General features: G+C 52.8%; 53 protein-coding genes and 1 tRNA gene (2 of these 54 running past the window's edge). 28 read left to right on the forward strand and 26 right to left on the reverse strand.

Annotated features, from left to right (window positions below):
* From cgtA to rplU, 3 genes are all read right to left on the reverse strand, one after another.
* A protein-coding gene (gene cgtA, locus KVT28_RS15890) for an Obg family GTPase CgtA (protein ID WP_008104343.1) crosses the window boundary here: on the reverse strand, positions 1–729 show its 5' portion. Its footprint begins 447 nt before the window's first position; the window shows 729 of its 1176 coding nt (coding positions 1–729); its start codon is at positions 727–729; the stop codon falls past the left edge of the window.
* A gap of 249 nt (positions 730–978) precedes the next feature.
* Positions 979–1236: a 50S ribosomal protein L27 gene (rpmA, locus tag KVT28_RS15895; RefSeq protein WP_007886647.1), complete on the reverse strand. Its 258-nt coding sequence runs from the start codon at positions 1234–1236 to the stop codon at positions 979–981.
* Positions 1237–1251: 15 nt separating this feature from the next.
* Positions 1252–1563, reverse strand: a complete 312-nt coding sequence (gene rplU / locus KVT28_RS15900) for a 50S ribosomal protein L21 (RefSeq protein ID WP_007886644.1) — start codon at positions 1561–1563, stop codon at positions 1252–1254.
* Between the two features lie 252 nt (positions 1564–1815).
* Between rplU and ispB the strand changes: the two genes are divergently transcribed.
* Positions 1816–2787, forward strand: a complete 972-nt coding sequence (gene ispB / locus KVT28_RS15905; RefSeq protein ID WP_217549233.1) for an octaprenyl diphosphate synthase — start codon at positions 1816–1818, stop codon at positions 2785–2787.
* A gap of 236 nt (positions 2788–3023) precedes the next feature.
* Entirely contained in the window at positions 3024–3305 is a 282-nt protein-coding gene (locus KVT28_RS15910; RefSeq protein ID WP_101762273.1) for a helix-turn-helix domain-containing protein, read from the forward strand.
* A gap of 68 nt (positions 3306–3373) precedes the next feature.
* Here KVT28_RS15910 and murA read toward each other — a convergent pair whose 3' ends face one another.
* From murA to mlaF, 7 genes are all read right to left on the reverse strand, one after another.
* A complete protein-coding gene (gene murA, locus KVT28_RS15915; protein WP_110868080.1) occupies positions 3374–4633 on the reverse strand; it encodes a UDP-N-acetylglucosamine 1-carboxyvinyltransferase in 1260 nt (419 codons plus the stop codon).
* A gap of 46 nt (positions 4634–4679) precedes the next feature.
* Complete coding sequence (gene ibaG, locus KVT28_RS15920) at positions 4680–4937, reverse strand: BolA family iron metabolism protein IbaG (RefSeq protein WP_008104351.1); 258 nt, start codon at positions 4935–4937, stop codon at positions 4680–4682.
* Between the two features lie 114 nt (positions 4938–5051).
* Complete coding sequence (mlaB, locus tag KVT28_RS15925) at positions 5052–5357, reverse strand: lipid asymmetry maintenance protein MlaB (RefSeq protein WP_101762275.1); 306 nt, start codon at positions 5355–5357, stop codon at positions 5052–5054.
* On the reverse strand, positions 5357–5992 hold the full coding sequence (mlaC, locus tag KVT28_RS15930; RefSeq protein WP_101762276.1) for a phospholipid-binding protein MlaC: 636 nt from the start codon (positions 5990–5992) through the stop codon (positions 5357–5359). The genes mlaB and mlaC overlap by 1 nt, the downstream gene beginning before the upstream one ends.
* Before the next feature lie 18 nt (positions 5993–6010).
* Positions 6011–6547, reverse strand: a complete 537-nt coding sequence (mlaD, locus tag KVT28_RS15935) for an outer membrane lipid asymmetry maintenance protein MlaD (RefSeq protein WP_101762277.1) — start codon at positions 6545–6547, stop codon at positions 6011–6013.
* Between the two features lie 4 nt (positions 6548–6551).
* On the reverse strand, positions 6552–7334 hold the full coding sequence (mlaE, locus tag KVT28_RS15940) for a lipid asymmetry maintenance ABC transporter permease subunit MlaE (protein WP_007886633.1): 783 nt from the start codon (positions 7332–7334) through the stop codon (positions 6552–6554).
* 4 nt (positions 7335–7338) lie between these two features.
* A complete protein-coding gene (mlaF, locus tag KVT28_RS15945) occupies positions 7339–8154 on the reverse strand; it encodes a phospholipid ABC transporter ATP-binding protein MlaF (RefSeq protein ID WP_008104360.1) in 816 nt (271 codons plus the stop codon).
* 227 nt (positions 8155–8381) lie between these two features.
* Here mlaF and KVT28_RS15950 point away from each other — a divergent pair, with 227 nt between their 5' ends.
* The 11 genes from KVT28_RS15950 to npr all read left to right on the forward strand — a co-directional run bounded on the left by KVT28_RS15950 (position 8382) and on the right by npr (position 16383).
* Entirely contained in the window at positions 8382–9365 is a 984-nt protein-coding gene (locus KVT28_RS15950; protein WP_101762278.1) for a calcium/sodium antiporter, read from the forward strand.
* Positions 9366–9378: 13 nt separating this feature from the next.
* Entirely contained in the window at positions 9379–10359 is a 981-nt protein-coding gene (kdsD, locus tag KVT28_RS15955) for an arabinose-5-phosphate isomerase KdsD (protein ID WP_110868082.1), read from the forward strand.
* Positions 10360–10371: 12 nt separating this feature from the next.
* A complete protein-coding gene (gene kdsC, locus KVT28_RS15960; RefSeq protein WP_217549235.1) occupies positions 10372–10938 on the forward strand; it encodes a 3-deoxy-manno-octulosonate-8-phosphatase KdsC in 567 nt (188 codons plus the stop codon).
* Positions 10935–11507, forward strand: coding sequence for an LPS export ABC transporter periplasmic protein LptC (lptC, locus tag KVT28_RS15965; protein ID WP_101762281.1), 573 nt, complete (start codon positions 10935–10937; stop codon positions 11505–11507). The genes kdsC and lptC overlap by 4 nt, the downstream gene beginning before the upstream one ends.
* The gene (gene lptA / locus KVT28_RS15970) at positions 11482–12036 is read left to right on the forward strand and encodes a lipopolysaccharide ABC transporter substrate-binding protein LptA (protein WP_036648348.1); all 555 of its coding nucleotides are present in this window, start codon (positions 11482–11484) and stop codon (positions 12034–12036) included. The genes lptC and lptA overlap by 26 nt, the downstream gene beginning before the upstream one ends.
* A 5-nt stretch (positions 12037–12041) precedes the next feature.
* Positions 12042–12767, forward strand: a complete 726-nt coding sequence (gene lptB, locus KVT28_RS15975) for an LPS export ABC transporter ATP-binding protein (RefSeq protein ID WP_008104371.1) — start codon at positions 12042–12044, stop codon at positions 12765–12767.
* Between the two features lie 48 nt (positions 12768–12815).
* Positions 12816–14255: an RNA polymerase factor sigma-54 gene (rpoN, locus tag KVT28_RS15980; protein WP_217549237.1), complete on the forward strand. Its 1440-nt coding sequence runs from the start codon at positions 12816–12818 to the stop codon at positions 14253–14255.
* A 21-nt stretch (positions 14256–14276) separates the two neighbouring features.
* A complete protein-coding gene (gene hpf, locus KVT28_RS15985; RefSeq protein ID WP_101762283.1) occupies positions 14277–14564 on the forward strand; it encodes a ribosome hibernation promoting factor in 288 nt (95 codons plus the stop codon).
* A 160-nt stretch (positions 14565–14724) separates the two neighbouring features.
* Complete coding sequence (gene ptsN, locus KVT28_RS15990) at positions 14725–15207, forward strand: PTS IIA-like nitrogen regulatory protein PtsN (RefSeq protein ID WP_176970221.1); 483 nt, start codon at positions 14725–14727, stop codon at positions 15205–15207.
* A gap of 52 nt (positions 15208–15259) precedes the next feature.
* Positions 15260–16114, forward strand: coding sequence for an RNase adapter RapZ (gene rapZ / locus KVT28_RS15995; protein ID WP_101762285.1), 855 nt, complete (start codon positions 15260–15262; stop codon positions 16112–16114).
* Positions 16111–16383: a PTS phosphocarrier protein NPr gene (gene npr, locus KVT28_RS16000; protein ID WP_008104379.1), complete on the forward strand. Its 273-nt coding sequence runs from the start codon at positions 16111–16113 to the stop codon at positions 16381–16383. Before rapZ ends, npr begins: the two co-directional genes overlap by 4 nt.
* Before the next feature lie 5 nt (positions 16384–16388).
* On the opposite strand, the gene mtgA is transcribed toward npr, so the two are convergent.
* Both mtgA and arcB read right to left on the reverse strand, forming a co-directional pair.
* The gene (gene mtgA, locus KVT28_RS16005) at positions 16389–17111 is read right to left on the reverse strand and encodes a monofunctional biosynthetic peptidoglycan transglycosylase (RefSeq protein ID WP_192412544.1); all 723 of its coding nucleotides are present in this window, start codon (positions 17109–17111) and stop codon (positions 16389–16391) included.
* A gap of 876 nt (positions 17112–17987) precedes the next feature.
* Positions 17988–20342, reverse strand: coding sequence for an aerobic respiration two-component sensor histidine kinase ArcB (gene arcB, locus KVT28_RS16010; protein WP_217549239.1), 2355 nt, complete (start codon positions 20340–20342; stop codon positions 17988–17990).
* Positions 20343–21244: 902 nt separating this feature from the next.
* Here arcB and KVT28_RS16015 point away from each other — a divergent pair.
* Together KVT28_RS16015 and KVT28_RS16020 are read left to right on the forward strand one after the other, a co-directional pair.
* On the forward strand, positions 21245–26776 hold the full coding sequence (locus tag KVT28_RS16015; protein WP_217549242.1) for a glutamate synthase-related protein: 5532 nt from the start codon (positions 21245–21247) through the stop codon (positions 26774–26776).
* Between the two features lie 129 nt (positions 26777–26905).
* Positions 26906–28660 (forward strand): sulfite reductase subunit alpha, encoded by a 1755-nt coding sequence (locus KVT28_RS16020; protein ID WP_217549244.1) that lies wholly within the window; start codon positions 26906–26908, stop codon positions 28658–28660.
* Positions 28661–28713: 53 nt separating this feature from the next.
* On the opposite strand, the gene sspB is transcribed toward KVT28_RS16020, so the two are convergent.
* The 5 genes from sspB to zapE all read right to left on the reverse strand — a co-directional run bounded on the left by sspB (position 28714) and on the right by zapE (position 32379).
* Positions 28714–29202, reverse strand: a complete 489-nt coding sequence (gene sspB / locus KVT28_RS16025) for a ClpXP protease specificity-enhancing factor (protein ID WP_064737765.1) — start codon at positions 29200–29202, stop codon at positions 28714–28716.
* Between the two features lie 3 nt (positions 29203–29205).
* Positions 29206–29847, reverse strand: a complete 642-nt coding sequence (sspA, locus tag KVT28_RS16030) for a stringent starvation protein SspA (protein WP_008104394.1) — start codon at positions 29845–29847, stop codon at positions 29206–29208.
* 329 nt (positions 29848–30176) lie between these two features.
* On the reverse strand, positions 30177–30569 hold the full coding sequence (rpsI, locus tag KVT28_RS16035; protein ID WP_007886600.1) for a 30S ribosomal protein S9: 393 nt from the start codon (positions 30567–30569) through the stop codon (positions 30177–30179).
* A 15-nt stretch (positions 30570–30584) separates the two neighbouring features.
* Positions 30585–31013 carry a 50S ribosomal protein L13 gene (rplM, locus tag KVT28_RS16040; protein WP_007886599.1) on the reverse strand — a complete coding sequence of 143 codons (429 nt, stop codon included), beginning with the start codon at positions 31011–31013 and terminating at the stop codon, positions 30585–30587.
* A 238-nt stretch (positions 31014–31251) separates the two neighbouring features.
* A complete protein-coding gene (zapE, locus tag KVT28_RS16045) occupies positions 31252–32379 on the reverse strand; it encodes a cell division protein ZapE (RefSeq protein WP_110868087.1) in 1128 nt (375 codons plus the stop codon).
* 190 nt (positions 32380–32569) lie between these two features.
* On the opposite strand from zapE, the gene zapG reads away from it, so the two are divergent.
* The 3 genes from zapG (at position 32570) to degS (ending at position 35615) form a co-directional block, all read left to right on the forward strand.
* Positions 32570–32974 carry a Z-ring associated protein ZapG gene (gene zapG, locus KVT28_RS16050; RefSeq protein WP_064737767.1) on the forward strand — a complete coding sequence of 135 codons (405 nt, stop codon included), beginning with the start codon at positions 32570–32572 and terminating at the stop codon, positions 32972–32974.
* Between the two features lie 104 nt (positions 32975–33078).
* Complete coding sequence (degQ, locus tag KVT28_RS16055) at positions 33079–34449, forward strand: serine endoprotease DegQ (RefSeq protein WP_217549246.1); 1371 nt, start codon at positions 33079–33081, stop codon at positions 34447–34449.
* 86 nt (positions 34450–34535) lie between these two features.
* Positions 34536–35615: an outer membrane-stress sensor serine endopeptidase DegS gene (gene degS, locus KVT28_RS16060; protein ID WP_217549247.1), complete on the forward strand. Its 1080-nt coding sequence runs from the start codon at positions 34536–34538 to the stop codon at positions 35613–35615.
* 23 nt (positions 35616–35638) lie between these two features.
* Here degS and epmA read toward each other — a convergent pair whose 3' ends face one another.
* Complete coding sequence (epmA, locus tag KVT28_RS16065; protein ID WP_101762293.1) at positions 35639–36616, reverse strand: elongation factor P--(R)-beta-lysine ligase; 978 nt, start codon at positions 36614–36616, stop codon at positions 35639–35641.
* 136 nt (positions 36617–36752) lie between these two features.
* Between epmA and KVT28_RS16070 the strand changes: the two genes are divergently transcribed.
* Entirely contained in the window at positions 36753–37277 is a 525-nt protein-coding gene (locus tag KVT28_RS16070) for a lipocalin family protein (protein WP_101762294.1), read from the forward strand.
* A 39-nt stretch (positions 37278–37316) separates the two neighbouring features.
* Here the strand turns inward: KVT28_RS16070 and KVT28_RS16075 are convergent, their stop codons facing one another.
* Positions 37317–37451 carry an entericidin A/B family lipoprotein gene (locus KVT28_RS16075; RefSeq protein WP_007886592.1) on the reverse strand — a complete coding sequence of 45 codons (135 nt, stop codon included), beginning with the start codon at positions 37449–37451 and terminating at the stop codon, positions 37317–37319.
* 145 nt (positions 37452–37596) lie between these two features.
* The gene (gene efp, locus KVT28_RS16080) at positions 37597–38163 is read right to left on the reverse strand and encodes an elongation factor P (RefSeq protein WP_034826669.1); all 567 of its coding nucleotides are present in this window, start codon (positions 38161–38163) and stop codon (positions 37597–37599) included.
* A 42-nt stretch (positions 38164–38205) separates the two neighbouring features.
* Here efp and epmB point away from each other — a divergent pair, with 42 nt between their 5' ends.
* On the forward strand, positions 38206–39234 hold the full coding sequence (epmB, locus tag KVT28_RS16085; RefSeq protein WP_192235896.1) for an EF-P beta-lysylation protein EpmB: 1029 nt from the start codon (positions 38206–38208) through the stop codon (positions 39232–39234).
* Between the two features lie 37 nt (positions 39235–39271).
* Here epmB and KVT28_RS16090 read toward each other — a convergent pair whose 3' ends face one another.
* The 4 genes from KVT28_RS16090 to KVT28_RS16105 all read right to left on the reverse strand — a co-directional run bounded on the left by KVT28_RS16090 (position 39272) and on the right by KVT28_RS16105 (position 42453).
* Positions 39272–39619: a DUF4156 domain-containing protein gene (locus KVT28_RS16090; RefSeq protein WP_008104416.1), complete on the reverse strand. Its 348-nt coding sequence runs from the start codon at positions 39617–39619 to the stop codon at positions 39272–39274.
* Between the two features lie 197 nt (positions 39620–39816).
* A complete protein-coding gene (groL, locus tag KVT28_RS16095; protein WP_101762297.1) occupies positions 39817–41469 on the reverse strand; it encodes a chaperonin GroEL in 1653 nt (550 codons plus the stop codon).
* A gap of 46 nt (positions 41470–41515) precedes the next feature.
* Positions 41516–41809: a co-chaperone GroES gene (locus tag KVT28_RS16100; protein WP_101762298.1), complete on the reverse strand. Its 294-nt coding sequence runs from the start codon at positions 41807–41809 to the stop codon at positions 41516–41518.
* 191 nt (positions 41810–42000) lie between these two features.
* Positions 42001–42453: an FxsA family protein gene (locus tag KVT28_RS16105; RefSeq protein ID WP_192236087.1), complete on the reverse strand. Its 453-nt coding sequence runs from the start codon at positions 42451–42453 to the stop codon at positions 42001–42003.
* Positions 42454–42828: 375 nt separating this feature from the next.
* On the opposite strand from KVT28_RS16105, the gene aspA reads away from it, so the two are divergent.
* The 7 genes from aspA (at position 42829) to KVT28_RS16140 (ending at position 49848) form a co-directional block, all read left to right on the forward strand.
* Entirely contained in the window at positions 42829–44265 is a 1437-nt protein-coding gene (gene aspA / locus KVT28_RS16110; RefSeq protein ID WP_101762300.1) for an aspartate ammonia-lyase, read from the forward strand.
* 117 nt (positions 44266–44382) lie between these two features.
* Positions 44383–45684 (forward strand): anaerobic C4-dicarboxylate transporter, encoded by a 1302-nt coding sequence (locus KVT28_RS16115; RefSeq protein WP_110868091.1) that lies wholly within the window; start codon positions 44383–44385, stop codon positions 45682–45684.
* A gap of 83 nt (positions 45685–45767) precedes the next feature.
* Positions 45768–47468 (forward strand): protein-disulfide reductase DsbD, encoded by a 1701-nt coding sequence (locus KVT28_RS16120; protein ID WP_217549249.1) that lies wholly within the window; start codon positions 45768–45770, stop codon positions 47466–47468.
* Between the two features lie 66 nt (positions 47469–47534).
* Complete coding sequence (locus tag KVT28_RS16125; protein WP_101762303.1) at positions 47535–48113, forward strand: transcriptional regulator; 579 nt, start codon at positions 47535–47537, stop codon at positions 48111–48113.
* A 108-nt stretch (positions 48114–48221) separates the two neighbouring features.
* Positions 48222–48297, forward strand: a tRNA-Phe gene (locus KVT28_RS16130).
* Between the two features lie 415 nt (positions 48298–48712).
* Positions 48713–49210 carry a hypothetical protein gene (locus KVT28_RS16135; RefSeq protein WP_217549251.1) on the forward strand — a complete coding sequence of 166 codons (498 nt, stop codon included), beginning with the start codon at positions 48713–48715 and terminating at the stop codon, positions 49208–49210.
* A gap of 275 nt (positions 49211–49485) precedes the next feature.
* Positions 49486–49848 carry a hypothetical protein gene (locus KVT28_RS16140; RefSeq protein ID WP_217549253.1) on the forward strand — a complete coding sequence of 121 codons (363 nt, stop codon included), beginning with the start codon at positions 49486–49488 and terminating at the stop codon, positions 49846–49848.
* Between the two features lie 72 nt (positions 49849–49920).
* On the opposite strand, the gene KVT28_RS16145 is transcribed toward KVT28_RS16140, so the two are convergent.
* Both KVT28_RS16145 and KVT28_RS16150 read right to left on the reverse strand, forming a co-directional pair.
* Complete coding sequence (locus KVT28_RS16145; protein ID WP_217549255.1) at positions 49921–50547, reverse strand: LuxR C-terminal-related transcriptional regulator; 627 nt, start codon at positions 50545–50547, stop codon at positions 49921–49923.
* 33 nt (positions 50548–50580) lie between these two features.
* Positions 50581–51207 carry a response regulator transcription factor gene (locus tag KVT28_RS16150; protein ID WP_217549257.1) on the reverse strand — a complete coding sequence of 209 codons (627 nt, stop codon included), beginning with the start codon at positions 51205–51207 and terminating at the stop codon, positions 50581–50583.
* A 424-nt stretch (positions 51208–51631) separates the two neighbouring features.
* On the opposite strand from KVT28_RS16150, the gene KVT28_RS16155 reads away from it, so the two are divergent.
* Positions 51632–57671, forward strand: partial view of an Ig-like domain-containing protein gene (locus KVT28_RS16155; protein ID WP_217549259.1) — the 5' portion only. It continues 1811 nt past the right edge of the window; the window shows 6040 of its 7851 coding nt (coding positions 1–6040); it begins with the start codon at positions 51632–51634; the stop codon falls past the right edge of the window.

A 57671-nucleotide genomic window follows, 5' to 3' on the forward strand; every position in this document is an offset into this window, starting at 1 on the left:
GTGCAACAGCACGCGGCAGCGCTCAAGGTGCTTCAGGAAGCGAATACCCAAACCTGCGCCATCCGCTGCGCCTTCAATCAGGCCAGGAATGTCGGCGACAACAAAGCTCTTTTCGTTGTCCATACGCACCACGCCAAGGCTTGGCACCAGCGTAGTGAACGGATAATCCGCAACTTTGGGTTTCGCTGCGGATACCGAGCGAATAAAGGTCGATTTACCGGCATTCGGCAGACCCAACATACCAACGTCAGCCAGCAGCATCAGTTCCAGTTGCAGGTCACGCTTCTCGCCCGGTGTTCCCATGGTTTTTTGACGCGGGGAACGGTTAACTGAGGATTTAAAGCGCGTGTTACCAAGGCCATGCCAGCCGCCTTTCGCCACCATCAGCTTCTGCTCATGACGCGTCATGTCGCCCAGCGTTTCGCCGGTACCCTGGTCAATTACGCGGGTACCAACGGGCACTTTAACGATAATGTCTTTACCACGTTTACCGGTGCAATCACGGCTTTGGCCATTCTGGCCACGTTCGGCACGGAAAGACTTTTCAAAGCGATAATCGATCAGGGTGTTGAGGTTTTCATCCGCCAACAAATACACGTCGCCGCCGTCGCCGCCGTCGCCGCCATCCGGGCCGCCTCTTGGAATATATTTTTCACGGCGGAAGCTTACGCAACCATTGCCGCCATCACCCGCGACCGCAAGGATCGTCGCTTCATCTACAAACTTCATTTTATTTCTCCGTCACGCTGTCGTTCACGGCAGCTTGCAGGCCGCAAACGGGTCCGCCAGGGTCTTCTGCGCTGACCGACGGCGGATAATACAAGACTGGCAAAGCCAGGAGTACATAAATTGTACAACAACTGTGCTAAAGCGTAACTGTTATCCAGCAAGCTCAGTAGCAGAATGTAAAAAGCCCCGCAAAGCTGCGGGGCCTTTCATTCGTGTATTCAGACGTTAGACGTCTGCAGCACGACAACCTTACTCAGCAACGATGCTGATATATTTACGGTTGTTCGGGCCTTTAATCTCGAATTTTACTTTGCCGTCTGCGGTGGCAAACAGGGTGTGGTCACGACCACAACCTACGTTGCTACCTGCGTGGAATTTAGTGCCACGCTGACGAACGATGATGCTACCTGCCAGAACAGATTCGCCACCGAAACGTTTTACACCCAGACGTTTTGCGTTGGAGTCGCGACCGTTACGGGTCGAGCCACCAGCCTTCTTATGTGCCATTTGTCAGATCTCCTCTTACGCGCCGATCACAGTGATTTTCACATCTGTGAACCACTGACGGTGACCAGCTTGCTTACGGTAGTGTTTACGACGACGAAACTTAACGATTTTAATTTTCTCGCCACGACCGTGAGCAACAACTTCTGCCTTGATCACACCGCCTGAAACCAGTGGCGCGCCGATTTTCACGTCTTCGCCATTTGCGATCATCAGAACCTGGTCAAACTCAATGGTTTCACCGGTTGCGATGTCCAGCTTTTCCAGGCGAACGGTCTGACCTTCGCTTACTCGGTGTTGTTTACCACCACTTTGGAAAACCGCGTACATATAAAACTCCGCTTCTGCGCGTGCCTTTCTATTCATCAGGCGGCGCGATAAATATTCACAATAGGGCGCGAATTCTACGCAATACTCCAGCAGAAGACAAGAGCACTTTGCACTCTCTTGCAGAAAAAAAGCGCAAGGCGAATGCAAACGTTTCGCAACCCGATTTTTCAAGTACAATCAGTAACAGATTACCTGAACTCACGCTGTGTAAAGCGCTTACCATGCAAAAAACGAGTAAAGCTGAAAAGACGAATGAACTTAGAACAGATTAATGAATTAACCGCGCAGGACATGGCGGCCGTCAACCAGACCATCCTCGAGCAGCTGAATTCAGAAGTCTCACTGATTAACCAGTTGGGCTATTACATCATCAGCGGCGGGGGCAAACGCATCCGTCCGATGATCGCTGTGCTGTCGGCACGCGCGCTGAATTATCAGGGATCGTTGCACATCACTAATGCGGCGCTGATCGAATTTATCCATACGGCGACGCTGCTGCACGATGATGTGGTGGATGAATCCGATATGCGCCGTGGCAAAGCCACCGCTAACGCCGCGTTCGGTAATGCGGCAAGCGTGCTGGTGGGCGATTTTATCTATACGCGCTCATTCCAGATGATGACCAGCATGGGATCCTTAAAGATCCTTGCGCTGATGTCGGAAGCGGTCAACGTGATCGCCGAAGGAGAAGTGCTGCAGTTAATGAACTGCAACGATCCCGATATCACTGAAGAGAGCTACATGCGGGTGATCTACAGCAAAACCGCTCGCCTGTTCGAAGCTGCTTCGCAAGCGTCGGCGATTTTAGCTGAGGCGACGCCCGCGCAGGAAAAGGCGTTACAGGATTATGGTCGCTACCTTGGCACCGCTTTCCAGTTAATTGATGATTTGCTGGATTACAGCGCAGATGGTGAAACGCTGGGCAAAAATACCGGTGATGACCTGAGCGAAGGTAAACCGACGCTGCCATTGCTGCACGCGATGCACAACGGAACGCTTGAGCAGGCGCAGATGATCCGTAAAGCCATTGAAGAAGGTAACGGTCGTCATCTGCTGGAACCGGTGCTGGCAGCGATGCAACAGACTGGCTCGCTGGAGTGGACGCGCAAACGCGCTGAAGAAGAGGCAGATAAAGCCATCGCAGTCCTGCAGGTATTACCCGAAAGCCCGTGGCGCAGCGCTCTCGAAGCGCTGGCGCACATGTCAGTACAGCGCGATTTCTGATTTCAACGGGGCCTTCTCTGGCCCCGTTTCCTTCCTCACTCTTCTCCCTTTTTACTTACATCTCTTGCATCGCTTTTGCGAAAAGCGACGCAGTTTCGTGCGCCGGCCAAACATTTACTGGAAAATTACGGGAAACATTTGCTATAAAAACGCGGGTTTTTTCCAGATATCTCTGCCACGGGAGCGCCTTTTTACAGCGGAGATGAAGTAATAACACGGACACGGAGAAGAGAGTTATGTACACAAGGAAAGCGGATTGGCACCCGGCAGATATCATTGCTGCATTACGTAAGAAAGGCACATCACTGGCAGCGCTGTCACGCGAATCAGGGCTCAGCTCCTCAACGCTAGCCAATGCGCTGTCGCGTCCCTGGCCCAAAGGTGAGTGGCTAATCGCCAATGCGATCAAGGTTCATCCGGCAGACATCTGGCCAAGCCGATATTACGATCCTGTTACCGGCCAGTTATTGGATCGCAAGAAGTGCATACGATCGCCGAAGGATCGTAAAAAGATCTGACTGTAATACCAATGAAAAAAAACCAGCCGCGTTGCCGTGACTGGTTTTTTTGATCTACGAAGCAGAAATTATTCGCCGCTTACGCGCTCGATATTTGCACCCATCGCTTTCAACTTATCTTCGATGTGCTCGTAGCCACGGTCGATGTGATAGATACGATCCACTATCGTGGTGCCTTCCGCGATACAACCCGCCAGCACCAGACTCGCTGATGCACGCAGATCGGTGGCCATCACCTGCGCGCCCGACAAGGTTTCTACGCCATGACAAATCGCTGTATTGCTCTCAATTTCCGCGTGCGCGCCCATACGAATTAGCTCAGGGATATGCATAAAGCGGTTTTCGAAGATGGTTTCGGTAATCACACCGGTTCCTTCTGCCACCAGGTTCAACAGTGTGAACTGCGCCTGCATGTCAGTGGGGAAGCCAGGATGCGGCGCGGTACGGATATTCACCGCTTTTGGACGCTTACCGTGCATATCCAGGCTGATCCAATCTTCGCCCACTTCGATCTCTGCACCAGCCTCACGCAATTTAGACAGCACGGCATCCAGCGTATCTGGCTTCGTGTTGTGGCAAACAACTTTGCCCCGTGAAATGGCTGCTGCGACCAGGAAAGTACCGGTTTCGATACGATCTGGCAGCACGCGATAAACGCCGCCGCCCAGACGCTCAACACCTTCAATGGTGATTTTGTCTGTGCCCGCGCCGGTGATTTTCGCACCCAGCGTGTTGAGGAAGTTTGCCGTATCGACAATCTCCGGCTCACGCGCGGCGTTCTCAATGATGGTGATACCGGTGGCCAGCGTGGCCGCGCTCATGATGGTAACGGTAGCGCCGACAGACACTTTATCCATCACGATATGCGCGCCCTTCAGACGGCCATTGACAGAAGCTTTAACGTAGCCCTCTTCCAGCTTAATTTCCGCACCCAGCTGTTCCAGGCCAGTAATGTGCAGATCGACCGGGCGTGCACCGATAGCGCAGCCGCCCGGCAGTGAAACCTGGCCCTGACCAAAACGCGCCACCAGCGGACCCAGCGCCCAAATCGAAGCACGCATGGTTTTCACTAAATCGTATGGCGCACTGAAAACATTAACTTCGCGAGCATCAACGTGGACCGAACCATTGCGCTCAACGCGCGCACCCAGCAGATTCAGCAGCTTCATGGTGGTATCGATATCACGCAGCTTCGGTACGTTCTGAATCTCTACCGGCTCTTCAGCCAGCAGCGCAGCAAACAGAATCGGCAACGCAGCATTCTTCGCCCCGGAAATGGTCACTTCACCACTTAAACGGGTGGGGCCTTGCACACGAAATTTGTCCATTAACACCGCTCTCAATTATCTATCAATAAAACAACCGGTGAGGCACTTAGAAACCGTTGAGTTTACGGTCGCGCGCCCACTCGGCTGGGGTATAAGTTTTGATGGAAACCGCATGAATACGGTTATCCGCAATATATTCCATCAGCGGCGCGTACACAGCCTGCTGCTTCTTCACGCGGCTCAGTTCGCCGAACATTTCGCCCACCGCGATGACCTGAAAATGGCTGCCATCGTTGCTGAGTACGTGTACTTCTTCTAATGCCAGCGCCTGCATCAGCACGGCCTGAACTTCACTATTTTCCATCGCTCGTTACTTCGCTTAATAATAATAAGGCAGACATCTTAGAGGAAAGCGTCTGACTCTTAAATACGCAAAAGCCCCTGAAAAAATCAGGGGCTTAGCATCGACATCATTTGATCAGGCGATTTTTTCCGCAGAAACAATAATCTGCTGCAGGTTATACAGCGTGATCAGTGACTGGAGTTTATCGGAGATCCCAGAGAAAAGTGGTGCGCTGCCTTGGGCACGCGCAATTTCACGCAGATGCACCAATAGCGCTAAACCCGCTGAATCCACCCTTTCCAGCCCGGCGACATCAATGGTGGTGATATCAGCCACCGCAGTGTCACGTTCCTGCCACAAGGTCAGCAAAGTATCACGATCTAATTTGCCGCTTAAGGCCAGCGTGCTGGCAGTGCGCTGCCAGCTTAACGGTTCACTCATTATTGCTTTTTATCCAGGGTGATCGGCTGTGCGGCATAGGTTTTCAGCTGAGCCGTCAAGCCATCAATGCCTTTGGTACGCAGCAGATCGCCCCACTCATTCTGTTTCGTGGTGATCATGCTGATGCCCTCGGCCACCATATCATACGCCTGCCAGTTGCCAGTTTGGCTGTTCTTACGCCACTGGAAATCGAGACGCACAGGCGGACGCCCATTAGGATCGATGATGGTGACGCGAATCGCCACGATATTGGCATCGCCAATCGGCTGCTCCGGCTGAATCTGGTAGGTTTGACCGTTGTACAGCGCCAGCGCCTGGCCGTAAGCCTGTGCCAGATAATCACCGAACGCGGCAAAGTAGGCATCACGTTGCGCCGGTGTCGCATCGCGATAATAGCGACCAAGAACCAACGCACCGGCATATTTTATCTGTACGTACGGCATCAGTTCCTGACGTACCACTTCGCGTAGATAGTTCGGATCCTGCTTAATCTTCGGCTGTTCGTTTTTCAGGCGGGTGAAGGTCTTTTCCGCCGCTTCGTTCATCAGCTTGTAAGGATTAGTTTGATCCGCTGCGGCGTTGGCTGCCAGCGGTGCGATTGCCAACAGGGCAATCATCAGTAAACGTTTAAACATCATGTTTTACCTCGTAGGTTATTCCGTTGTTGCAGGTGCTGCCGGTGCACTCTGCGCACCCTGTGATTTATCGTCAGATTTGTTATCGCCGCTTTTATAGAGGAATTGACCGATCAGGTCTTCCAGCACCAGCGCCGACTTGGTGTCACGCAGCGTGCCGCCATCTTTCAGCATAGAAGAGCCAAGCTCGGGATCGTCAAAACCTAAATTCAGCGCCAGGAACTGCTCACCGAGCAGGCCTTGAGTGCGGATGGCTAATGAGCTGGTGTCGGGAATCTTATTAGCGTATTTATCGCTAATATCCATGGTCACACGCGGTGAGAGGGTTTTCTCATCCAGCGCAATATCTGACACCCGGCCAATCAACACGCCGCCAATTTTCACCGGAGAACTGACTTTCAGTCCGCCGATATTATCGAAGGTGGCATACATCTTCCACGTTGGTTCGGTGCCGATAGTTTTGAGATCGGCAACGCGCAGGCCGAGGAATAACAGCGCCAGCAGCGCAGCCAGCATGAAGACGCCAACCCAGATTTCGTTTTTCTTGCTTTGCATTGCATCAATTCCCAAACATCAGTGCTGTCAGCACAAAATCCAAACCGAGTACCGCCAGTGAAGCATGCACCACGGTACGCGTTGTCGCACGACTGATCCCTTCCGAGGTCGGGATGGCATCATAGCCATTAAAGAGCGCAATCCAGGTTACCGTGACGGCAAAGACTGCGCTTTTGATCATGCAGTTAACGACATCAGTGCGGAAATCTACCGCGTTCTGCATCGCCGACCAGAAGAAACCGGGATCGATCCCTTTCCAGCTCACGCCAACCAGCGCGCCACCGGCAATACCAACGGCGGTAAAGATCAACGCCAGCAACGGCATGCTGATAAATCCGGCCCAGAAACGCGGTGATACCACGCGACGTAGCGGATCGACGGCCATCATCTCCATGCTGGAGAGCTGTTCGGTGGCTTTCATCAGCCCGATTTCAGCGGTTAACGCTGAACCCGCACGGCCTGCAAACAGCAACGCCGTGACGACCGGACCGAGCTCACGCAGCAGCGAGAGCGCCACCAGCATGCCAAGGCTGGTTTCCGCATTGTAAGTGGTGAGCACCAGATAGCCTTGCAGACCCAGCACCATGCCAATAAACAAGCCAGATACCACGATGATCAGTAACGATAACACGCCCACGCTATACAGCTGTTTCACCAGCAGCGGCGCATGGCGACGAAACGCCGGCTTACCGACTAACGCATGAAATAACATGAGGCCTGCGCGGCCAAAAGCGGCACAGGTATTGATTCCCTGACGTCCAAATGACGCTAGCGCCTGTAACAACATCAGTTTACGTTCTCCCTGAGCGGGTCAAGTCGCTGAGATAATCGCCAGCGGCAAAGCGGAAAGGCACCGGACCATCCGCATGACCCTCGATAAACTGGCGCACACGCGGATCGGGATTTTCTCGCAGTTCCGGCGCGCTACCCTGAGCAATGATTTTTTGTCCGGCAACAATATAGGCATGATCGGCAATGCTCAAGACCTCAGGCACATCGTGTGAAACCACGATGCAGGTCAGGCCCAGAGCATGATTCAGTTCGTCAATTAACTTCACCAGCACGCCCATGGTAATCGGATCCTGGCCGACAAAAGGCTCATCGAACATGATCAGTTCGGGTTCCAGCGCGATAGCACGCGCCAGCGCCGCACGGCGGGCCATACCGCCAGAAAGTTCGGCAGGCATTAGTTTAGCGGCTCCACGCAAACCCACCGCTTCCAGCTTCATCAATACGGTGCTGTGCAACAGCTCTGGCGGCAGCTGCGTATGTTCACGCAACGGCCAGGCAACGTTTTCATACACGTTGAGATCGGTAAACAGCGCGCCGGACTGAAACAGCATGCTCATTTTTTTACGCGCTTCGTACAATTTGGTGCGGGAAAGCGTCGGGATATTTTGATCGCGGAACCAAATCTCGCCTTTATCGGGCTGTAATTGCCCACCGATCAGACGCAATAATGTGGTTTTGCCAATTCCGGACGGGCCCATAATCGCGGTGACTTTACCGGCAGGTACCGTTAACGAGATGTCGTCGAAGATAGTACGATCTCCGCGCGTGAAACTGACGCCACGAACCTCAACCAGATTCGTTTGCTGCTGGATCATCTTTACCTCTTTATGCGGATCGGGCGCTATCAAAGCTGTGGATGGTAGCCTGGTAGCCTCGAATGCACGATAGTTTTACAGAAACTTACCCACTTAGTGTGGCGAAAACGGCCTTAAAATTTACTTTTGCCTCTCAGACAGTCAAAATCAGCGCCTGTTAGTGCGTGCAGAATGTTTTTACCCGTCGGACAAGGTTCGCCGACACCTCCATCCATCAAGGATTTTTAATGTTCGTAGCCTCTGCCTTGCTGTTTATCGGATTGATTTTACTGGTTTACGGTGCCGACCGTTTGGTATTTAGCGCCGCGATCCTCTGTCGATCCTTTGGCATCCCACCGCTGATCATTGGTATGACGGTGGTAAGCATTGGCACATCATTACCGGAATTGATCGTCTCGTTTTCGGCCGCACAGCATGGGCAGATGGATTTAGCGGTTGGCACCGCGCTGGGCTCGAACATTACCAATATTCTATTAATTCTGGGCGGCGCGGCGTTGCTCCACCCATTGACAGTACACTCCAATCTGATTCGGCGCGAATTGCCATTAATGCTGCTAGTCTCACTGCTCAGCGGCATCATGCTGTTTGATAACTATTTAAGTCGACTCGACGGCATCGCGTTACTGCTGATTGCATTGGGTTATCTGCTGGTGGTGATTCGCATTGCTCGTCGTGCTGAACGCGATAACAACGACACGCTAACCCGCGAACAGCTGGCGGAGCTGCCGCGCGATGAAGCAGGCAACACCGTGGCCTTTCTGTGGCTGGCGGTTGCACTGATTATTTTGCCGATGTCGACGCGTATGGTGATCGACAACGCTACCGTCTTTGCCGACTACTTTGGTGTGAGCGAACTGGTGATGGGCCTGACGCTGATCGCCGTCGGCACCAGCTTGCCCGAACTGGCCACCGTGGTGGCTGGCGCGCTGAAAGGTGAGGACGATATCGCGATCGGTAACCTGATCGGCGCCAATATTTTCAATCTGGCGATTGTTCTCGGCCTGCCGGCGCTGATTCATCCCGGCAGCGTTGATGCGCATGCCTTCGCACGTGATTACTGGGTGATGCTGGCAGTCAGCGTACTGTTCGCCCTGCTCTGCCTGCTGCGCAAACGCCGTATTGGTCGTATCGCAGGCACACTATTATTAGGTGGTTTTATCGCGTGGGTGCTGTGGCTATGGCTGAGCCCCATGCTTATCACAAGCTATTAAGGACGGACTGACCATGTCACATCAGCAACCGGATTTCGATTTTCAGCAAGCAGGCAAAGCGGTGCTGCGCATCGAACGCGAAGGGCTGGAGCAGCTTGATCAATATATCAATGATGATTTCGATCGCGCCTGCGCGATGATCTTTGCCTGCCGCGGCAAAGTGGTGGTGATGGGCATGGGCAAATCCGGGCATATCGGGAAAAAAATGGCCGCGACTTTTGCCAGCACCGGTACACCTTCGTTCTTTGTGCATCCCGGCGAAGCCAGCCACGGCGATCTCGGCATGGTCAGCACCAATGATGTGGTGATCGCGATTTCTAACAGCGGTGAATCCGGCGAAATCCTTGCGTTGGTGCCGGTGTTAAAGCGCCAGAAAGTGCAGTTGATTTGTATCACCGGTCGTCCGGAAAGCGCGATGGGCCGCGCTGCGGATGTGCATCTGTGTGTGAAAGTGCCGCAGGAAGCTTGTCCGCTCGGCCTGGCACCAACCACCAGCACCACCGCGACTTTAGTGATGGGCGATGCGCTGGCCGTGGCGTTATTGGAAGCGCGCGGATTTACCCAGGAAGATTTTGCGCTGTCACATCCCGGCGGTGCGCTGGGCCGCAAACTGCTGCTACACGTTAGCGATATCATGCACAGCGGCGATGAAATTCCTCACGTTAGCCGTGATGCGTCGATGCGTGATGCGCTGCTGGAAATTACCCGTAAGAATCTCGGTTTGACGGTCATCGTCGATGACCTAATGAAAATCGAAGGCATCTTCACCGATGGTGACTTACGTCGCGTGTTTGATATGGGCATCGATTTCCAGAAAGCCACCATTCAGGAAGTGATGACCAGCGGCGGCATTCGCGTGCGCCCCAATATGCTGGCCGTTGACGCCCTTAATTTGATGCAAAACAAAAACATCACCGCCTTGCTGGTGGCCGATGACGATCGCCTGCTCGGTGTGGTACATATGCATGACATGCTGCGCGCTGGCGTGGTCTAACAGGAAGAAATAATGAGTGCTGAAACGGCGATGGTCGAGACTTGCTACGGTCCGGTGAGCGCGGACGTCATGGCGCGTGCTGCGAAGATTCGCCTGCTGATTTGTGACGTTGATGGCGTGATGTCCGATGGCGTCATTTATATGGGCAACAGCGGTGAAGAGCTGAAAGCTTTTAACGTGCGTGATGGTTATGGCGTGCGTTGCCTGCTGACCTCCGGCGTCGAAGTGGCTATTATTACCGGCCGCAAAGCAAAACTGCTGGAAGATCGCTGTAAGACGCTCGGCATTACGCATCTTTACCAGGGACAATCGGATAAGCTTTTGGCCTGGCGGGAACTCCTGGATAAACTGTCATTAACGGCCGATCAGGTCGCCTATATTGGCGATGACCTGATCGACTGGCCGGTAATGGCGCAGGCGGGTTTGAGCGTTGCCGTTGCTGATGCTCACCCGATTTTACTGCCGCGCGCGCGTTATGTGACCCGCATTGCCGGTGGCCGCGGTGCGGTACGTGAGTTGTGCGATCTGATTTTGATGGCGCAGAACAAATTTGAGGATGCCAAAGGGCAATCAATATGAGTAAGAGCAGGCGTTGGATGACGCTGATCCTGGCCTTGATCGCCTTAGTGCTGATCGGCTGGAATCTCACCAACCAGGATGACGACAGAACGCCGGTGGCAACCAACGATCAAGCGCCAACCTACACCAGCGAGAAATCGAACACGGTGGTGTATAACCCCACAGGCGCGCTGGGCTATAAGCTGGTCTCCGATAAAGTGACCTACTTTGCTGCCGATGAGATAAGTTGGTTCGATAATCCGGTGATGACCACCTATGACGTTAATAAAGTGGCGACATGGTCGGTGCGCGCCGATAAGGCAAAGCTGACCAAAGATCGTATGCTTTATCTTTACGGCAACGTTGTTGTCAATTCTTTGACTCAGGATTCACAGCTTGAGCGCATCCTTACCGATAACGCTCAGGTTAATTTGGTCACCCAGGATGTGACATCTGACGATCAAGTCACCCTTTTTGGCCGCAGTTTTAATTCCACTGGCATGAAAATGCGCGGCAATTTACGGACGAAACATGCTGAGCTGCTTGAAAAGGTCAAAACTTCCTATGAAATTCAAAATGAACAAAAATAGCCTTAAGTTATTGCTGGTGAGTACGCTGCTGGCAACGAGCCTGCCTGCGCTGGCATTAACCGGCGACTCAGACAAACCGGTAAATATCGACTCCGTTAACCAGGCGTTGGATCTGCAGGGCAACGTCGCGACCTTTACCGGCAACGTAATTGTGACGCAGGGTTCCATCAAGATTACCGCCGATAAAGTGGTGGTCACTCGTCCGGGCGGCGATAGCAAAAAAACCATTGTTGATGCTTACGGCACGCCAGCCACCTTCTATCAGATGCAGGATAACGGCAAGCCGGTGCAAGGCCACGCCAGTAAACTGCACTATGAATTGGCGAACGATTTTGTTGAGCTGACCGGCAATGCCTTCATTCAGCAGCAGGACAGCAACATCAAAGGCGACCGCATCACTTACCTGGTGAAAGAGCAGAAGATGCAGGCGTTCAGCCAGGGCGACAGCAAGCGCGTGACTACCGTTCTGGTACCGTCGCAGCTGCAGGACAAAAACGGTTCGTCCGCGAGCCCTAAAAAGAGTAACTGATTGCTATGGCTACACTAATCGCTGAAAACCTGGCGAAAGCCTACAAAGGCCGCCGCGTGGTGGAAGATGTTAGCCTGCAGGTAAAATCCGGCGAGATTGTCGGCCTGCTGGGCCCAAACGGTGCCGGTAAAACCACCACCTTTTACATGGTGGTGGGTATTGTGCCGCGCGATGCCGGCCGCATCGTGATTGATGATGAAGACATCAGCATTCTGCCGCTGCATGCGCGCGCCCGTCGCGGCATCGGCTATCTGCCGCAGGAAGCTTCGATCTTCCGTCGCCTGAGCGTGTACGACAACCTGATGGCTGTGCTGCAGATCCGTGATGATTTAACCGAAGAACAGCGTCAGGATCGGGCCAACGAGCTGATGGAAGAGTTCCATATTGGCCATCTGCGCGACAGCATGGGCCAGGCGCTGTCGGGTGGTGAACGCCGTCGTGTGGAAATTGCCCGCGCGCTGGCGGCTAATCCGAAATTCATCCTGCTGGACGAACCTTTTGCTGGTGTTGACCCGATCTCGGTTATCGACATCAAGAAAATCATCGAGCATCTGCGTGACAGCGGCCTTGGCGTGCTGATTACCGACCACAACGTGCGTGAAACCCTCGCGGTGTGTGAACGCGCTTATATCGTCAGCCAGGGACATTTAATTGCCCATGGCACGCCTGATGAAATTCTTGTAGATGAGCAGGTTAAGCGTGTTTATTTGGGCGAAGAGTTCAGACTCTGATAAGGTGTTGTAACACCCTACGTTTGCTTAGGAAATTCTTACCGAATTATGAAGCAAGGTTTGCAACTCAGGCTCAGCCAACAGCTGGCGATGACTCCACAGTTGCAGCAAGCCATTCGCTTGCTGCAACTCTCTACGCTTGAACTCCAGCAAGAACTGCAACTGGCGCTGGAAAGCAATCCGCTGCTTGAACAAACCGAACTGCACGAAGAAGTTGACGCACGTGAATTTCAGGATCAGGAAAGTGATTCGTTAGACACGCGCGAAGCGCTTGAACAGAAAGATATGCCTGAAGAGCTTCCGCTCGACGCTACCTGGGACGAAATCTACACCGCAGGCACACCATCAGGCACCGGCACCGATTACCAGGATGACGAACTGCCGATCTACCAAGGCGAAACCACCCAATCGCTGCAGGATTACCTGATGTGGCAGGTTGAGTTAACGCCGTTCACTGATACCGATCGCGCGATTGCCACGTCAATTGTTGATGCCATTGATGACACCGGCTATCTCACCGTCAGCTTACAAGACATTTATGACAGTATTGGTGATGAAGAGCTGGCGCTGGAAGAAGTCGAAGCCGTGCTCAAGCGCGTGCAGCGTTTCGATCCGATTGGCGTCGGTGCACGTGATTTGCGTGATTGCCTGTTAGTCCAGCTGTCGCAATATGCTGCCGCCACGCCCATGCTGGCGGAAGCACGCCTGATTGTTAGCGAACATCTCGATCTGCTGGCCAACCATGATTTCCGCAGCCTAATGCGCGTAACCCGTCTGAAGGAAGAAGTGCTGAAAGAGGCGATGCTGCTGATTCAGTCACTCGATCCGCGCCCAGGCCAGTCGATCAACACCAGCGAACCGGAATATGTCATTCCCGATGTGCTGGTGCGCAAAATCAGCAAGCGCTGGACGGTTGAACTCAATTCCGACAGCATGCCGCGCCTGAAAATCAATCAGCAGTATGCGGCGATGGGCGGAGCTGGCCGTAATGAAAGCGATAACCAGTTTATTCGCAGCAACTTACAGGAAGCCAAGTGGTTGATTAAGAGCCTGGAGAGCCGCAACGACACGCTGCTGAAAGTGACACGCTGTATCGTTGAACAGCAGCAGGCGTTTTTTGAGCAGGGTGAGGAGTACATGCGTCCGATGGTGTTGGCGGATATCGCTCAAGCTGTTGATATGCATGAATCCACCATTTCCCGCGTGACCACGCAAAAGTATTTACACAGCCCGCGTGGCATCTTTGAACTGAAGTATTTTTTCTCCAGTCACGTCAACACCGAAGGCGGCGGCGAAGCCTCTTCCACGGCGATTCGTGCATTAGTGAAAAAATTAATCTCGGCGGAAAACCCCGCAAAACCCTTGAGCGACAGCAAACTGACCTCCATGTTATCCGAACAGGGCATCATGGTTGCGCGACGTACGGTTGCTAAATATCGCGAGTCTTTATCTATACCGCCATCAAACCAGCGCAAGCAATTGGTTTGACCGAACGAAGAAGGAAGACCTATGCAGCTAAACCTTACCGGACTTAATGTTGAAATTACCGAACCTCTGCGTGAATTTGTAAATACCAAATTTGCCAAACTGGAACACTATTTTGATCGTATCAATCAGGTTTATATTGTTCTGAAGGTAGAGAAGGTGACGCAGGTTGCGGATGCAACACTGCACGTTAACGGCGGAGAGCTGCACGCCACATCGGAAGCGGAAGACATGTACGCGGCCATCGACGGGTTAATCGATAAACTTTCCCGTCAGCTGACCAAACACAAAGACAAACTGAAAAAACACTAACCTTCACGCTTGCAGAGTGCTGACTGATTCGGCACTTAGAGCATAAATGGGGCGGAACTTACCGCCCCGTTTTGTCATCTGCGCAAGCGCCAGCGGGTGAACGGTAATGAAATCAATTGCCTGAAACTCGCGGCTATGTGAACTCGCAAGTGAAACGATGATGAACAACGATCTAACACTGGAATTGAGCTCGGTCCTATCACTGGACTGTACCCGTAGCGGCGTACACTGCCAGAGTAAAAAACGCGCGCTGGAGATTATCAGCGAGCTGGCAGCGAAGCAGCTCAATCTGCCGCACCAGACGCTTTTCGAAGCCATCCTGACCCGCGAACGCATGGGCAGTACCGGTATTGGTAACGGCATCGCCATTCCACATGGCAAGCTGGAAGAGGACACCTTACGCGCTGTCGGCGTGTTTATTAGCCTCGATCAGCCTATCGCTTTTGATGCGGTAGATAATCAGCCGGTTGACCTGCTGTTTGCCCTGCTGGTACCCGCGGACCAGTGTAAAACCCACTTACACACGCTTTCGCTGGTTGCCAAACGCCTCGCAGATAAAACCGTCTGTCGTCGTTTGCGCGCGGCACAGAGCGACCAAGAGCTCTACGCCATTATCACAGAAGCTCAGGAAGCACACTCTTAAGCGAGAAACACTTTTACCGGCGTTTTCGCCGGTTTAAAACGGGAGAAATGTGATGGTGCTGATGATCGTTAGCGGTCGGTCAGGCTCAGGAAAATCAGTCGCGCTGCGTGCCCTCGAAGATATGGGCTTTTACTGTGTCGACAACTTGCCGGTGGTGCTGCTACCGGAGCTGGCGAATACCTTAACCGAACGCAATATCTCTGCAGCAGTCAGCATTGATGTGCGTAACATGCCGGAATCACCGGAAGTCTTTGAAGCGGCGCTCAACAATCTGCCCGATGCCTTTTCGCCGCAGCTGCTGTTTCTTGATACCGATCGCAACACGCTGATTCGCCGCTACAGCGATACGCGCCGCCTGCATCCGCTCTCCAGCAAAAACTTGTCACTGGAGAGTGCTATTGATGAAGAGAACGATCTGCTGGAGCCACTGCGCTCACGCGCCGATCTGATTATCGATACCTCTGAGATGTCGGTTCATGAATTGGCAGAGATGCTGCGTACCCGCTTGCTGGGCAAGCGCGAGCGTGAACTGACCATGGTGTTTGAGTCATTCGGCTTCAAACACGGCATTCCGATCGACGCCGATTATGTTTTCGATGTGCGCTTCCTGCCGAACCCGCACTGGGATCCCAAGCTGCGTCCGATGACCGGTCTGGATCGCCCGGTGGCCGCCTTCCTCGATCGTCACACCGAAGTGCACAACTTTATCTATCAAACGCGCAGCTATCTGGAACTGTGGCTGCCGATGCTGGAAACCAATAACCGCAGCTATCTCACCGTCGCCATTGGCTGTACCGGCGGTAAGCATCGTTCGGTGTATATCGCGGAACAACTGGCGGATTATTTCCGTTCACGCGGTAAAAACGTGCAGTCTCGTCATCGCACTCTGGAAAAACGCAAATCATGACCGTGAAGCAAACCGTTGAGATTCGTAACAAGCTGGGCATGCACGCGCGCCCAGCGATGAAGCTGTTCGAGCTGGTGCAGAGTTTTGATGCTGAAGTGTTGCTGCGTAACGAATCGGGCACCGAAGCTGAAGCCAGCAGCGTGATTGCGTTGCTGATGCTCGACTCAGCGAAAGGCGGTCATATTGAAATCGAAGCCAGCGGCCCGCAGGAAGAGCAGGCGCTGGCAGCGGTCATCGAACTGTTTGAAGCGGGCTTTGACGAAGATTAAGCCTTTCAATGCAGCTTGTAGCGATTCAGGAAACCCTCACCGCCTAACTGGCGCATCTGCCGCATAATCCACTGCTGGCGCTGTCGCGTGTAGCCTGAAGGCGCATCGGCACGGAAGCGGATCGGATTGGGTAGAACCGCCGCCAGTAACGCGGCTTCAGACATCGTCAGGCGGCTGGCGGGTTTATGGAAATAGCGCTGTGAGGCCTCTTCCACGCCAAATACGCCATCGCCAAATTCTGCAATATTGAGATAAACCGTCAGGATGCGCCGCTTGGTCCACACGGTTTCGATTCCCACCGTGAGTCCCGCTTCCAGCCCTTTACGTACCCAGCTGCGGCCATCCCATAGAAACAGGTTTTTCGCCGTCTGCTGAGACAAGGTTGAAGCTCCGCGCATGCGTTCATTGCCATCGTTATCCAGCACTGATTGAATGGCATCAACATCAAAGCCCCAATGCTCGGGAAACTTTTGATCTTCAGAAGCGATAACCGCTAAAGCCATCCACGGCGAGATCTCATCCATGCCGACCCAATCCGAGTGCGCCACATAATCAAAACGCCCTGTAAACCAGGCACCGATTTGCCGCTCCATCATTACCGCCGAAAACGGTACCGGTAAAAAAGCAAACAGCAGAATGCCCGCTAACCAGATGCCGAGCCAGGCCAGCAGCACTTTAGCAATCAGTACTTTAATACGTTTTCCCAGCGTCCCTTTACTCTTGCTCATGCAATTTTCTCTTACCTGTTCCCTGTATTAATCAATCACCCAAGTCACAATAGCTAACACCAACGATTAACCACTAAATTTTATCCTCTGATTGGCAAAAACGTCAGTGAAATTGTTGCCTGCGCAATCAACGTTCCTCTATTAGAGCCAATCACATCAAGCACTTCCGCCAAAAAGGAATCGGTTCCATGATGTTAAATGCACCAAGCGCTGCGTGCATGAACACTTAACTGAATGTGATATCGCTCACGCAAAAGCTTTCATGAAGCTTAACTATCATTTTTTATGATGTTCGAACTTGTTCATTGATTACAGAGACCAATCTGAAAAATGCGACCAAAATTGTCTGATCCTGCCTGCATTTGGCCTCAATGATGGTAAAGCGATTTACCGCACAATTGGTTTACATCATTCAATAAACCTTAAACTGGAACTTTCCGTTTAAGGTTTCCAAAACGTTTTGGATAAGCCGTCAGAAAAACTAAATTTATTCATAAATATCAGCATGTTAATCTAACTTAAATTTAATTTTTTGCCAGAATTACATTTTCCATGCTCGTGTCAGGCTTTTCCTGCTAACGACTGAAGCAAAACCAGGCAAAAAGCAGAACAATTGGTCAAAAAAGGTGCAATATGGCAAAGAAATTAATTCCTTGCTTGACTGTGTCAGCAAATTAATGTTTTCTGTATTTAATCGCTGCTCAACATCACACAATTTAATGAATCTTGTCGCAAGGATTGGCGAATTTGTTAAGGTGATTTGGAAGCGTTAACCAATACCGAACTGCTGCTTTCTTATTCGATTTCTAATAATAGCAGCAGTGCCCATTTCCCTGGTGTTGGCGCAGTATTCGCGCACCCCAGTTTCGACTGGGGTCATTTTTTTCTAACGTCCTGTAATTTTTCCCGCTCCGCTACCCATTCACGTAACACGTTCACGTCTTTCAGCCACTCTTGTTTTAACTCATCGACCCACTCTTGCACGTTGTCCCACCACGCTGGCAATTCCGGCGACTGAATCTGCTTCGCCAACTGCTGTATATGCAGTAAGCCAACCGAACCTGCCGCACCTTTGATCTTGTGCCCTTCTTCAGCAATGCCTTTTTGATCGCGCGCCATCATGTTGGAATCCAGCACCTCGAGATAGCCCGGCATCATCTGCTCAAACATGGTCAGGCTTTGGGTAATTAATCCAGGGCCAACCAGTTCAATGTATTGCTCCAGCATCGCCACATCTAGCAGCGTGCGCGACTGCGCGTCTGATGATTCGGTGGCGATCTCTTCCAGCTCCGGCTGATAATCCCAGAACTTCTTGATCACCGCCGTAAGCGCTGGCACAGCAAGCGGTTTGCTCAACACATCATCCATGCCGGCATCGAGATACTCTTTTTTGTCTTTCAGCACATTGGCGGTCAATGCCACCAGCGGCGGCAGCGCCACATCTGCGTAACGCTGATGGATGGCACGCGACACCTCGAGGCCCGTCATATCCGGAAGCTGAATATCGAGCAGCACCAGATCGAACTCCTGCGGATCAAACATCGCCAGCGCATCCGTACCGGTCATCGCGACTTCGACGCTGCAACCCAGCTTCTCCAGTACCGAACGCGCAACAATCACGTTGAGTTCAATATCTTCCACCAGTAACACATGCAGCGCCGGCAACGGCATACTGTCATCCAGATTGTCGTCTTCCACTTCCTCAGCGACGCGTGGCGCGTTGATCTCCATGGTGAAGCAGGAACCCTGCCCCGCGACGCTACTCACGCTGATATCGCCGCCCATCGCCTGGGCTAAACGACGCGAGACCGCTAAACCGATGCCGGTGCCCGTTGCCGGCTTGCCGCCGTGCTGATCTTTCACCTGGTAATACATGGCGAAGATCTTATCCTGCTCTTCCTGCGGAATGCCCATGCCGGAATCCTGCACTTCAAAGTGCAGCGTTTCATCCTGACGATAGGCAACGCGCACCACAATCTCGCCCTGCTGAGTAAATTTCACGGCATTGCCGATCAGGTTCCACAGAATCTGACGCAGACGCGTGCCATCCGCCGAAATTTTATGGGGCAGCGGCAGCTCCGGCGCCATGACAAATTTCAGCCCTTTTGGCTGCGCCAGCAGACCGGAGAGGTTTTCCAGATCGGCGAGGAAACCGGTGAAATCCAGCGGCTGATTATCCAGCTGCACTTTGCGGCGTTCGATTTTGTCCACTTCAATTACATCATTGAAGATGTTGCCCAGCGTGATGGCCGACACGTGGATGGTTTTGAGGTACTTCAGCTGCTCCTGATTGAGATCGGTATCCAGCAGGATGCGGCTCAGTCCGACGATGCCATTCAGCGGCGTACGCAGCTCATGGCTAATAGTCGAAATAAAGGTAGTCTTCTCACGGCTGGCGTTCTCCAGCGCGTCCTGATAGCGCTTACGCTCGGTAATGTCGCGGCCAAAGCCCATCAGGCCACTGCGTTTTCCGACACGGTCGTAATAGGGCACTTTACGGATTTCGAAACAGGCTTTGCGCCCGTCGGGATATTGCAGCCACTGTTCGTAGGTTAGCGACACATTGTGGCGGAACACCTTCTCATCGGTTTCCAGCACTTTGGTCGCGGCTTCGTCATCGTAGATATCGCGTGGTGTCAGGCCAATCAGCTGCTTTTCGCTCATGCCGGTTAGCAGTTCCATGGCGCGATTACAGCCGGAGAACTGCTTATCAATGTTGCGGTAGAACACCAAATCCGGTGACGCATCAAGGAAGGAGCGCAGGAAGGAGGATTGCTGTTCCAGCTCGATTTGCGCCTGCTCGCGTCGTGCCATCTCTTCGCGCAGCTTATCCATCACCTGCTCGCGCGCCTGCTCGGCTTTGATACGGTCGTTAATTTCCTGATTAAGCTGGGTGATGGTCTCTTTCATCTGCTGGTTCAGCTCGAGATCGCGCGTACGCATCTCTTCCAGCTTATCTACCAGTTTCGACAGGCGCTGGCGCGACTCTTCCAGCTGATCGACCACCACTGAGAGGAAATAGACGGCCCAGGGCGTAATCAACAGACCGAAGAAGATGGAGCGGACGACGTCGATGCTCTCCACATGCCCACGCAATACCATGGTGACGGCCATCTGTACCACCATCGCCAGCACCACCAGCGCTGAGGCTAACAGCAGCGAAAAGCGTACCAGGCCGAGTTTGACCATCAAATCAACGTAGTACTGCGCTAAAAGACGAATCTGTTTCATTACGAGCTCCCTGAACGAAATCTGGCTCATGATAGCGTAATTATCGCTGCGCTGCCCCGCTTCACCCGGCCATATCGCGCAGGTTATGCCCTGTAATGGTGCATCGCAGCGTGATTTCGCCGACGTTCCCTTCTATATGCGCAAAGCGCTTGACTAATTCTGCCAACTGAATAATCTGGAGGGCCGCGCTTTTGCGAACCTTTCCTCAACATCCGGTGCTAATCAGCACCCTGGCAGCCATTCATCCTGATGGTTGCACCTCTTTATTGCATACCCATTCAATTTAAATGACTTTCTACGCATGCTTTGCGTGATTAATTTTACTAATGGCAGCGCCATTTTGATTCAAATATGACGCCATAAGAAAAACAGATACATGCTGTGTATCAACTGCCCCTAACAGCATTAAATGCTGTTATAACCCTTTCTGCCAGCATTGTTTGGATATTAGAGGGCTGGGTCACAGTGAGACGGCTCACACTTCCTGGGGGAATGCGCAGCGGGATATTGACATAAATTTACGCAATAAATTCTTATTAATCATTTAATTAAGTGACAAGAAAGCCTATTACCCGCATCAAAGCTGGCTATTTGACCTGAGTTCGCTTTCCCGATAAGTTGGAATTCCACTGGAAGCTTTCCTGGTGGGCCTGTGTCTCGGCATATCTATGCAGCAAGAAGCCTCCCTCTGGATGCAAGCTATCTCCCGAAAGAGACCGGAATAAAAAGAGCAGCTCATTAAGGACGTGACAACAGTGTCTTGAGAGCCCTTGCTCGGTGCTGCGACGCCTGCTCTTTACTGAGCGGCACAAGAATTGATACCGCCGCGCTGGCTTACATTGTCACGCTGCGGTACACGAAATAATGCAGGTAATGTCAAAAGAAGTTTAAGGAGACTCTCAATGTCCACGCAAAAACCGAATCCCTATGGTTTGTATGACCCATCAGCTGGCAGTGACAGCTGTGGTGTAGGTTTCATTACCCGTAAGGACGGCGAGCAGACTCATGAGATTCTGCGGATGGCCCATAGCGCGCTGTGCACGGTTCCGCACCGAGGCGGCATGTCTGCCGAAGGCGTGGGCGATGGCGCGGGTGTGAACGTCGATCTCTCCCTGAACTTCTTCCGCAAGGTCACCGGTCTGGCGCTGGAAGCCGGCCGTTTTGGCGTCGGTAACTTCTTTGTACCAAAAGACGCAGAGCTGCGTGCAAATGCTGAGCGTCTGGTTGAAGAAACGCTGGCGGCGCATAACTTCCCGGTATTAGTGAAACGCGATATGCCGCTGGACGGCAGCGTGACGCGCCCGGCCGCCCTGCAATTCCAGCTGCCGATTGTGCAGTGGATTTTTGCCGCGCCGCAGGAAGTGACTGAACAACTCGAATTCGAGCGCCAGATTTATCGCGCACTGCTGGATATCGAAGCGCGCGCCTTTACCGAAAGCGAATTCGGCGGCCTCTATCCGCTGTCGCTCTCTTCGCGCACGCAGGTATTTAAAGCGCGTCTGAACTCCAACGAAGTGATTCCTTACTTCAAAGATTTGACCGATGCCGATCATCAGGTGCGCGGGCTGTTCTTCCACACCCGTTTCTCGACCAACACCGATCCGCATACCACCATGGCGCAGCCATTCCGCTTAATGGCGCACAACGGCGAGCTGAACACCGATCGTAAAAACCGCATTGCCGAAGCGGCACTGATGCTGGCGCGCGGTAAAAAAATCGTGCGTCCAAAAGGTCAGTCCGACAGTTCGCGTCTCGACCAGAGCATCCATAGCCGTTTGATGGAAGATAACCTCGACCTGATCAACGCCGTAGTTTCGATGATGCCGCCAGCGTGGGAGAACGATACCTCGCTCTCGAACGAAGTGCGCGCCATGCTCGAGTACTTCTCTTTATATGAAGAGAAGAACGATGGCCCAGCTGCGCTTATCTTCGGTAACGGTGAAGTGATCGGCGCGCGACTTGACCGCCTCGGTCTGCGTCCGCTGCGTTCCGTTGAAACCGCGGAGTACATCGGTGCGATGTCTGAAGCGGGCCAGATCGCCTTCCCACCGGAAAGCGTGCTGCGTCGTGGCCGTATCGAAGCGGGCGGCATGCTCTATTACGATCACAAAGAGAAACGCTCTTACACCACGGTTGAAGCGCTGGAAAAACTGGCCGCTGAAAAAGATTATCTGTCACTGCTGAGCAAAGCGCGTATCGATCTCGCCGACCTGCCAGAAATTCAGGCAGAGCAGCTCGGCTCGCCGCTGCGTTATCGTGGTGACCTCAAAACCTATCAACGTTTTGTCGCCTACTACTACAACCAGGAAAGCTTCAAATTCATGATGGATCCGATGCTGCAAACCGGCGCTGAGAAGATCTCAGCCATGGGTTACGGCAACGCCATCAACGGCCTGTCTGACCACGAAGGCGGCATGGCGCACTACTTCTCACAACGATTTGCCCAGGTTACCAACCCGCCGCTCGACTCCATTCGTGAAGCGGACGGCATGACGCTGCGTGTTGCGCTGGGTGCGAAGCCGCATCTCGGCCGCAGCAAAGGTCAGCAAATCATTGTTCCGACGCCAATCCTGACGCACCTCGACATGCTGCGCCTGCGCGAGCAAACCGTCGCTCCTTATGCGCGTTTCGAGATGCTGTATGAGCCGGTGGTCGGCAAAGATATCGTCAGCCGTGCGGCCAACGCCAACGCGCTGGAAAAAGCCATTGATAACTTAGCCCAGCAGGTTGTCGATTTCGCACGCCAGCAAGGCGGCATCGCGATGATCACCGATCGTCATATCTCTTCAACTCACGCAGCGATCCCGATGCTGCTGATGGTGTCGGCGATCAACCAACGTCTGGTGCAGGAAGGTCTGCGTCTGGATGTTTCGCTGGTGGTCGAAAGTGGTCAAAGCATCTCTTCACACCATATCGCGGCGACGCTGGGCTTCGGTGCTTCTGCCGTTTACCCACTCGGCGTGCAGATGCGTGCGGAAGAGAAATTCGGTGAAGGCGAAGAAGGCAATAAAGCCTTTAAACGCTATGCCAAAGCAGCCGAAAAAGCGCTGATGAAAACCATGGGTAAAGTCGGCCTGTGTACCGTTGAGAGCTACAGCTGCGGCGAGTTCTTCGAGCCGAACTTCCTGAATACCGACGATCCGGTATTGAAAAAGTATTTCCCGAATATCAAAACGCCGGTTGGCGGCGCGGGCTTCCCGGCGATCGCCCAGATGGCGGTAGACTGGCATCAAAGCGCATTAAAAATTCAGGGCGAAGCGGAAGTGCCGTTGCTCGGCCTGTTCAAAGAGCGTGCTGAAGGCGCGGGCCACTCATACGGCACCATCGCGGTGCGTACCTTCATTGATATGACGGAACAACCGATTCGCTTTGCTAACAAAGAGCGCGAAGAGGACAACTTTATTCGTTTGATGACGCTGGCCAAACTGGATAATGCGTTCAACATCAAAGCGGAAGCCTTTAAAGACAGCAGCTTCGAGCGCATCCCAAATGATGTGATCGACAGCTTTGCCATCACGCCAGATTATCGTCAGTTCTCCAGCCTGATGCATGCCGAGCGTAAACGCCGTCCGGCGGCGCTACGTGACATCCTCGCGCTGCCGTGCGATTTGACCCACGTGGACAGCGAAGCCGAATTCGGCCGCAAACTGGGCCGCTACTCGCTGGTGAACAACGGTTTCGCTACGCGTGGCCTGAAATGTGAAGCAGTGAACGGCAGCCTGAACCATTTTGAGCTGCGTCTGATCGATGCCATTGCTGGCCTGAAACCGGAAAGCGAGCGTCTGGAAGCGCTGGCGCGGGCGCTGAAAACCCGTTTCACCGACGATATCGAAAGCAGCAACGTGGCGGATGGCGTGCTGCACATCACCGCTTACGGCAAAGCGGCCGATTATCTGTCGCTGATCTTCACCGCGCTGCCATCGCTGCCGCTGGAAGAGATTCAGCCAGCCCACGAAATCACCCGTACCTTTGCTTCCGGTGCGATGAGCCACGGTGCGTTGGTTGCGCCGGCGCACGAAGCTGTCGCGCATGGTACTAACATGGTTGGCGGCATGAGTAACTGTGGTGAAGGTGGCGAGCACTATTCACGTCACGGCACCATCCGCGCGTCACGTATCAAGCAGTTGGCATCCGGGCGTTTCGGCGTGTGGGCGGCTTATCTTGCTGACCCAATGCTGGAAGAGCTGGAGATCAAAATCGGTCAGGGCGCGAAGCCCGGTGAAGGCGGCCAGCTGCCGGCACCAAAAGTGACCGTTGAGATTGCCGCAGCGCGTGGCGGTACGCCGGGCGTTGAGCTGGTTTCACCGCCGCCGCACCACGACACTTACTCCATCGAGGATTTGGCGCAGCTGATCCACGACTGTAAAGCCGCGCGCGTGCGTGTCATCGTCAAACTGGTTTCATCTGAAGGTATCGGCACCATCGCCGTCGGCGTGGCGAAAGCCGGCGCGGATGTCATTAACGTCGCAGGTAACACCGGCGGCACCGGCGCAGCGTCCGTTACCAGCCTGAAATATACCGGCCGCGTCGCGGAAATCGGCATCGCTGAAGTGCATCAGGCGCTGTGTGCCAACGGCCTGCGCGACAAAGTGCAGCTGCGCTGCTCCGGCGCGCAGCAAACCGGCAGCGATGTGATCAAATCTGCCCTGCTCGGCGGCGATAGCTTCGAGTTCGGCACCACCGCGCTGATGATGCTGAAATGCGTGATGGCGAAAAACTGTAACGTCAAATGCCCGGCCGGTTTAACCACCAACGCCGAAGCCTTTGATGGTGATCCGCGTCAGCTGGCGCAGTACTTCATCAACGTGGCGCAGGAAGTGCGTGAGTTCCTCGCCCGCCTCGGTCTGCGTTCTCTGCGTGAAGCGCGTGGCCGTTCGGATCTGCTGCACTTGATGGATCACCCGCTGGAAGTCGGCAAACTGGATCTGCGTGCGATGTTGACCGTGGTGCCAGAGCAGAAAATTGCCAAGCCGGTGTATCTGGAAAAAGACTTTGAGCTGGATGATGGCTGGGTCAGCGAGCTGAAAACGCAGCTGGTTGGCGCGGCAAGCCGTGAAATCGCGCTGGGCGCGGGCATCACGCTGAACAACCGTAACAAAAGCGTCGGTGGTCAGCTGGCGATCGATATCGAACGCATGCTGAACCATGAACTCTCGACAGAGCAGCTGGCTGCATTGCCAGCGGTGCTGAAAGACGATCGCGGTCGTCACTATCTGGCGCCAGCCACCGTGCTGATTAACACCAGCGGTTCTGCCGGCCAGTCGTTCGGCGCGTTCTGCAACGACGGCATGCAGATGAAGCATTACGGCACCTGTAACGACGGTGTCGGCAAAGGCCAGTGCGGCGGCGAGTTGGTGGTGATGTCACCAGGCGGCGGCGCACAGGATAGCGATGGCAACGTGTTGATCGGTAACTTCGCGCTATTTGGCGCCACCGGCGGCCGTCTGTTCGTTCAGGGCCAGGCGGGTGACCGCTTCGCCGTGCGTAACTCCGGCGCAACCGCGGTAGTGGAAGGCGTTGGTGACTTCTGCTGCGAATACATGACCAACGGCGCCATCCTCAACCTTGGCACCTTTGGTAAAGGCTTTGGCAACGGCATGAGCGGCGGTTTCGCTTACCAGTACGATCCGTATGGATCGCTGGCAGCGCACGCGGCAGGTGATTCGGTGCTGTTTGGTTCCATCGCCGATGAAGACGAAATGGCGCAGGTGCACAAACAAGCGGTGCTGACCATGCTGAACTGGCATCTGGAAGCAACCCAATCGCCACGGGCGGCCTGGCTGCTGGATAACTGGGAAACCGAGTGCCACCACTTTGTTTATGTGATGCCGCGTTCACTGCTGCTGTATCAGGATGGCACCGAGATCCTGAAAGCCAAATCACGTAAAGACCTGCTTGAAGAGCTGTCAACCTCGCTGGCTGCGCATCAGGTTGCGAAGTTCAAATCAGCGTGGCGTGACGGTAAAACCATTGCCAACGGCGCAGTTCCGGCTTATGGCGCGACCGATACGCTAGAGATGTTTGTTCTGCTGAACAATTACACCGTTCTCAGCCTCGCGCAGCAGCTGGCGCTGGGCAAGCTGCCGAAAGGCACGGCGGTGGAAGATCCAGCAGTAGAAAAAGCGGTGCGTAATCTGCTGATGACCGAAGATTTCACGCTCATCAGCAAGCTGCAACGTCATGCACGCTCGGCGATTGAGAGTTACAGCGATGACGAGCTGGCAAGCCTGATCGCTGCGAAACGAATGTCAGATTACAAAGCGGCATTAACGCAGCGCAACATTCGCTCGATGGACAGCCTGGCGACTTACGGCTGGATCATCTATCAGGATGCCTGCATCCGTGAAGTGCTTGGTCATCTGCCTGATTTTGAAGAGCTGTTTGCGCGTGCTGCATTGCCAGAAATCGCTGCTGCGGTCGGGAAACTTTCCTGATTACAGCACCAATGAACAAGTGTAATTTTGACCTTTCCCTCAATACTTCATGGTGCAGAAAGGCGGCAAACGCATCTGCAACCTGAAGTATGAAAGGGATAAAATTTTGAACAGGATTGAGCCTTACCGATGAAAATTCCTTACATTCCTGAAGATGCACCGTTTAACGGTGAGCAGAAATACTGGCTGGCGGGCTTCCTCGCCGGTCTCCATTCGCGCCTGCTGGTATTAGAAGACAAGCAGAGCGCACCGGCTGCAGGTGCCAGCACCAATACGCAGTTGCACATCCTGTTCGGTTCACAGACCGGCAACGCTGAAGCGCTGTCGCAAACGGCCGCTAAAGCCGCACGCGCCAAAGGTTTGGTGCCGGTGGTTCAAGCGCTGGGCGAAGTGGATCTGGATGTGTTCGCCACCATGCGTCACGTGCTGATCGTCACCTCAACTTACGGCGAAGGCGAAATGCCGGACAACGCCCAGCTGTTCTGGAACGCGATTTCAGCCAGCACCGCGCCGCGTCTGGAGCAGATGCACTTTGCGGTATTGGCGATTGGCGACACCGGCTACGACGGTTTCTGCCAGGCAGGTAAATTCATCGATATGCGTCTTGAGCAGCTCGGTGCAAAACGCGTCGCCGATCGTATCGACTGCGATATCGACTTCGAAGAGCCATCCAGCGCGTGGATTGGTACGGCGATGCCGCAATTCGCCGCCAGTGCAGGCAGCAGCGGTACAGCATTAGAAAGCGCGCCAGAAGCGCCCGTCATTCCGGGCAGCAATAAGCAAAACCCATATGCGGCTGCGTTGGTGACTAACAAGCGTCTTTCGGCAGAAGAGTCGGCGAAAGATATTCGTCACTTCGAATTTGATCTCACCGACAGCGGTTTGAAATATGAAGCGGGCGATGCGCTGGGTGTGATCCCGGTGAACGACGCAGCACTGGTTTCACTGCTGCTGACTCAGCTCAAAGCAGATTACGAAACGCCAGTTCCCAGCTTTGATCGCAACCTCGGCGATCTGCTGACTTATCAGTTCGAAATCTCCGAGCCGTCACGCAAACTGATTGAGTGGGTTGGCCAGCACACCACCAACCAGGAACTGCGTCACGTCTTGCAGCACGACGATAAAGATACCCTTGCCGTTTGGCTGTGGGGCAAAGACACGCTGGATCTGCTGCAGCTCGAGCTGACGCGCAGCCTGTCGGTGCCGGAATTCGTTGCCATGCTGCGTCCGTTACAGCATCGCGCTTACTCCATCTCGTCGAGCTCGAAAGCCCACCCAAATCAGGTACATCTGACCATTGCTTCCGTGCGCTATCACAGCAGCGGCCGCGAGCGTAAAGGCGTGTGCTCAACTTATCTGGCTGAACGTGTACGTCGCGGCGAAAAGCCGGCGATCTTCATCTCACCAAACAAAGCGTTCCGTGTACCGTCAAACGGCAATGCGCCGCTGATCATGGTTGGGCCAGGCACCGGTATCGCACCGTTCCGCGCCTTCCTGCAGGAACGTCAGGCAACGGGCGCAGAAGGTAAAAACTGGCTGTTCTTCGGTGACCAGCATCAGGCACATGATTATATCTACGAGGAAGAGTTGCAGGCATGGCAGGAGAAAGGTCTGCTGACTAATCTGGATCTGGCCTTCTCGCGCGATCAGGAAGAGAAGATTTACGTGCAGAACCGCATGCTGGAGAAAGGCGCTGAGCTTTACGCCTGGCTGCAGGATGGCGCTTACTTCTACGTGTGTGGCGACGCATCTCGCATGGCAAAAGACGTTGATGCGGCGCTGTATGAAGTGGTTCGTCAGTTCGGTGGCTTGTCCAGCGAGCGCGCGGCGGCTTACATTGATCAGCTGAAGAAAGATAAACGCTACCTGCGCGACGTCTACTAAGACGCGCAGGCATAAAAAAAACGGGCCAATCGGCCCGTTTTTTATTGCACGTTTTACTTCACCACACGCAGTGAAGGTCGTCCGCCACGCGGCGGCGGCTCATCATCTGGCGAGTGATCGTCATCAGTCGCATCATCCGGACGATCGCCATCAATCACAGACATCATTGTCTCTTCCTGACCGCTACCTTCCTGCTCGTCCGTCGCCAGCTCGTAAGCCGGTTCCGGCTCGAACATGGTGCCAGCGCCGTTTTCACGGGCATAAATCGCCAGAACTGCAGCCATCGGCACAGAAACCTGACGCGGTACGCCACCGAAACGCGCGTTGAAACGCACTTCATCATTGGCGAGGTCAAGATTGCCTACCGCACGCGGCGCGATGTTCAGAACAATCTGTCCATCACGCGCATATTCCAGCGGCACCTGCACACCAGGCAGATTGATGTCGACCACCAAATGCGGCGTCAACTGGTTATCCAGCAACCAGTCGTAGAACGCCCGCAACAGGTAAGGACGACGCGCCGTTAGTTGCGACATTTCCATACATTAGCCCCGAGCTTGCAGGCGCATTTCACGTTCTGCTTCCGTCAGTGACGCAAGGAAAGAGTCACGTTCAAACACACGCGTCATATAGCCTTTCAGCTCTTTAGAACCGGCGCCAGACAGGTCAACGCCCATCTGCGGCAGACGCCACAGCAGCGGCGCCAGATAGCAATCCACCAAGCTGAACTCTTCGCTCATGAAGAACGGTGTGCGTGCGAACAGTGGTGCAATCGCCAGCAGCTCTTCGCGCAGTTGCTTGCGCGCTGCATCGGCTTCGGCACCGTTGGCGGTTTCGATGGTGCGCATCAGGCTGTACCAATCCTGCTCAATGCGGTGCATCATCAGACGGCTTTCACCGCGCGCTACCGGGTAAACCGGCATCAGCGGTGGATGCGGGAAACGCTCATCGAGGTATTCCATGATGATGCGTGATTCATACAGCGTCAGTTCACGGTCGACCAGCGTCGGTACGGTGCGATACGGGTTGAGGTCAATCAGATCCTGCGGCAGGTTATCCGTTTCAACCTGCTCGATCTCCACGCTGACGCCCTTCTCAGCCAGTACGATACGTACCTGATGGCTGAAAATGTCAGTCGGACCAGAAAACAGCGTCATTACCGAACGTTTGTTGGCAGCGACAGCCATGAAAACCTCCAAGTTTGTTCACAAAAAGATACTGCGAATAGCCAACCACGCGGCGACTCACCGGCTCATCAGATTCGCCTACCGTCAGCGTCAGGAGCATCGACCGGTCTTCCGGACAGGAACGACATGCACAACGCTGCGTCTTGCAGGCGCAAAGTGACAGTGAGTTTACCAGATTTTAAGCAGCTTGTGGGGCGGGCGTGATGATTTGCGGGCAAAATGCGGGTAAAGCTCGCGTTTTTCGTGGGAAAAAATCATTAATGCAGGCAATAAAAAACCCGCCGAAGCGGGTTTTTTGAGCCAACTGCCGCTGCCGAAGCAGCAAACAATTAACGCTTGGAGAACTGCGGACGACGACGTGCTTTACGCAGGCCGACTTTCTTACGTTCAACTTCACGCGCATCACGGGTAACGAAGCCCGCTTTACGCAGTTCAGAACGCAGAGACTCGTCGTACTCCATCAGAGCGCGTGTGATACCGTGACGGATCGCACCAGCCTGACCAGAAATACCACCACCTTTAACGGTGATGTACAGGTCAAATTTACCAACCATATCAACCAGCTCCAGCGGCTGACGCACGACCATGCGTGCAGTCTCGCGACCGAAGTACTGCTCCAAAGAGCGCTGGTTAATTACGATGTTACCGCTACCCGGCTTGATGAAGACGCGAGCGGCAGAGCTTTTGCGGCGACCAGTGCCGTAGTTTTGAGTTTCAGCCATTGCCTATAATCCCGATTAAATGTCAAGAACTTGCGGTTGCTGCGCCGCGTGGTTGTGCTCGTTGCCTGCGTAAACTTTCAGTTTACGGTACATAGCACGACCCAGTGGGCCTTTCGGCAGCATGCCTTTAACCGCGATTTCAATCACACGCTCAGGACGGCGCTCGATCATCTCTGCAAAGGTCGCTTGCTTGATACCACCGATGTGGCCAGTGTGGTGATAGTAAATCTTGTCAGTACGCTTGTTGCCGGTTACAGCAACTTTTTCTGCGTTCAGAACGATGATGTAATCACCGGTATCAACGTGCGGAGTGTATTCCGCTTTGTGCTTACCACGCAGACGGCGCGCCAGTTCAGTCGCCAGGCGACCCAAGGTTTTGCCCGTTGCGTCAACAACATACCAGTCACGCTGTACGGTTTCTGGTTTAGCTGTAAAAGTTTTCATTGAAAAGCTTACCCAAATAAAAAGTTACACGTTGGTGAAATCCCAAACGCTAAGTAAACGATTGAGGCTCACACGACCATTTTGCCCAGCAAGCCACCCCTTCAAGTGAGTTACCGGATCACATCGAGTTCTTGGGAAAGAAAACCGATGCTGTAACGTGGGGTCGCAAGATTATAGAGAAGTCGAACTCAAAGATCGAACCTTTTTGCATCTAAAACCTACGATTTATGCCACGTCATCAGGGCAGGTGCGGCAGACGCAAATACTCCTCGCTCTGCATCTCCTGCAAACGCGACAAGCAGCGCTGATACTCAAACTTCAAGCGTGTGCCCTGATAAATTTCAAACAGTGATGTTTCAGCCGCGACAACCAGTTTCACGTGGCGTTCGTAGAACTCATCGACCAACGCAAGGAAGCGGCGCGCCTGATCTTCGGTCTTATAAATCATCACCGGCACATCATACAGCAAGACGCTGTGAAAACGGCGCGAGAGCTCAATATAGTCGTGCTGACTGCGCCCTTCGCCGCACAGCGTCAGGAAATTGATCGCCAGCACGCCTTCATGCACGCCCAGCGTGGGCATCTGGCGATGGTTGATTTCCAGCACCGGCGCGTCTTCACGCGCTTTGCCGGACAGCGCGCGGAACATGCGCTCCATTTCGCTATGCGTGGCATCGTTGAGCGGGAAGTTCCACAAATGCGCCGACGTTAGTGTACGCAGACGGTAATCGATACCGGCGTCCACGTTCATCACTTCACAATGACGCTTGATTTGTTCGATGGCAGGCAGGAAACGCGGGCGCTGCAGGCCGTTGCGATAGAGCTCATCCGGCGGAATGTTCGAGGTGGCTACCAGCGAGATGCCACGCGCAAACAGCGCTTCCATCAGCGTGCCGAGCAGCATTGCGTCGGTGATATCTGAGACAAAAAACTCATCGAAACAGAGAATGTCGGTTTCCGCTTTAAAGCGATCGGCGACAATCAGCAGCGGATCGCTATGGCCTTGCAGCTGCGTCAGTTCCTGATGGACACGCAGCATAAAGCGGTGGAAATGCAGGCGCAGCTTACGATCACCAGGAATTGACTGAAAAAACAGATCCATCACCCAGGTTTTACCGCGTCCCACACCGCCCCACATATACAGGCCGCGCACTGGCGCTTCGCGGGTGCTTTTCTCTTTATTCATTATCTTAGACAAGCGGCCCAACAGACCTTTGGCAGCCGGTTCAACCTGTTGCTGGCGGGCAATCAATCCTTGCTGGATGGTATCTAAGCGGGTAATCGCTTCTCGTTGTACGTCATCCGGGCGGAATTCGCCCTGCGACAGCGCCTGCTCGTAGCGTGCAAGCGGAGATGAGGTTTGCATGGTTCTCTCAGAATCCCTGAAAAAGTCCGATTCACGGGTCGGTTGACGAAAATTAGGCCGCTCTACACTAAGCGATGCAGCCCGATAGTTCCACTTCCAATAGATTATTGGGTATAGTGGCTGCTATTGAAGTTGATGTTGCAACAGAAGCAATGCCCTACGAAACAACGGAAATTACACGGGAGTCATTATGACCTGGGAATACGGGCTGATTGGTTTAGTGATTGGCATTATTGTCGGCGCAGTCGTCATGCGTTTTGGCAACAAGAAGCTGCGTGAGCAGCGTAGCATGCAGTATGAACTGGAAAAATCGAAGGCTGAGCTGGCGGATTACCGCGAGGAGCTCACCAACCACTTCGCCCGCAGCGCCGAGCTGCTGGACAATATGGCGCATGATTATCGCCAGCTGTATCAGCACATGGCGAAAGGGTCTAACGACCTGCTGCCAAATCTGCCCGGCGAGAAAAATCCGTTTGCCTACCAGTTAACGGAAGCCGAAGCGGATAACGATCAGGCGCCGGTGCAGATGCCGCGTGATTACTCTGAAGGCGCATCCGGCCTGTTACGTGGCAGCGACCGCGCTCCGCGTAATTAATCCTTTTGGGGCACAGCTTAGCTGTGCCCTTTTTGTTTTCGAACACAAACCACAAACTACTGTCACACTTCTTTTATCCCTTTCGCAGCGAGAGCGTTGTAGCAATGAAAAAACAAGCACGTCTGTTAAGCGCATTAGCCTTAGGTATCGGGATGAGTTTGGCTGCGGCGCCGAGTGCGCTGGCAACTCTTCCCGCCCAGATTCAGGGACAAGCATTGCCAAGCCTGGCACCGATGCTGGAAAAAGTTCTGCCCGCAGTAGTGAGCGTGCGTGTTGAAGGTACCGACAGCGGTCAGCAGGCGCAGGATATTCCTGAACCACTGAAGCGCTTTTTTGGTCAGGCACCGGGACAATCGCAGCCGCAGCCTTTTGAAGGTCTGGGTTCTGGCGTGATCATTGATGCCGCTAAAGGCTATATCCTCACCAATAACCATGTGGTCAGCAACGCCGATAAAATCAGCGTGCAGCTGGGTGACGGCAACGAATATGACGCTAAGTTAATTGGTCACGATGAACAAACCGACATCGCATTGATCCAGGTTGAAGGCGCGAAAAATCTGACACAGGTGAAAATCGCCGACTCTGATTCGCTGAAGGTGGGTGATTTTGCCGTGGCCATCGGTAACCCGTTTGGTCTGGGTCAAACCGCCACGTCGGGCATCATCTCTGCGCTCGGTCGTAGCGGCCTGAATCTGGAAGGACTGGAAAACTTCATTCAGACCGATGCCGCGATTAACCGCGGTAACTCCGGTGGTGCGCTGGTGAACCTGAATGGTGAGTTGATTGGTATCAACACCGCGATTCTGGCGTCAAGCGGCGGCAACATCGGCATTGGCTTCGCCATTCCCGCCAATATGGCGATGAACCTGGCGCAGCAGCTGATTCAGTTCGGCGAAGTGAAGCGCGGTCAGCTTGGTATCAAAGGTACGGAAATGACCGCCGATATCGCCAAAGCGTTTAACGTTGATGCGCAGCGCGGTGCCTTTGTTTCGGAAGTGCTGCCGAAGTCAGCCGCCGAGAAAGCGGGCATCAAAGCTGGCGATATCATCACCTCCATCAATGATAAGCCAATCACCAGCTTTGCTGAGCTGCGTGTGAAAGTCAGCACCACGCCGCCGGGCCAGGATGTGAAAATCGGCCTGCTACGTGAAGGCAAACCGGTCAACGTCACCGTCACGCTGGAACAGAGCGCGCAAACCACCGCCAGCGCTCAGCTGATGTCGCCTGCACTGCAAGGCGCAACGCTGAGCGACGGCGCGACCAAAACCGGTGATAAAGGCGTGAAAGTCGATGCCATTGAAAAAGGCACGCCAGCGGAGCAAGTCGGTTTGCAGAAAGATGATGTGATCATCGGCGTAAACCGCAATCGCGTCGCTTCTATTGCCGAAATGCGCAAAGTGCTGGAAGGCAAACCGCCGGTGCTGGCACTGAACGTGGTGCGCGGCGAAGAGACGATTTACCTGCTTCTGCGATAATCCTCGCAACAGGCGGACAAGCAGGTGTTTGTCCGCCTTTCTCATGCTATTCTGCCCTGCGATCTCACCTGGCTTGAAATAACACCATGTTTCTTAAACTTTTGCGTTCTGTGGTGATGGGCCTGATCGTGGCTGGCTTACTGCTCGTCGCGATCCCTGCGCTGCGTATGGGCAGCAACGTCACCTTTGATCATGACAACAGCGACGATGAAGCACCCGTTAGTTTTAATCAGGGTGTGCGACGTGCCGTGCCCGCGGTCGTTAACGTCTATAACCGCAGCGCCCACGGCAACAATAATCGCGGAATCACCACGCTGGGTTCCGGCGTGATCATGAACGGCAAAGGCTACATCCTCACTAACAAACACGTGATTAATAACGCCGACCAAATCATCGTCGCGCTGCAGGATGGACGCTTCTTCGAAGCCACCTTAGTGGGTTCCGATGCCATGACCGATTTAGCGGTGCTGAAAATCAGCGCCTCCAACTTGCCGGTTATCCCCATCAACGCCAAACGTATGGCGCACATCGGCGACGTCGTCATGGCGATCGGCAATCCATATAACCTCGGCCAAACCGTGACGCAAGGCATCATCAGCGCCACCGGACGCGTGGGTCTGAGCTCATCCGGACGACAAAACTTCCTGCAGACCGATGCCTCAATCAATCAGGGTAACTCGGGCGGCGCATTGATTAACTCGCTGGGTGAACTGATGGGCATTAACACCTTGACGTTTGATAAAAGCAGCGATGGCGAAACGCCGGAAGGAATTGGTTTCGCCATTCCCACCGCGCTGGCGAGCAAAATCATGGATAAGCTGATTCGTGATGGTCGGGTGATTCGCGGCTACATCGGCATCACCGGGCGCGAACTGCCGCCGCTGCACGGCCAGGGCAGTAATCTTGATCGCGTGCAGGGCATTATCGTTAGCGACGTCACGCCTGGCGGCCCCGCCGATAGCGCCGGCATTCAGGCCAATGACGTGCTGCTGGAAGTGAATGGTAAACCGGCGCTCTCGGCGCAGGAAACCATGGATCAGGTGGCAGAAATTCGTCCGGGCTCGGTGATTGACGTGCAGATCTTGCGAAATGAAAAGAAAATGACCTTGCCGGTGACGATTCAGGAATTCCCGGAAGTGACCGCGCCCGCCACCACCACGCCATAAGGGCGCTTGCGCGCCCTGATGATTTAGCTGCGATCGACCGGGAAGGCGATCACTTCGCTTAGCGAGCTGGCTTTCAGCGCCAGCATGATCAAACGATCCACGCCCAACGCCACGCCAGAACAGGCAGGCATACCGTGCGCCAGCGCATCCAGCAGATAGGTATCGATAGGATGTTGCGGCAGGCCACGCGCAGCACGACGACGATTGTCCTGCTCAAAGCGCTGACGCTGCTCGCGGCTATCGGTTAATTCACGGAAACCGTTCGCCAGCTCAATCCCTTTGTAATAGACCTCAAAGCGCTCGGCGACGCGGTGATCTTCCGTACTGATCTCCGCCAATGCGGCCTGCGTCGCAGGGAAATGGTAGACGAAGCACGGCTTATCGTTACCAATCTTCGGCTCAACGCCCAGCATAAACAGCAGCTGCAGCAGCGTATCGCGGTCTTCTTCACGATTGGCCAACTCGCCCTCGCCCAGCTTCTCCGCCACTTCGCGTAGCTGCGCTTTATCAGCCGATAACGGATCGACTTCCAGATGGCGGATAAACGCCTGCTGGTACGACAGAGATTCCGCGCTGTCGCACTCCAGCACCTGCTGCATCAAATCGTCCACCTCGTTCATGAGGCGGTACATGTCGTAGTGCGGACGATACCACTCCAGCATGGTGAACTCGGGATTGTGGTGACGCCCGGCCTCCTCATTACGGAAGCTGCGCCCCATCTGGTAAATCGGACCACTTCCGGCCGCCAGCAGGCGCTTCATGTGATATTCCGGACTGGTCATCAGCCACAGATCGCGCCCTTCGGCTGCGCCTGGCCCAACAAAACGCGTCTGGAACGGCACCAGATGGATGTCAGTGATGGTCGCCTGGCTCATCGCCGGGGTATCGACCTCCAGCACGCCGCGATCGGCAAAGAAACGACGTATTTCCGCCATGATAGCGGCGCGTTTCAACAAATTGGCAATGGGTGCGCTCGGCTGCCAGCTTGCCGTTTCGCTCATGTTGATGACTCCTCATACAGATAAGGGGTGGAAGTCTACCCGCAATGCCGATGGCAAACAACGGCAGCGGGCGCAGGCAGCAATTTGCTAGCGGGAAGCTATACTTAACCCATTAAAATCGTAGAGGAATCCCACAATGTCCCCATGGAAAACCCTGCTTGCCAGCCTGAGCGCTTTTCTCTCCGTTGCCTGCTCAACCGCGCCGCCTAAAGGTGTCACGGTAGTAGAAGGTTTCGACAGTCAGCGCTATCTCGGCCAATGGTATGAAATCGCCCGACTCGATCACCGCTTTGAGCGAGGATTACAACAGGTTACCGCTAATTATAGTCCGCGCGAGGACGGCGGCTTGAAGGTGATCAACCGCGGCTACAATCAGCAGAAACAGCGCTGGCAAGAGAGCGTTGGCAAAGCCTATTTCACCGGCGATAAACAACGCGCCGCGCTGAAAGTGTCGTTCTTTGGCCCTTTCTATGGCGGCTACAACGTGATCGCACTGGATCCTGACTATCGCTATGCGCTGGTGTGCGGGCCGAATCGTAGCTACTTGTGGATTCTGTCACGTACGCCGCAGCTGGATGAAAATGTTAAGCAACGCCTGGTTGAACAGGCCAGAAGTGCCGGATTCCCGGTGGATGAGCTGATTTGGGTGGAGCAGAAATAGAGAGGACCGGTGCGAAAGTCGCTTTCGCACCGGACTATCTTACTGTGCGCTGCGCTGGATTGCCTTGCCGCCCGCCGAAACGTCTTCGCCAACACCACGCGTGGTGTTACAAGCGGTCAGAACGGATGAGAGCACCAGCACGGAAAAAATCGCGACAATACTTTTCTTTAACATAGCCATATCCTTTTTGGTTGCAGTAAAAGTACAGCTCTTAAAGCATAGTCTTGATCTGTAAAACTGCGGATTGGACGGATGAAAAAAGAGAAGGGAAACACACAGTGAGAAAAAAGGCGCATCAATGATGCGCCTGATTTGACGATTATTTTACGCGAGAAACGTATTCGCCAGAGCGGGTATCTACTTTTACCACTTCGCCAATTTGTACAAACAATGGCACTTTGATTACCGCGCCAGTCGACAGCGTAGCGGGCTTACCGCCGGTACCTGCGGTATCACCCTTCAGGCCTGGATCGGTTTCGATAACTTCCGCTTCGATGAAGTTCGGTGGCTGAACAGCGATCGCTTTATCGTTCCACAGGGTAACGATACAATCCGCATTGTCCTGCAGCCACTTGGTCACGTCATCCAGCACTTTAGATTCGATCTGATACTGCTCGAAAGATTCTGGGTGCATGAAGTAGTAGAAGTCGCCGTCGTTGTAAGAGTATTGCAGCGTCATATCACGAACGTCTGCGCCTTCGGCAGAGTCAGTAGATTTGAAGGTCTTCTCAACGCGAGAACCGGTCAGCAGACGACGCATTTTAACGCGCGCAAATGCCTGGCCTTTACCCGGCTTAACGAACTCACTGGCTTCGATGGCATATGGCTCGCCTTCGAACATGATTTTAAGACCGGGACGGAAATCGTTGCTAAGATAAGTCGCCATAAAGGCCCTCTGTAAATATTGAACTGGTAAATAGCCAAAAAAATGGCACACATTGTAACCCTAAATCCCCCCGTCAGAGAAGATTGGTTGCAGCAACTAGCTGATGTTGTCACCGAACCTGCTGAATTACTGCAACTTTTATCTCTTGATCAGCATGCTGATCTGGCCGCAGGCGCGGATGCGCGCAAGCTTTTCGCCCTGCGCGTACCGCGCGCCTTCATCGCACGCATGAAAAAAGGCGATGCGACGGACCCGCTGCTGCTGCAAGTGCTCACCAGCCGTCAGGAATTTATCGATGCGCCAGGTTATAGCACCGATCCGCTGGATGAACAAAGCAGCGTGGTGCCGGGTTTACTGCATAAGTATAGAAACCGAGCGCTGCTGCTGGTAAAAGGCGGCTGTGCGGTCAACTGCCGCTACTGTTTCCGCCGCCATTTCCCCTATCAGGATAATCAGGGCAACAAGCGCAACTGGCAGGCAGCGATTGACTACATCGCCACGCATCCGGAACTGGACGAGATCATCTTCTCTGGCGGCGATCCGCTGATGGCGAAAGATCATGAACTGGCATGGCTGGTGGGCGCGCTGGAGAAAATCCCGCATCTCAAACGCCTGCGTATTCACAGCCGCTTGCCGGTGGTGATCCCGTCGCGTATCACCGAAAGCTTGTGTCAGATTCTGGCGGACACGCGCCTGCAGGTATTGATGGTGAGCCATATCAACCATGCGCAGGAAATTGATGATGAGCTGCGTTACGGCATGCAGATGCTGAAGCGTGCCGGCGTGACGCTGCTCAATCAGAGCGTGTTGCTGCGTGATGTGAATGATGATGCGCAGACGCTAGCGGATCTCAGTAATGCGCTGTTTGATGCTGGCATTCTGCCCTACTACCTGCACGTGCTGGATAAGGTGCAAGGCGCGGCGCACTTCTTTGTGTCAGATGAGGAAGCACGTGGGCTGATGCGCCAGCTGCTGCCGATGGTTTCCGGTTATATGGTGCCGAAACTGGCGCGTGAGATTGGCGGCGAGCCAAGCAAGACGCCGCTGGATTTGCAGCTGCGTCAGGCATAAAAAAAGCCGCATCAGCGGCTTTTTTTACAACTGCAACTTACGGGCACTTATACACCTGGCCGGTCATTTTGCTGTCGAGCGGTGCGAAAGCTGACAGCAGATTCTGCGTCGGGCTGGTGGCGCCATAAATCACGTTGCCGCCCATTTCTGCCGCGCGGTTGCGTAGGTCGTTAGCCGCGCCACGCAGTGAACTGCCTTCACCGCCTGAACCGCTCAGCCAGTTGCTCTGAGAGCCGGTAAGCGTTCCCAGCAGCTGACATTGACTTGCGGGTTGTTGGTCGACGAAGGTCACACGTTCGCCGCCAGCACTCAATTGATTGGAGCTGCTACAGCCCGCCAGCAGTAAAGTTCCGACTGCCAGACCGAGCAAGAGGTTAATCCGCATTGTAATCCCCATTTATTATCATCAGTGTCGGGCGGCAGCGTAGCAGAAAAGCGCACTTTTTTTCTGAACATTCATTGCCCTAAACCCGTAAAGCCGAAGTATTGCGCCCTTACTTATACCTTGTTCCCCAGCAAAAGAAAAACCCCCGACCGTTTCCGATCGGGGGTTTTCCAGATGACTTAAGCAGTCAGGGGCAATTACATCATGCCGCCCATTCCGCCCATGCCACCCATACCGCCAGCGCCGCCTAAATCAGGTGCGTCGCTTTTTGGCAGGTCAGTCACCATCGCTTCGGTGGTGATCATCAGGCCCGCAACCGATGAAGCGTACTGCAGCGCAGAACGAGTCACTTTGGTTGGATCCAGGATACCGAAGTCGATCATGTTGCCGTACTCTTCAGTCTGCGCGTTATAACCGTAGTTACCGTCGCCTGCTTTCACGTTGTTAGCAACAACTGAAGGCTCTTCGCCGGCGTTGGAAACGATCTGACGCAGCGGGGCTTCCATTGCGCGCAGCGCAACTTTGATACCCACGTTCTGATCTTCGTTATCGCCTTTCAGGCCAGATGCGGCGATTTTCGCTGCAACGCGAACCAGCGCCACACCACCACCGGCAACCACGCCTTCTTCAACCGCAGCACGGGTCGCGTGCAGGGCATCTTCAACGCGTGCTTTCTTCTCTTTCATTTCAACTTCAGTTGCTGCGCCCACTTTCAGCACGGCTACGCCGCCTGCCAGTTTCGCTACGCGCTCCTGCAGTTTCTCTTTGTCGTAATCAGAGGTTGCTTCTTCGATCTGCTGACGAATCTGCGTTACGCGGCCAGAGATAGCGCCTTGATCGCCCACGCCATCGATGATGGTGGTGGTGTCTTTGTTGATCACAACGCGTTTTGCCTGACCCAGATCTTCCAGGGTGGCTTTCTCCAGCTCCATACCGATCTCTTCAGAGATCACGGTACCGCCGGTCAGGATAGCGATATCCTGCAGCATCGCTTTACGACGGTCGCCGAAGCCAGGTGCTTTAACCGCAGCCACTTTGACGATACCGCGCATGGTGTTCACCACCAGCGTTGCCAGGGCTTCACCTTCCACGTCTTCTGCAATGATCAGGAGTGGCTTACCGGCTTTCGCAACGGCTTCCAGCACTGGCAGCATTTCGCGGATGTTAGAGATTTTCTTGTCAGCCAGCAGGATGAACGGGGTTTCCAGCTCAACAGCGCCTGTTTCTGGCTTGTTGATGAAGTACGGAGACAGGTAGCCGCGGTCAAACTGCATACCTTCAACCACGTCCAGCTCGTCTTGCAGGCCGGTGCCTTCTTCAACGGTGATAACGCCTTCTTTGCCCACTTTGTCCATCGCGTCTGCAATCAGTTTGCCCACGGTTTCATCAGAGTTAGCAGAGATGGTACCAACCTGTGCAATCGCGCGTGAATCCTGGCAAGGCACAGACAGGGTTTTCAGTTCTTCAACGGCGGCGATAACGGCTTTATCGATACCGCGCTTCAGATCCATCGGGTTCATGCCCGCAGCGACGGCTTTCAGGCCTTCGGTGATGATGGCCTGAGCCAGTACAGTTGCGGTGGTGGTGCCGTCGCCTGCTGCGTCGTTCGCTTTAGAGGCCACTTCTTTCACCATCTGTGCGCCCATGTTTTCGAACTTGTCTTCCAGCTCGATTTCACGCGCAACAGAAACACCATCTTTGGTGATGGTCGGTGCACCAAAAGATTTATCCAGAACCACGTTACGGCCTTTCGGGCCCAGGGTAACTTTTACTGCATCTGCCAGTACGTTTACGCCGCGCAGCATTTTTACGCGTGCGTCATTACCGAATTTTACGTCTTTAGCTGCCATTTCAAATATCCCTTAAATTCGTTTCGTTCAGTGAATTGCGCGTAAATTACGCTTCAACAACTGCCAGGATGTCGCTTTCGGAGATGATCAGAACTTCTTCGTTGTCGATTTTCTCGGTTTTGGCACCGTAGCCTTCGCTGAAAATCACCAGATCACCCACTTTTACGTCCAGTGGCTTAACTTCACCGTTTTCCAGGATGCGGCCTTTGCCAACAGCCAGGATTTCACCGCGGGTAGATTTACCGGCAGCTGAACCGGTCAGCACGATGCCGCCCGCTGATTTAGCTTCGACTTCTTTACGCTTGACGATAACGCGATCGTGCAATGGACGAATTTTCATTTGATAGCTCTCCTTTAGAAAGTCCAATCATTCATTTTTGGGGTTGAGCCGGACAGCAGGGCTTCCAGCCTCGTGCTGGAAGAGATAGGGGCAATAAGTGGGCTTTCAAGGGCAAAAAATATAAATATTTTCGTTTCTGCAACAGACGGCGAAAAAAGCAACAAAAAGGCGGCTTGCGCCGCCTTGATTATCTAATGGTCTTTGTCATGACCTATTTGGTCCTGATCTTTGCGCTCATATTCACCGTCCACGGTGAAACCCGCATCCGGACCGGCGCCCGGACCTCGCCATACGCGCAAGTGCGGCATCAACTTCAACGTCAGATGCTTCTGCACCGGCGGCAACAGCAGCAGTAAACCGAGGAAGTCGGTGAAGAAACCGGGCAACAGCAGCAGGAAGCCAGAGATAATCAGCGAAACGCTTTTGGTCATCTCAGCCGCCGGGCTTTCGTTACGCGCCAGCTTCTCCTGCATCAAACGGAAGTTCTTCATGCCCTGATTTTTCACCAGCGACACACCAATACACGAGGTGAAGATCACCAATAGCATGGTGAGCAGCACGCCCAGCGCATGCGCAACCTGAATAAAGATAGAGATCTCAATCCAGGCCAAAACAAAAAAAATCACGAACGGTAACCAGCGCACCGAGTTCTCCTGTGAGTTGGAGCTGCCCCGCAAATGGCCAGGCAGCAGAAAGGGAGGGTCTATGTGACAGTATTGATAGAGATGGGCATTTGCACCGGCATTTTCAACCGATCCTGCCATTTTTTTCCCACTGACTTAAAATTGCGAAGTACATCACATATCGTTATTACCGCTGGGCCTGCAAAAGCCCGTAAAGTGATCTGTGCACAAACAATTCTGTAACATCAGAATATGATCGTGCCCGTCAGTGCGAAGATGGATAATATGTCGGCGCTGACATTCCACGACAATATAATCGCTTCACCTGCACGTTGTTTGCCGCCCGTCCATCCCGACGCCCGGCAGTAACCAGGCAGCAATAACAAGAAGGTAATCATGGCGAACAACATTCGTATCGAAGAAGACCTGTTAGGCATGCGCGAAGTTCCGGCAGACGCTTACTACGGTGTTCATACTCTGCGTGCGATTGAAAACTTCTACATTAGTAATAATAAAATCAGCGACATACCGGAGTTTGTCCGCGGTATGGTGATGGTGAAGAAAGCAGCCGCGCTCGCCAACAAAGAGTTGCAGACCATTCCCCGCAATATCGCCAACACCATTATTCAGGCCTGTGATGAAGTGCTGAATAACGGTAAATGCATGGATCAGTTCCCGGTTGACGTCTATCAGGGCGGCGCGGGCACCTCGGTCAACATGAACACCAATGAAGTGCTGGCCAACATCGGCCTGGAGCTGATGGGCCACCAGAAAGGTGAATATCAGTACCTCAATCCCAACGATCACGTGAACAAGTGTCAGTCCACCAACGATGCTTATCCAACCGGTTTTCGTATCGCGGTGTACGCTTCGATCCTGAAACTGCTCGACGGCATTAATCAACTGAGCGAAGGTTTCCAGCGAAAAGCGGTTGAATTCGAAAGCATTCTGAAAATGGGCCGTACTCAGCTGCAGGATGCGGTGCCGATGACGCTTGGCCAGGAGTTCCACGCGTTTAACGTGCTGCTGAATGAAGAGACTCGCAGCATTCTGCGCACCGCTGAACTGCTGCTGGAAGTGAACCTCGGCGCCACCGCCATCGGTACACGTCTCAATACGCCGGATGGCTATCAGCAGTTGGCGGTACAGCGTCTGGCGGAAGTGAGTAATCTGCCGGTGGTGCCTGCAGAAGATTTGATTGAAGCCACCTCCGACTGCGGCGCGTACGTGATGGTGCACTCGGCGCTGAAACGCCTGGCCGTGAAACTGTCGAAAATCTGTAACGACCTGCGCCTGCTCTCCTCCGGTCCGCGCGCCGGCCTGAATGAGATCAACCTGCCTGAACTGCAGGCCGGTTCATCAATCATGCCCGCCAAAGTCAATCCGGTGGTGCCAGAAGTGGTGAATCAGGTGTGCTTCAAGGTGATCGGCAATGACATTACCGTCACCATGGCGTCAGAAGCGGGTCAGCTGCAGCTCAACGTGATGGAGCCAGTGATTGGCCAGGCGCTGTTTGAATCGATCAGCATTCTGACTAACGCCTGCTTCAACCTGCTGGAAAAATGCGTCAACGGCATCACCGCCAACAAAGCGGTGTGTGAAGCTTACGTGTTCAACTCGATTGGTATCGTCACTTACCTTAACCCGTACATCGGCCACCACAACGGCGATATCGTCGGTAAGATTTGCGCCGAAACCGGTAAAAGCGTGCGTGAAGTGGTGCTGGAGCGTGGCCTGCTAACGGAAACCGAACTGGATGACATTTTCTCCATTCAGAACCTGATGCATCCGGCGTACAAAGCCAAACGTTACACCGACGAAAACGAACAGTAATCCGTTCCGGATCAAGTTGCCAACAGTACGCCCATATACAATGCGGCGTGCTTTTTTCATTTTGGCGGCTACAACTTTAAGAGTCGGGATTTCTCCGCGGCTCAGGGAGTGGAACGAATGGTAGTAGTGGAGTTGGTTATTGTCCTGCTGGCGATCTGGCTCGGTGCGCGTCTGGGCGGCATCGGTATTGGTTTCGCGGGCGGTTTAGGTGTGCTGGCGTTGACGCTGATTTGCGGCTTGAAACCCGGCGCGATTCCCTTTGATGTAATCGAAATTATCATGGCGGTGATTGCCGCAATTGCCGCGATGCAGATCGCCGGTGGTCTCGATTATCTGGTGGGATTAGCAGAACGCCTGCTGCGCCGCCATCCACGCTATGTCACCTTCCTTGCGCCGCTGGTCACCTATGTCATGACGCTGCTGGCCGGCACCGGTCACACCGCGTTCTCCACCTTGCCGGTGATTGCCGAAGTGGCGAAAGAGCAAGGCGTGCGCCCGTCGCGTCCGTTGTCGATTGCGGTCGTCGCCTCGCAGATTGCCATTACCGCCTCGCCGCTCTCGGCGGCGGTGGTATTCTTCGCTTCAATCCTGGAACCGCATGGCGTGAGTTATCTGGCGCTGCTGGGTGTGGCGATTCCCTCTACCATGGCAGCGATCTTCTGCGCCGCCATCATCACCAGTTTTCTCGGCAAGGAGCTCAGGGATGATGAGAAATATCAGGCGCGTTTAGCGAAAGGTGAAGTGAAACTGCGCGGTGAGCAGGTTTATGACATCAAACCGGGCGCGAAGCGTGCCGTATTGCTGTTCCTGATCGGCATCGCCGCCGTGGTGCTCTACGCCACCGCAATTAGCGACAGCGTTGGCCTGATCAGCAATCCCGTGCTGCCACGCAACGAAGCCATCGTGGTGTTTATGCTGACCGTTGCCACGCTGATCTGCCTGACCTGTAAAGTCGATACCGGTGAAATCCTCAGCGCCAGCACCTTTAAATCGGGCATGAGCGCCTGTATCTGCGTGATGGGCGTAGCATGGCTGGGCGATACCTTTGTCAAAGCGCACCTCAACGATATCCAGGCGTTAGCCGGTGATATGCTGCAAGGTTATCCGTGGATGCTGGCGCTGGTGCTGTTCTTCGCCTCTACGCTGCTCTATTCGCAAGCCGCCACCACCAAAGCGTTGATGCCTGCCGCGTTGATGCTGGGCGTCTCGCCGCTGGCCGCCGTCGCGTCCTTTGCGGCGGTTTCCGCGCTGTTTGTGCTGCCAACCTATCCTACGCTGCTGGCCGCAGTAGAAATGGATGACACCGGTTCAACGCGTATCGGCAAGTTTGTGTTTAATCACTCCTTTATTATTCCCGGCGTGTTGGCGATTGCCTTCTCGGTGGCGTTTGGCTTCCTGTTTGGCAGCCTGATTCTGTAGCGCGTTTACATCCTGAAAACCTCGTGGCGAAGCGGTCGTGCTATTATCGCAGCCTATTCGCCACCGGAGCTCATTCATTCGCTATGGCTGCACGACTCTTTCACCTTGCCGGCTTTTGCCTGGCGTTGGTTTTCTGCCTTTCGGCACAAGCCTCACTCTTCTCTCCGAACAATAACAGCCGCTTTGTGCCGGTTGATCAGGCGTTTGGCTTCGATTTCACTCAGCAAGGCAATCAGCTGACGCTCAGCTGGAAAGTGAAGGATGGCTACTATCTCTATCGCCAGCAAATCCACGTCACGCCGCAAAAAGCGCAAATTGCTCCACTTACGCTGCCGCCGGGCCAGCCGCACGAAGATGAGTTCTACGGCAAAAGTGAAATCTATCCGCAGGATCTGCAACTGCCGATCACGCTGCGCCAGGCCGCTGCCGGCGCGACCGTCACCGTGACCTATCAGGGCTGTGCGGCTGCGGGCTTCTGCTATCCGCCGGAAACCCGCGCGGTGCCGCTGAGCGCGGTTGCCGCCAATCAGGCTGCGCCTGCGGTCAGTGCGCAGCCCGCCAATCACAGCACGCCGCTGCCGTTTTCACCGCTTTGGGCGTTGCTGATTGGTATTGGCGTCGCTTTCACGCCGTGTGTGCTGCCGATGTATCCGCTGATCTCCAGCATCATTTTAGGAGGCCCACGCCGCTATTCGATGGGGCGATTGTTCGCGCTGGCGATGGTGTATGTGCAAGGTATGGCGCTGACGTACACCGTGCTCGGCATGGTTGTGGCAGCGGCCGGATTACGCTTCCAGGCGGCGCTGCAACATCCTTACGTGCTGATTGGCTTGTCGGCGCTGTTTATCGTGCTGGCGCTGTCGATGTTTGGCCTGTTCTCGCTGCAATTGCCTGCCAGCCTGCAAACGCGCCTCACGCTGTGGAGTAATCGCCAGCAAGGTGGCTCGCTGCCGGGCGTCTTCATGATGGGTGCACTGGCCGGGTTGATCTGCTCGCCCTGCACCACCGCACCGCTCAGCGCCATTCTGCTGTACATCGCGCAGAGCGGTAATCTGTGGGCCGGAGCCGGCACGCTGTGGCTCTATGCCTTCGGCATGGGCCTGCCGCTGATTGCCGTGACGATGTTTGGCAACAAGCTGCTGCCAAAAAGTGGACCCTGGATGCAAACCGTCAAAGAAGGTTTTGGCTTTGTGATTCTGGCGCTGCCGGTATTCCTGCTGGAACGCGTGATTGGCGATCTGTGGGGCATCCGTCTGTGGAGCCTGCTTGGCGTGGCATTTTTTGCCTGGGCATTCAGCCTCAGCCTGCGCGCCAGCGGCAAATGGCGCGTGCTGCAAGTCATCATGCTTGCCGCCGCGCTGGTCAGTGCGCGCCCGCTACAGGATTGGGCGTTTGGCAGCAGCAACAGTGCGCAAGCCGTGGCGCATCTGCCGTTCCACACCATCAATAGCAGCGAGCAGCTCGACAGCGCGCTACAGCAGGCGCAAGGCCGTATCACCATGGTCGATCTCTACGCCGACTGGTGTGTGGCCTGCAAAGAGTTCGAGAAATACACCTTCAGCGATGAGGGCGTGCGTAACGCGCTAAGTCAGGTACAACTGCTGCAAGCCAATGTCACCGCCAATAACGCGCAGGACAACGCGCTGTTGCAGCATCTGCAGGTTTTAGGTTTGCCCACCATTCTGTTCTTCGATGCGCAAGGCAAAGAGATCCCCGATTCGCGCGTCACCGGCTTCCTCAACGCCGCCGATTTCCGCGCACATTTGCAGAATGTGTCACGTTAAACGACACTGTCAGCAGGACACTGCCCGTTCGTCCGCGAGCGGGCCCGCATTCCAGAGGAGAGTCACTTGCAACGTGAACAAATACTCGAGCATGCGTTGAATGTGCTCGAACAAAGCGGCCTGGCCGCCACCACTTCCCTAACTCAGCTGGCTGGCGCAACCGGTCTTGAAGCCGAACAACTCACGCGTTTCTGGCCCGATCGTGATGCTTTGCTGTATGACGCGCTGCGCTATCACGGCCAGCAGATTGACAGCTGGCGTCGTCAGGTACAGCTTGATGAACACCTCAGCGCCGAACAAAAGTTGTTAGCCCGCTACGAAGTGCTGAGTGAGCACGTCAGCAAAGGCCGTTTTCCCGGCTGCCTGTTTATCGCCGCCTGCAGCTTCTATCCGCAACCCGATCAGCCGGTGCATCAGCTAGCCGAACAGCAAAAGCGCAGTTCGTGGCAATTCACCCATGAAATTCTGGTCGATTTAGCGCTGGATAATCCCAGCATGGTGGCCGATCAGATGGAGCTGATTCTGGAAGGTTGTCTGAGCAAACTGCTGGTGAAACGCAACGTACAGGATGTCGCGACGGCGCGCCGTCTGGCGGAAGATGTACTTGGTATCGCGCTGTGCCGTAAAAATGGTGCGCTGGCGTAGCCTTTTTGTTCACCTTGTCTGAAAAGCAAGCAATCAATCACGATTGCACCGCTTTTTTGACGAAAGCCGTTGACGGCTGTAAGCCATTAGGGTTTAATGCGCCCCGTTGCCCGGATAGCTCAGTCGGTAGAGCAGGGGATTGAAAATCCCCGTGTCCGTGGTTCGATTCCGCGTCCGGGCACCATACATCGAAGCACACTGGTTAGAAGTGAGATCTCTAACGGGTGTCTAAACGAAGATGGTGTTCAAAGCAACGGTGACTGCATTGACAGATGCATCATCCAAGATTGAACATAAAAATCTTCAAGAAAGGGTACCAGTTGCTGCTGGCGCCCTTTTCTCGTTGCCGTAAATAATTACAATCCCTTCAAGTTATGTCAACTTCCATCTAAAAGAATCATTCGAACGGCTAAGGGCTAGTCCTTTCAACTTATCAAGTTTGCTCGAGTTGCTTTCGGCTAATTCGTTACAGTTTTAGACGGTAGTACCTACGTTCGCCGTTCGCAGCTATTACGAATCATCGCGTTATAAATGGCACTTTAGGCAAAATGATTAACGTTATAGAGTTCAACGGTATTTGACTGGCTAAGGGGCTGTAAATGCTTGGTAGAGATACAATGGCCTACATGCGGCAAGATCAGCGTGATGATGAGCTTATGCACCTTGCACAAATAAAAAATGATACTTTATGGTTTAGCTTCGCAATGCAAGAGCTTGTCGCACGGGTGCAGGACTGGCTATGTGGATCAGGCTTTCGCATGAGATCAGCTGTGATCCCTGTTCAAGATGAAAGCATTCAGCTTTGGCCTAATTCCCCCCCAAGCTATTACAATGCCAGCACACTATTACTTAGAAAACAGAACTTAAAAGTTCGCATTATTCCTCTCAGAATCTATGGAGAGGCGGGCTCACGAGGTAGAGCAATACTGGAAGCTATTGACCCGAATGGCCTAATATTTGATAGGCGGTATATCTTATCTCTGGTTCGGGACACATCATGTTGGACGATTCGGATTGCAGACCATTTGCAAATCAGAGCCGTACCTCTCAGCAAAGAAACTTTTAACTTAGCTTTGTCCTCTCTGAACCACAGATAACTAAGATATAAGCTAAATCGCACAGTCCTAGCTTGAGTGAACTTCATGTTCAAGAAATCCCGAAGCACTGAAAAATCAGCTCTTACATAGTATTTTTCATACAAATCCACAATTCATCTGACGATTATTGATAATTTTTTTCAGAACAAGAAATATCTCGGATCGGTGAAATTTACTATTACTTTATTATTCACTCAGCTTCTAAATAAGTCTGAGGATGTGAACGATTTTATCGCACATCTGTTTTTTTCACAGTAAAGTAATGGTTGATTTTCATGAAAAAGTATTTATTTATCGCCACAACATTATTTCTGACGGGTTGTGCTGCACATAAAGCGGAAAGTAGCCATGATGCTGAGCCCGCCTACACATCAGTTGTAAATAGCTCATCAGAACGAATTCAGGAGTGTAAGCAAGAACTTGCTGCATTGAAGGATTTTAATCCAGTAGCATATGAAAAGTATCAGGGGGAGTATGATTCGATTAGTAAGAATACAAAGAAATATATTGGTATTAAGAAGAAGGTAAGTGATGATGTTAACTATTTAGTGATGCCGAAGTATCAATATTCTATTCGTAATCTTTGCTTTAAAATCAGGCATGACTTATCTGCATCAGTTGCGAGCCAGGTTAATTGACTCTCAATGTAACTCACAAAAACCTCATGTAATTACCCGCTATGTGCGGGTTTTTTATTAATTAACGTTAATCTAAGAGATGTGTACTACTCCTGAATTTATCAGTTTAAGGTAAAAGCTAACGCTATTTTTACATGCCATTTTTGTCATCAAAGATTTTCTACGCTGGCTGATGGTTTTTACGCTTACATTTATCTCTCTGCTGATGCTCGTTAGCGGCAATCCTTTAGCCAGATGTCGTAATGTATTCCATTCGATGAGAGAAATTAATGTGGATTCAGATGCTATATATTTCAGCACTTTGATGTCAGATGAACTATGAAATAAATTATAATTGTCATTCAAGAATATGTATGAGGCTAATAATCTCAGGCTATCGTGCTTGAAAAGGATGTGACCTTTGGTGATATGATGTGCAACGAATTGCATTAAAACTTTATCAGTAAATCTTGTATAGATAATCAACTTAGTTTCAGGATGATTTTTGGAGAAATGACGCGCGAAATCAACACAATCATAAAAATTATCATCGTGCGTCACTAACTCCATGATAACAACATCAAAGCCCCCATGATTAAGCGCCGTTGATAGCAAAGACAGATTTCCAAAGGTTGAGATACCAATGGTGGGAGAACAAAAGTAATCGGTTAGTCCCTTTACTGCAAATTTATCACTTTCAAGGATGGCCATAGTAAACATGGTGTTCCTCCTAAATTTCCCTGATGTTAACGATTACCAAATTTTCATTTCATGAGCGATTTTTAATGCTTGTAGAAGATTGCCTGCACCAAGTTTTCTTATAATGTTTTGCTTGTGAGTACTCACGGTTTTTTCACTAATCATGAGATCGTTAGCAACTGTTTTATTGGTTCTTCCTGTGGATAGTGCTAACAGAACTTCTCGTTCCTTTGCAGTCAAAATATTTCTCCTGCTAGCGATAAGCGGGACACTATGTTCAATTGAAGAAAGAACTGAACTAACTGATAGAGGTGGGCATGCGACTTTTGAAACATCTAAAATGGCTTTTTTAAGCTCGTCGCTAAGCTGAGATTTATGCACGTATGCACTAACACCCAATGCACGGCATTCAGCAATACACACGGCGTCTTTACTATTTGTCAATACGATAACTTTACTCATAATGTTGAGAGATTTAAGTATTCTAATGACTTCGGTACCATGATAATCAGGTAGGTTAAGGTCAGTGATAATAATATCTGGAGTGTCACGGATGATTGCTTCAAATGCTTTCTCCGCTCTGGTATAGCATCCCACGACGGTTACAGGTTCACCTTCCATAAGAATAGTTATACCGCGTGCAATGAGCGGATGATCGTCAATAATAATAATTTTAGTCATCTTATAAACCTACTATTGTCTTTTTTGAATGTCTTCTTTGTCGTTTTATACAACAATGGAAATTATCACCCCCCAAAAAATGGTGCTTGTTATTAGCATCGAGCACCAAGTTTCAGAGCGAATGTTTCCTGCAGCTTTTCTTTTACACATAATGTTTTTCACTTTTCCAAGTTTTATTTGATTATCGGAGTAAGGACAGAATCTCTTTCTCTCCTTTCGCTAATTAATTATCTTTATTTAAATAGGAAAAGACCGACAAGATTTGTCTTGGACTGACTTTTTCACCTGCATAAGACCCAACAAGACATATCTTGTTAATGCACCAAAAAGGCTTAGTGGAGAATCTGACAAATACCTGGGTGCCTCAGTTTCATGTTGAAAACAGAAAAGCAACAGGTCATTTCTCAGTTAATAAAGGTGTGCAATGAAAAACATTCCAGTTAATGCCGCAGTAGTACAGGATAAGACGATTATCCAGGCGGAAGTTCTGCAGTCAAATCCGCAGGGCAAAGCAGTTAAGATCAAAGCAGTTAAGGGCGGAAAATACATTCTTGCTGAGGGTGAAGGCGGTGTTGCACCAGAAAACATCACCTTGAAACGTGTTGGTGACGATCTCTATGTAGCTTTAGAAGGCACCGATCCAGATCATCCTCAAATGATTATCGAAGACTTTTACGCTATGCCGGGTGAGCTGGTAGGTAAAGGTGAAGATGGTCAATGGCATGAGTATGTATCTACCGATGCACAAGACAACCATGAAGCTGGCCTGCTATTAGATGGCGAGAGCAGTGCTCATGCTCTTGGCGCTAATGCTATCGGTAGCCTTGATGGCCTATCTATGGCTCCTTCCGCTTTCTCTCCCGCGCTTATTGCGTTGGGTGCATTAGCTGCTTTGGCTGCAGCTGCTGGTTTGGGTTATCTGATCCATCATTACAACAAAGATGACAATAACGACAATGGTAACGGTGGTGGCGGAGCTGGCGGTGATTCTGGCAATGCAGTATTAACCCCGGAACTGAAAGATGTTACGGATAATGTTGGAGATAAAACTGGCTCGATCGGTAATGGTGATTATACCGATGATACTACTCCGACCTTCATTGGTACCGGCACTCCAGGTGACACGGTAGAGTTGTGGGATGGCGACGAGAAAATTGGTGAAACCATCGTTGACGAAAACGGCAACTGGGAATTCACTCCTGAAACACCAATGGAGCCCGGCGAGCATGAAATCGTACTGATCGGCAAAGATCCTGAAGGTAATACAAGCGAACCTTCTGAAGGTTTTGAATTTATCATCGATATTACCGCACCAGGCAAAGCTACGCTCGATGACGTCTACGATGACGTTGCTCCAATCGTTGGCTCAATCCAGGAAAACGGCGTCACCAACGACAATCAACCAACCTTTAGCGGTACCGGTGAACCCAACACCATCATTGAAATTAGTGCTAATGGCAAAGTATTGGGCGAAGCCCCAGTAGATGCAACCGGTCATTGGACATTCACTCCAACTACCGCAATGCCTGATGGCCCTTATGAAATCATCTTGGTTGATATCGACCAAGCTGGCAATCGTGGCTTACCTAACGATCCTTTCCATTTTGTGATTGATACTCAAGCGCCAACCAAACCTGGAAATGGCGAAGGTGAAGGCGGTATCGGTGACGTATGGGATGACGTGGCTCCTATTGAAGGCAGTGTGCCGGATCAAGGCACCACAAACGATGCGCAACCTGATCTGAGCGGCAACGGCCTGGAGCCGGGCGATGTTGTGACCATTATTGATAATGGTAATGAACTGGGTACCGCCATTGTTGGAGAAGACGGTTCTTGGGAGTTTACTCCAGATACTCCTCTCGTAGATGGTGAGCATGAGTTTACCGTTATTGTCACAGATCCTGCAGGAAACAGCTCTGAGCCCTCTGATCCATATACAATTATTGTGGACACGGTTGCGCCAAACAAACCCGTAATTACTGCTGTAATTGACGATCAGGGCAACGACACCGGAGCTCTGACGGCAGGTGATACTACTGACGATGCACGCCCGGAAATTCAAGGAACTGCGGAAGCTGGCAGCCTTGTCACTATTTATGATGGCAAGACAGTATTAGGCAGCGTGCAGGCAGATGAGAACGGAAACTGGAGCTTTACGCCATCACTTCCACTAATCCCTGGCCAGCATGATATTACCGCAGTCGCACAGGATGCCGCTGGTAATGTCAGCCCAGAATCTGACTCATTCGATTTCACATTAATTACCGGCGGCATTCCGACCGCTCCGGCTATCACTGGTATCTATGATGACCAGGAAGCCCATACAGGCTATCTGCAAAAAAATGGTCTGACGAACGATGATCGCCCGACTATCGAAGGTACTGCTCAGCCAGGTACACTGCTGACAGTGTTTGCTGACGGCGTGGCATTGGGTTCTGTAACTGTCGGCAACGACGGACGCTGGAGCTTTACGCCGGATGATGCGCATAAACTGACTGACGGTCTTCATAATATTACTGCTCAGTCGCAAGACGCCGCAGGCACTGACAGCGCGATGACCGGTGAATTCCCGATTATGGTGGATACCACAGCACCAGACGCCGCTAAATCTGAATTGCTCACCGACGATGTGGGCGCGATTACCGGTGAAATCCATGACGGCGACATTACCGATGACAGCACCCCGCTCTACAGTGGTACTGCGGAGCCGGGCGCAACGGTAATTATCAAAGATAACGGTACTGAGATCGGTACTGCTAAGGTTGGTGACGACGGTAAATGGAGTTTCACGCCAGTACCAGCCCTTCAGGATGGCGACCATAGCTTCAGCACAATCGTTGAGGATGCTGCAGGTAATCAAAGCGCAGAAAGCACACCGATCGAATTTGTTGTTGATACCAGCAAAGTCGCGGTAAGTATTGATTACGCTTTCGATGACGTAGAAGCCTTAACCGGCAATCTTGCAAGTGGAAGCCTGACTAACGACGACACGCCAACACTGTTCGGTAAAGCCACCCCTCATGCGGTAGTAAATATCTATGAAGGCACAACCCTGCTGGGCAGCGCCACGGCTAACTCTAAGGGTATCTGGAGCTTTACAACTAATTCTTTGACCGAGGGTAACCACAGCTTTACCGCTAAAGCGGTAAATGCAGATGGCAGCGAAAGCGATGCAACTGCACCGTTTGTGCTGGAAATTGATCTAACTAAACCGGACCAGCCGGAAATTGGCGAAATCATTGATGACGTAGGTGATATCCAGGGACCAGTTGACGACGGTGGCAGCACCGATGATGACACGCCAACTATTGGCGGCGGTGGCCTGAACCCGGGTGATGTGGTTACCATTATCGATAATGGTGAAGACATTGGTACAGCCATTGTTGGAGAAGACGGTGACTGGAGCTATACGCCGGAAACTCCGCTGCCGGATGGTGACCACGAGTTCACTGTCATTGTAACTGACCCAGCAGGCAACAGTTCCGATCCATCTGACCCTTACCTGGTGATTATTGATACTCAAGCACCAGGTAAACCAGAAATTGGCGACATCAATGATGATGTTGGTCTGATTCAAGGGCCTATCGCTGACGGCGGCATTACTGATGACAATACACCTGAGTTGAGCGGCGACCAGTTGTCTGAGGGCGACATTGTAACCATCATTGATAATGGTAGCGAAATTGGCACGGCGGTAGTTGATAAGGATGGTAGCTGGAGCTTTACACCTGGCACACCACTGGCAGATGGCGACCACGAATTTACTATCATCGTTACAGACCCAGCGGGCAACATCTCCGTACCTTCTGATCCATACACAGTGATCGTGGATACTGTGGCACCGATAAAGCCGGTTATTACTGCAGTTATCGACAATCAAGGCGACGATACAGGCGCACTGACTGCGGGAGATGTCACTGATGATGCGCGTCCAGAGATCCAGGGAACCGCAGAAGCAGGCAGTCTGGTCACCATTTATGATGGTACTACCGCAATCGGCAGCGTGACGGCAGACAATGCTGGCAACTGGAGCTTTACACCACAATTCCCATTAATCCCTGGTAAGCATGATCTCACTGCGAAATCTCAGGATGCCGCAGGTAACGTGAGCCCAGAGTCAGATGCCTTTGATTTCACGTTGATCACAGGTGGTATTCCAACCGCTCCTGCGATCACTGGTATCTATGATGACCAAGAAGCCCATACTGGTTATCTACAGAAAGAAGGTGTGACAAACGACAACCAGCCAACAATTGAAGGGACAGCGCAACCAGGTAGTCTGCTAACAGTATTTGTTAATGGCTTCGCATATGGTTCTGTAACTGTTGGCAGTGATGGACGCTGGAGCTTTACTCCAGATGCCATTCATGCGCTGGCTGATGGACGTTACAAAATCACTGCGCAATCGACCGATGCGGCAGGTAACCTGAGCGTGATGACTGGCGTATTCCCGATTGTGGTTGATACCACAGCACCAGATGCTGCTAAATCTGAAATGCTCACCGACGACGTGGGCGCGATTACCGGTGAAATCCATGACGGCGACATTACCGATGACAGCACTCCGCTTTACAGTGGTACAGCGGAGCCGGGCGCAACGGTAATTATCAAAGATAACGGTACTGAAATTGGTACTGCTAAGGTTGGTGATGACGGTAAATGGAGTTTCACGCCAGTACCAGCCCTTAAGGATGGCGACCATAGCTTCAGCACAATTGTTGAGGATGCTGCAGGTAATCAAAGCGCAGAAAGTACGCCGATCGACTTTATCGTTGATACCAGCAAAGTCGCGGTAAGTATTGATTACGCCTTCGATGACGTAGAAGCCTTAACCGGCAATCTTGCAAGCGGCAGTCTGACTAACGACGACACGCCAACACTGTTCGGTAAAGCCACGCCTCATGCGGTAGTAAACATTTATGAAGGCACGACCCTGCTGGGTAGCGCCACTGCTAACTCTAAGGGTGTCTGGAGCTTTACCACCACCACTTTGACAGATGGTAGCCACAGCTTTACCGCTAAAGCGGTGAACGCAGATGGCAGCGAAAGCGATGCAACAGCACCGTTTGTGCTGGAAATTGATGCCGCAAAACCTGATCAGCCAGAAATCGGCGAAATCATTGATGACGTGGGTGATATTCAGGGACCTGTAGAAGATGGCGGCAGCACCGACGATGGCACGCCTACTATCGGCGGCGGTGGCCTGAACCCGGGTGATGTGGTTACCATTATCGATAATGGTGAAGATATTGGTACCGCAATTGTCGGAGAAGATGGTGACTGGAGCTACACGCCGGAAACCCCACTGCCGGATGGCGATCACGAGTTTACCGTCATTGTTACCGATCCAGCTGGCAACAGCTCCGATCCATCCGACCCGTATCTGGTAATTATTGATACAGAAGCACCTGTTAAACCTGTAATTACCTCTGTGATAGATGACCAAGGTGATGTAACCGGTCCGTTGACTGCAGGCGATACGACGGATGATGCTTCCCCAGAAATCAAGGGAACAGCAGAGCCAGGCAGCATCGTCACTATCTATGATGGTAATACTGCACTTGGTACCGTGAAAGCCGATAGCAATGGTGATTGGAGCTTTATGCCTCCGTTACCGCTCACGCCGGGAGCTCATGATCTCACGGCAGTTGCAGAAGATGCAGCCGGTAACACTAGCGAACCTTCTGATGCGTTTGACTTTACTTTAGTGGTTGGTGGTATTCCTAATGCCCCAGCAATTACCGGTATCTATGACGATCTGGAAGCTCACACTGGCTATCTGCAAAAGAACGGTCTGACCAACGATGATCGTCCGACCATCGAAGGAACAGGCCATGCAGGCACTGTGTTGACAGTATTCGCCGATGGTGTGGCTCTGGGATCGGTTACTGTCGGCAGTGATGGCCGCTGGAGTTTCACTCCAGATGCTGTTCATGCTTTGAATGATGGCTTGCATAATATTACGGCTCAATCGAAAGATTCTGCTGGCAATTTAAGTGCAATGACTGGCGAGTTCCCAATTGTAGTTGATACCACTGCACCAGACCCCGCTAAATCTGAAATGCTGACAGATGACGTAGGCGCTATTACTGGTGAAATCCATGATGGTGACACTACCGATGACAGCACCCCGCTCTACAGCGGCACAGCTGAACCTGGCGCGATTGTAATTATCAAAGACAATGGTAATGAAATCGGCACTGCGAAAGTTGCAGATGATGGCAAATGGAGCTTTACGCCAGTTCCACCATTAGCCGATGGAGACCACAGCTTTAGCACCATTGTTGAAGATGAGGCAGGCAATCAGAGTGCTGAAAGCACTCCGATCGACTTTACCGTTGATACCAGTCTGGTCTTGGTAAGCATTGATTATGCCTTTGATGATGTCGAAGCATTTACTGGCAATCTGTCTAGCGGCAGCCTGACAAATGATGACACACCAACGCTGTTTGGAAAGGCAACTG

Source organism: Pantoea sp. GbtcB22, assembly GCF_019091025.1.
GTDB lineage: Bacteria > Pseudomonadota > Gammaproteobacteria > Enterobacterales > Enterobacteriaceae > Pantoea > Pantoea leporis.

What these genes read in the sequence shown, in the direction of transcription:
- rpmA (WP_007886647.1), bottom strand. Translation starts at nt 1,236, where the DNA reads ATGGCACATAAGAAGGCTGGTGGCTCGACCCGTAACGGTCGCGACTCC.
- rplU (WP_007886644.1), bottom strand. Translation starts at nt 1,563, where the DNA reads ATGTACGCGGTTTTCCAAAGTGGTGGTAAACAACACCGAGTAAGCGAA.
- ispB (WP_217549233.1), top strand. Translation starts at nt 1,816, where the DNA reads ATGAACTTAGAACAGATTAATGAATTAACCGCGCAGGACATGGCGGCC.
- KVT28_RS15910 (WP_101762273.1), top strand. Translation starts at nt 3,024, where the DNA reads ATGTACACAAGGAAAGCGGATTGGCACCCGGCAGATATCATTGCTGCA.
- murA (WP_110868080.1), bottom strand. Translation starts at nt 4,633, where the DNA reads ATGGACAAATTTCGTGTGCAAGGCCCCACCCGTTTAAGTGGTGAAGTG.
- ibaG (WP_008104351.1), bottom strand. Translation starts at nt 4,937, where the DNA reads ATGGAAAATAGTGAAGTTCAGGCCGTGCTGATGCAGGCGCTGGCATTA.
- mlaB (WP_101762275.1), bottom strand. Translation starts at nt 5,357, where the DNA reads ATGAGTGAACCGTTAAGCTGGCAGCGCACTGCCAGCACGCTGGCCTTA.
- mlaC (WP_101762276.1), bottom strand. Translation starts at nt 5,992, where the DNA reads ATGTTTAAACGTTTACTGATGATTGCCCTGTTGGCAATCGCACCGCTG.
- mlaD (WP_101762277.1), bottom strand. Translation starts at nt 6,547, where the DNA reads ATGCAAAGCAAGAAAAACGAAATCTGGGTTGGCGTCTTCATGCTGGCT.
- mlaE (WP_007886633.1), bottom strand. Translation starts at nt 7,334, where the DNA reads ATGTTGTTACAGGCGCTAGCGTCATTTGGACGTCAGGGAATCAATACC.
- mlaF (WP_008104360.1), bottom strand. Translation starts at nt 8,154, where the DNA reads ATGATCCAGCAGCAAACGAATCTGGTTGAGGTTCGTGGCGTCAGTTTC.
- KVT28_RS15950 (WP_101762278.1), top strand. Translation starts at nt 8,382, where the DNA reads ATGTTCGTAGCCTCTGCCTTGCTGTTTATCGGATTGATTTTACTGGTT.
- kdsD (WP_110868082.1), top strand. Translation starts at nt 9,379, where the DNA reads ATGTCACATCAGCAACCGGATTTCGATTTTCAGCAAGCAGGCAAAGCG.
- kdsC (WP_217549235.1), top strand. Translation starts at nt 10,372, where the DNA reads ATGAGTGCTGAAACGGCGATGGTCGAGACTTGCTACGGTCCGGTGAGC.
- lptC (WP_101762281.1), top strand. Translation starts at nt 10,935, where the DNA reads ATGAGTAAGAGCAGGCGTTGGATGACGCTGATCCTGGCCTTGATCGCC.
- lptA (WP_036648348.1), top strand. Translation starts at nt 11,482, where the DNA reads ATGAAATTCAAAATGAACAAAAATAGCCTTAAGTTATTGCTGGTGAGT.
- lptB (WP_008104371.1), top strand. Translation starts at nt 12,042, where the DNA reads ATGGCTACACTAATCGCTGAAAACCTGGCGAAAGCCTACAAAGGCCGC.
- rpoN (WP_217549237.1), top strand. Translation starts at nt 12,816, where the DNA reads ATGAAGCAAGGTTTGCAACTCAGGCTCAGCCAACAGCTGGCGATGACT.
- hpf (WP_101762283.1), top strand. Translation starts at nt 14,277, where the DNA reads ATGCAGCTAAACCTTACCGGACTTAATGTTGAAATTACCGAACCTCTG.
- ptsN (WP_176970221.1), top strand. Translation starts at nt 14,725, where the DNA reads ATGAACAACGATCTAACACTGGAATTGAGCTCGGTCCTATCACTGGAC.
- rapZ (WP_101762285.1), top strand. Translation starts at nt 15,260, where the DNA reads ATGGTGCTGATGATCGTTAGCGGTCGGTCAGGCTCAGGAAAATCAGTC.
- npr (WP_008104379.1), top strand. Translation starts at nt 16,111, where the DNA reads ATGACCGTGAAGCAAACCGTTGAGATTCGTAACAAGCTGGGCATGCAC.
- mtgA (WP_192412544.1), bottom strand. Translation starts at nt 17,111, where the DNA reads ATGAGCAAGAGTAAAGGGACGCTGGGAAAACGTATTAAAGTACTGATT.
- arcB (WP_217549239.1), bottom strand. Translation starts at nt 20,342, where the DNA reads ATGAAACAGATTCGTCTTTTAGCGCAGTACTACGTTGATTTGATGGTC.
- KVT28_RS16015 (WP_217549242.1), top strand. Translation starts at nt 21,245, where the DNA reads ATGTCCACGCAAAAACCGAATCCCTATGGTTTGTATGACCCATCAGCT.
- KVT28_RS16020 (WP_217549244.1), top strand. Translation starts at nt 26,906, where the DNA reads ATGAAAATTCCTTACATTCCTGAAGATGCACCGTTTAACGGTGAGCAG.
- sspB (WP_064737765.1), bottom strand. Translation starts at nt 29,202, where the DNA reads ATGGAAATGTCGCAACTAACGGCGCGTCGTCCTTACCTGTTGCGGGCG.
- sspA (WP_008104394.1), bottom strand. Translation starts at nt 29,847, where the DNA reads ATGGCTGTCGCTGCCAACAAACGTTCGGTAATGACGCTGTTTTCTGGT.
- rpsI (WP_007886600.1), bottom strand. Translation starts at nt 30,569, where the DNA reads ATGGCTGAAACTCAAAACTACGGCACTGGTCGCCGCAAAAGCTCTGCC.
- rplM (WP_007886599.1), bottom strand. Translation starts at nt 31,013, where the DNA reads ATGAAAACTTTTACAGCTAAACCAGAAACCGTACAGCGTGACTGGTAT.
- zapE (WP_110868087.1), bottom strand. Translation starts at nt 32,379, where the DNA reads ATGCAAACCTCATCTCCGCTTGCACGCTACGAGCAGGCGCTGTCGCAG.
- zapG (WP_064737767.1), top strand. Translation starts at nt 32,570, where the DNA reads ATGACCTGGGAATACGGGCTGATTGGTTTAGTGATTGGCATTATTGTC.
- degQ (WP_217549246.1), top strand. Translation starts at nt 33,079, where the DNA reads ATGAAAAAACAAGCACGTCTGTTAAGCGCATTAGCCTTAGGTATCGGG.
- degS (WP_217549247.1), top strand. Translation starts at nt 34,536, where the DNA reads ATGTTTCTTAAACTTTTGCGTTCTGTGGTGATGGGCCTGATCGTGGCT.
- epmA (WP_101762293.1), bottom strand. Translation starts at nt 36,616, where the DNA reads ATGAGCGAAACGGCAAGCTGGCAGCCGAGCGCACCCATTGCCAATTTG.
- KVT28_RS16070 (WP_101762294.1), top strand. Translation starts at nt 36,753, where the DNA reads ATGTCCCCATGGAAAACCCTGCTTGCCAGCCTGAGCGCTTTTCTCTCC.
- KVT28_RS16075 (WP_007886592.1), bottom strand. Translation starts at nt 37,451, where the DNA reads ATGTTAAAGAAAAGTATTGTCGCGATTTTTTCCGTGCTGGTGCTCTCA.
- efp (WP_034826669.1), bottom strand. Translation starts at nt 38,163, where the DNA reads ATGGCGACTTATCTTAGCAACGATTTCCGTCCCGGTCTTAAAATCATG.
- epmB (WP_192235896.1), top strand. Translation starts at nt 38,206, where the DNA reads ATGGCACACATTGTAACCCTAAATCCCCCCGTCAGAGAAGATTGGTTG.
- KVT28_RS16090 (WP_008104416.1), bottom strand. Translation starts at nt 39,619, where the DNA reads ATGCGGATTAACCTCTTGCTCGGTCTGGCAGTCGGAACTTTACTGCTG.
- groL (WP_101762297.1), bottom strand. Translation starts at nt 41,469, where the DNA reads ATGGCAGCTAAAGACGTAAAATTCGGTAATGACGCACGCGTAAAAATG.
- KVT28_RS16100 (WP_101762298.1), bottom strand. Translation starts at nt 41,809, where the DNA reads ATGAAAATTCGTCCATTGCACGATCGCGTTATCGTCAAGCGTAAAGAA.
- aspA (WP_101762300.1), top strand. Translation starts at nt 42,829, where the DNA reads ATGGCGAACAACATTCGTATCGAAGAAGACCTGTTAGGCATGCGCGAA.
- KVT28_RS16115 (WP_110868091.1), top strand. Translation starts at nt 44,383, where the DNA reads ATGGTAGTAGTGGAGTTGGTTATTGTCCTGCTGGCGATCTGGCTCGGT.
- KVT28_RS16120 (WP_217549249.1), top strand. Translation starts at nt 45,768, where the DNA reads ATGGCTGCACGACTCTTTCACCTTGCCGGCTTTTGCCTGGCGTTGGTT.
- KVT28_RS16135 (WP_217549251.1), top strand. Translation starts at nt 48,713, where the DNA reads ATGCTTGGTAGAGATACAATGGCCTACATGCGGCAAGATCAGCGTGAT.
- KVT28_RS16140 (WP_217549253.1), top strand. Translation starts at nt 49,486, where the DNA reads ATGAAAAAGTATTTATTTATCGCCACAACATTATTTCTGACGGGTTGT.
- KVT28_RS16145 (WP_217549255.1), bottom strand. Translation starts at nt 50,547, where the DNA reads ATGTTTACTATGGCCATCCTTGAAAGTGATAAATTTGCAGTAAAGGGA.
- KVT28_RS16150 (WP_217549257.1), bottom strand. Translation starts at nt 51,207, where the DNA reads ATGACTAAAATTATTATTATTGACGATCATCCGCTCATTGCACGCGGT.